This window comes from Martelella sp. HB161492 (assembly GCF_013184775.1).
Lineage (GTDB): Bacteria > Pseudomonadota > Alphaproteobacteria > Rhizobiales > Rhizobiaceae > Martelella.
Map to the genome: position 1 here is coordinate 57,672 of NZ_JAATVV010000015.1, position 57,473 is coordinate 115,144.

The window sequence follows — 57,473 nt, forward strand, 5'->3', positions numbered from 1 at the left end:
CTATGGGTTATGCGTTTTTCCGATAAATATAATTTTTTCGACAGGGTTTCCATGGCAAAACGAATGCGGAGGAGAAAGCCATGACTGACCGTTATGCCAATGGCATGCGGGTCCGACGTGCTGTGCTGGGAGACGCGCATGTTGAGCGCGCCGAGGCGGCGAGGACACCGCTTGATGATGCATTTCAGACCCTGATTACCGAAAGCGCCTGGGGCAATGTCTGGGCCTCCGATGCGATCAGCCGGCGCGAGCGTTCCATGCTGACGCTCGCTCTTCTGGCGGCGACCGGCAATTTCGAGGAAATCCCGATGCATATCCGGGCGACCCGCCGCACGGGCGCCAGCCCGCAGGATGTGGTGGAGGCCTTTCAGCACGTGGCGATCTATGCCGGCGTGCCGCGCGCCAACCACGCGCTGAAACTGGCAAAGGCAACCTTTGCCGCGATGGAGGAGGAAGACGATGACTGATCTCGGCGCGCTTGTGCCGCGCAATCGCGCGGTGCATCCCCCGGCCTATGCGCCGGACTACAAGACCTCGGTGACGCGTTCACCGAGCCTGCCGCTCCTGTCGCTGGAAAGCGGTCCGTCCGAGGAGACCGGGCCGGTCTTCGGCCATAACCGCTTCGGGGCGCTGGACAATAACCTGATCCTCAACTGGTCGAAGGGTGCGGCCCCTGCCGTGGGCGAGCGTATCCTCGTTTACGGCCGTGTGCTCGATGAGCGCGGGCGTGCGGTTCCCAATACGCTGATCGAGATCTGGCAGGCCAATGCCGGTGGCCGGTACCGGCATGTGAAGGATACCTATTTTGCACCGCTCGATCCGAATTTCGGTGGCTGCGGCCGGGCTCTCACCGATGATCAGGGCCAGTATCAGTTTCTGACGATCCGGCCCGGCGCCTATCCCTGGCCCAATCGCGCCAATGACTGGCGGCCGATGCATATCCATATCTCGGTCTATGGCCATTCATTCGGCCAGCGGCTGATCACCCAGATGTATTTCGAGGGGGATCCGCTGATCGCGCTTTGTCCGATCGCCAATACGATCCGCGAGCGCAGCAATCTCGATCGCCTGGTGGCGCCGCTTGATATGACCATGGCCCGGCCACTCGATTTCCTTGCCTATAAATTTGACATCGTGCTCCGCGGACGGCGTCAGACCATGTTCGAAAACCGTCTGGAGGGCTTGTGAGATGGTGCAATCGCTGAACAATCTTTCGGAAACGCCGTCACAGACGGCCGGGCCTTACGTCCATATCGGCTGCATGCCGACCTTTGCCGGCAATGCCGGTGCCTATGACGAGGAGATCGGCACCAGTCCGATCGCCGATGGCGTGACAGGCGAGATCATCGAAATCTCTGGTTCCGTCTTCGACGGCACGGGCACGGCGTTGCGGGATGCGATGCTTGAAAGCTGGCAACCGGATGCAGGCGGCCTGTTTCCCGGTCAGCCGGGCGCCGATCCGGCCGTCTCCGGCCTTTGCCGTTTCGCCGCCGACGGCGTGAGTGGCGAATACAGGCTGCGGACCGTCAAGCCGGGTGGTTTTTCGGGCCGGGGCGGCAAATGGTCAGCGCCGCATATCTCGCTCTGGATTGTCGCGCGCGGCATCAATATCGGTCTCAACACCCGCATCTATTTCGACGACGAGGATAACAGCGCCGATCCGCTGCTGAATGCGATCGAACTGAAGGTCCGCATTCCGACGCTGATTGCGAAAAAGACCGGCCCCGGCCAGTATCGTTTCGATATCAGGCTGCAGGGGGAAGGCGAAACGGTGTTTCTCGACATCTGACGAGAGCGGGCAGGGCGCGTGAAAATGCTGCGCTGCCCGGATGAACGCCCAGGCGAAAAGGAGCGACCCATGTCGGTTTCGGTTTTCAGCCACCCATGGCTCGGAGGCTATTTTGGCGATCAGGCCATCGAAAATCTCTGGTCGGGGGAACGCCAGCTGCGCCACATGCTGACATTCGAAGCGGCATGGAGCCGGGCGATGGGGCATGCCGGTCTGTTCGACCGGCAGGCGGCAGAAACGGCGGCAGGGATCATCGAGACCGCCACCATCGAGCCCTGCCGGCTGCGCGCCGGCATGGCCGAAGACGGCGTGCCGGTGCCGGCGCTGGTCCGATATCTCAAGGGCATTGCGCCCGCCGAAGCCGTGCATAAGGGGGCGACCTCTCAGGATGTGGTGGATACGGCCCTTGCCCTGACGCTGAAAGACGTCACCGATATTCTGCTGCGACGGATCTCCACGCTGAGAACGGCGCTTGCCGGGCTTGATGACCGTTTTGGCCAGAAGCCGATGATGGGGCGGACACGCATGCAGGCGGCGCGCATCATCGCTGTCCGTGACAGGCTCAGGACATGGCAGATGCCGCTTGCCGAACATGCCGAGCGGCTGGAGGCGCTCAGGAAACGCGTCGAACGGGTTCAGATTGGCGGCGCTGCCGGTGACCGCGCGGCGCTGGGGGACAAGGCTGACCGGATTGTTGCGGACGTGGCGTCAACACTTGGCCTCAAGCCGACGGCCAAGGCCTGGCATGCCATGCGCGACGGTATTGCCGACTATGCAGCCACGCTCTCGCTGATCACCGGGACGCTTGGCAAGATGGGGCAGGATATCGCACTGATGGCGCAGCAGGGTCTTGACGAGATTGCACTTGTCGGCGGCGGCTCATCCTCCGCCATGCCGGAGAAGAATAATCCGGTTCTCGCTGAACTGCTGGTGACGCTCGCCCGCTTCAACGCCGTGCAGCTTTCCGGCATGCATCAGGCGCTTGTCCATGAACAGGAGCGTTCCGGCGCCGCCTGGAGCCTTGAATGGATGATCCTGCCGCAGATGACGGTGGCAACCGGTCGGGCGCTTGACGCAGCGGTCACGCTCTGCGGCAAGGTCGAACGGATCGGCCGGCCTGAACCGCAATCAAGGCCAGCCGAAGGCGTTTCAGAGACAGCCCGTCCGTCTTCCGATTGCGTCGTTCAGCTAAACGCGTTCAAGCGCGATCGAGATGCCCTGACCGACCCCGATACACATGGCGGAGAGTGATTTTTCGCCAGGCTTCAGATCCAGCATCGCGGTGCCGGTGATCCGTGCACCTGACATGCCGAGCGGGTGACCGAGCGCGATGGCCCCGCCATTTCTGTTGACCCTTTGATCGTCATCGGCAATGCCGAGATCACGCAATGTGGCCAGCGCCTGCGATGCGAAGGCCTCGTTGAGTTCGATCACGGCGAAATCGTCGGAACGCAGGCCAAGCCGGGCCATCAGTTTCTTTGACGATATGGCCGGGCCAAATCCCATGATCCGCGGTGCGACCCCGGCCGACGCACCACCCAGAACCCGGGCAACCGGTGTGAGGCCGTATTTTTGTGCCGCATCCGCGTTTGCGAGAAGCAGGGCGGCGGCGCCATCATTGACGCCGGAGGCATTTCCGGCTGTCACCGTGCCGTTCGGGCGGAAAGGTGTCTTCAGCTGGCCGAGGGCCTCGGGTGTCGTCTCGGGGCGCGGATGCTCGTCGATCTCGATCACACGTGGCTCGCCCTTGCGCTGGGGAATGCAAACGGGCGTGATTTCCCGCGCAAGCCGGCCGTTCTGGGTCGCGGCCCATGCCTTCATCTGCGATGAAAAGGCGAAGATGTCCTGATCGTCCCGGCTGATCTTGAAGTCCTCGGCAACATTCTCGCCCGTTTCCGGCATGGAATCGACGCCGTAGCGCGCCTTCATCAAAGGGTTGACGAAGCGCCAGCCGATGGTCGTGTCGTGGATCTCGGCCTTGCGGGCAAAGGCGCTCTCGGCCTTTCCGGTGACAAAGGGCGCCCGCGACATCGATTCAACCCCGCCGGCAAGCATGATCTCCGCCTCGCCGGCGGCAATGGCGCGGGCGGCGGTGATGACCGCGTCCATGCCGGAGCCGCACAGCCGGTTGATTGTCGTGCCGGAGACGGATTGCGGCAGGCCTGCCAGAAGCAGCGCCATGCGGGCGACATTGCGGTTGTCCTCACCCGCCTGATTGGCGCAGCCGAGGATCACATCGTCGATCGCTTCCCAGTCGACGCCGTCATTGCGGGCCATCAGTGCTGAAAGCGGGATTGCCGCCAGATCATCGGCGCGGACGGAAGAGAGCGCACCGCCATAGCGGCCGATCGGCGTGCGGATATAGTCGCAGATAAACACCTCAGTCATCGCTCAGACCTCCGCCACGGCAAGATCCTCGACCGTGCCGTCAATGTGGAGCGGTGCACCCGTGACCGCCTGCAGATCATCAAGGGACAGCGCGGCCAGTTTTTCGCGCAGCACGAAATGGCGGTCGACAACATCGATCACGGCCAGCGACGTGTAGATGCGGGTGACACAGCCAATGCCGGTCAGCGGCAGCGTGCAGCGCTTCATCAATTTCGGCGCACCGGTCTTGCTGACATGATCCATCACCACGGCGACGCGCTTTGCGCCATGGACCAGATCCATGGCGCCACCGACGGCCGGGACGCCGCCCTTGCCGGTGGACCAGTTGGCAAGGTCGCCATTTTCAGCCACCTCATAGGCGCCGAGGATCGCGACATCGAGATGGCCGCCGCGCACCATGGCAAAGCTGTCGGCATGGTGGAAAAAGGCGGTGCCGGGTTTCAGCGTGATGGCGCGTTTCCCGGCATTGATCAGATCCCAGTCCTCCTCGCCTTCGGGCGGGCTGCCGCCGAAATCGAGCACGCCATTTTCGGTATGGAAAATCGCCTGCCGTCCTGAAGGCTGGAAGCGGGCCACCATTTCGGGGAAACCGATCCCGAGATTGACATAGGCGCCGTCTTCAATGTCCTGTGCCGCGCGCCAGGCAATCTTTGCATTGGAAAGCTTTATCGCTGCGATATCGGTCATGGATAATGTGCCTCCTTTCGGGTCAGGATCTCTTCCTGGGCGGGGTCTGGAACATGAACCACCGTGTCGACAAAAATACCCGGCGTGATCACCTGTTCGGGATTGATCTCACCCGGGGGCACGATGTGGCTCGCCTGAACAATGGTCCGGCTTGCGGCCATCGCCATCAGGGGTGCGAAATTCCGCGCGGCCATCCGAAAGGAGAGATTGCCGTGGAGGTCAGCGCATTCCGCCTTGATCAGGGCGAAATCGGCCTTCAGCCAGCGTTCCTGCACGTAAGAGCGGCCGTCGAACTCCGCCACCGGCTTGCCCTCCGCCAGTTCCGTACCAAAGCCTGTCGGGGTGTAAAAAGCGGGGATGCCGGCGCCACCGGCGCGGATGCGCTCGGCAAGCGTGCCCTGCGGCACGAGTTCAAGCGCGATGCGGTTCGAAAGATAGCGCTCGTTGAAAACCGTGGCATTGGACGAGCGCGGAAACGAGCAGATCATCTTTGCCACGCGGTCCTGTTCTATCAGCGCCGCGAGACCCACATGGCCGTTGCCGGCATTGTTGTTGATGACGGTGAGATCGCGCGCACCGTGGTCTATCAGCGCATGAATGAGCTCAATGGGAGATCCGGCGCCGCCAAAGCCACCGATCATCACCGTTGCGCCATCAAAAATTTCCGCAACTGCTGCGCGGAGCGAGGGGCTTGTCTTGTCCATGGATCAACCTCCGTCCATGGAGCAATCCTAGAAACACGATCAGGTCGGCGCCAGCGAAATGTTCGTAATGTGATTTTTGTTCAATATATGAATGGATCTGTGCGGCATGCGCACGGCGGCTGGGCTCCCGCATGGGCGAAAGCGCTTGCCGGGGTACCCTAAAGCCTTCAAGGCAGAAAATTGCCGTCAGCCGCGCAACGGGCTGACGACATTGGAACAGACCCACAGGATCGTTGCCGGCTGTTGCGATGTGCTGACCAGCGCATGGCCCATCATGCTGTCGAAATAGCAACTGTCGCCGGCTTCGAGTTCCGAAGGAGCATAGAGCTCGGTAAAGAGGGTCAGCTTGCCATCGAGAACATAGATGAACTCTTCTCCGGCATGGGTGGAGAAGGGAACGAATTCCTCGACCGAGCGGGCATTCACCTTGGTGAGCAGGGGGACGAGCTTCTTGTTGGCGATATCGGCGCAGAGCAGTTCATATTCATAATGCTGCGTTTCCATCTTCGCGCCGCCGTCTTTGCGGGTGATGGCGCGGCGGCCGGAGATCGGCGCACTGGGCTTGTGGGCGAAGAGCTCGGACACATCAACGCCAAGCCCTGCTGCCAGAGACAGAATGGTCTCATAGGTCGGCGACATCTGGCCGTTTTCGATTTTCGAAAGCGTCGAAGGTGCAAGCCCGCTACGCTCTGCCAGCTCGGCCAAGCTCAGGCCTTCATCCTGACGAAGCTGCCGCACGATCAATGCCAGCGCCTGATCAGAATGCCTGACCTGCCTGCGACCCTGCCCCCCGTTTTCACCCATATCAAGACCTTTCAAAATGTCGTTTCCTGCCGCAATAGCGCGCGCGTGCGGACTGTTCAATTATACCTGCAAAAATTGCAGGCTGTCCGGACAAGAACAAGCCGCATCAGGTGGAGCCGCCTTGACGCCCGGGAGCCTCATTTCCCGTCAGGGCCGGGTCTTTGCTGCCGCCGCGCCGCCAGCAAGCTGCTGCAGCCGCCGAAGATCAGTGTTTCTGATCAGAATGCCCTTTTCAATAGACTGCCTGCGATTGCGATAGCGCCTCTCGCCGGGCAGCCGGGAGGCGCCGGCCGCTTCCAGCCGGTCGACAAATTGCCGTGCCCGCATCGCAAAATGCGATGATGGTCGTCCCGCATCGGGGTCGATCACGATGATCAGCTGGCCGGTATGCGGCGTTTCGGCACCCGGATGGGCTGACCAGTCGACCTCGAAGGAAAATTTCCCGCCCGTCAGCGCTGCGCAGAACAGCTCGATCATCATCGAAATCGCCGCACCCTTGTAACCGCCGAAGGTCAGCAGCGCCCCGCCGTCCAGCACGGCTTTCGGATCGGTCGTTGGCTGGCCGTGGCGGTCAACACCGTGATCAGGCGGCAGTGCCTTGCCCTCGCGTGCCGCGATCTGGACATCACCATTGGCGATGGCGCTGGTCGCCAGATCGGCAACAATCGGGTCTGCACCGTCGCAGGGGGCTGCGAAAGCGACCGGATTGGTGCCGAACACCGGCTCGTGCGCGCCAAAGGCCACCGCGCAGGGGAAACTGTTGACCATCGAGAGTGCCAGCAGGCCCTGACGTGCAAAAGGTTCCACATCCGGCCAGAGCGCGCTGAAATGATGGGAATTGCGCACAGCCAGAACGGCTGCACCATTCTGTCGCGCTTTTTCGATCACCAGGGCCGTGGCCGCGGCAACGGCCGGCTGGGCAAAGCCATTGGCTGCGTCAACGCGGATGAAGCTGTCGCCTGCCTGCTCGACCACCGGCGTTGCCGCCGGGTCGACCCAGCCACTTTTCATCGATCCGAGATAGCCGGGAATGCGGAAAATGCCATGAGAAAGCGCACCGTCGCGCTCGCAGCCGGCGCAGTTCTCGGCCAGAATGCGGGCAACGCCCGCCGCCGCGCCGGCTTTCAGAAAGACCGCTTCCAGCAGAGCTTCAAGATGAGCAAATGAAATGGCTTGTCGCGTCTGATCCATTGCGTCGATGGCGGCCATATGGAACTTCACTACCTATCGTAAAAATATTTCCTATAGGAAACGATTAGCGGATGTTCCGCGCCTTTGCAAGACCCGTCCATTGCGGGAAGAAAACACAATAAATACATTAAACTATTGAATTAAAATATGAAATATAGATTTCAAGAAATGCGCGCCTCAGGCAGGTGACGATATCGCCGCGGGCTTTGCTGCGGCCCCGGCACGCGTTGTGCCGCTGACCAGCCCGTGACCTGCCGTCGAGCCGGGCCCGGATATGTCCGCCATCTGGATGTTGCCGCGAATATAAAATATCATATTGTAAATAAACAATATAATTCAATTTTCTGGCGCAGGGCTATACGGTGTTGCGCGCAATGCAGATGCAGATACATGCACGTCTCTGTAAGCGCTGACTAGGAAAAAGGCCGTTCGCGTTCCTGTTGACAGTCTTGGAACTTAAGCTAATGTTGGATAGGAAATTAAATAGCTCATCAGAAATGGGAACAGCCCGCTGCGGTCGAAAACGGTAGCGGTCCAATAAAAACCGGAGATGATTTAGTGACCCTGACCAATAAGCTTCCGCTGTTGCGGCCAACCATTGCCGCACTGACAGCGGCTCTTTCGCTGGGTGTTGCGCATACAGCGCTTGCCCAGTCGAACCCGAATATTCTCGTTGTCGCCGTGCCAAGCGACATTCAGAACCTTGATCCAACGCTTTCCAGCGGTGACATCATCACCCAGGAAATGCTGACCAATGTCTATGACTGGCTTGTCGACTACAAGACCACCGATACGGACGGCACTATTACCTCTGATCCGAGTGGCTTTGTCGGCGGTCTGGCGAAAAGCTTTGACTGGAGCGATGACGGCAAGGTTCTGACCTTCCATCTGCGCGATGGCATGAAATTCTCCAACGGCGATCCGCTGGATGCCGAGGCGGTCAAGTTCACCTATGACCGCATTTTCGATCAAGGCGGCGTCACCGCAGCCCTGACCAAGATGGCGGCTGTTCCGGACAAGGATCACGTCAAGGTCATCGATCCGTTGACGGTCGAGTTCGATGTCGATACGCCGAACACGCTTCTGCTCGGCAATATGGCCCAGTTCGGACATTCGATCCTCAATCCGAAGGTCGTTGAGCCGCATATGACGGCCGATGATCCCTATGCCCATGACTGGCTGAAAACGCACACGGAAGGCTCGGAACAGGGGCCCTACAAGCTCGCCCAGTGGACGCCGGGCGACAGCTGGGTTCTGGATCGCAATGACAATTACTGGGGCGAGGCTCCGAAGATCCAGCGGATCATCTTCAAGATCATTCCCGATCCGTCGAGCCGTCTGGCCCAGCTCTTGAGTGGGTCGGTCGACATCGCCTATGATCTGCCGACCACCGATATCAAGACGCTGGAAGACAATCCCGATATCACCGTCCATGCCGATACCAGCCGTACCGTCGGCTATCTCGGCATGAATAATGACGTTGCGCCCTTTGACAACAAGCTGGTGCGTCAGGCTGTCTCCTATGCCTTCCCCTATGATACGATGATCGATCAGGTCATGAACGGCTATGCCATTCAGCTGACCAGCCCGATCCCGGACGGCACGCCGACCCATACCGATGAGTTCTTCAAATACAAGAACGATCCGGCCAAGGCCAAGGAACTGCTGAAGGAAGCAGGTTTCCCGGATGGTTTCGAGACCACGCTGCAGATCCCCTCGGGGCTTCAGCAGGCCAAGGAGGCTGCCGTCTATGCGCAGCAGTCACTGGCGCAGGCCGGCATCAAGGTCACCATTCAGGAAATGCCGGGTGCCGCCTTCACCGAACAGCTGCAGAAGCATACGCTTGGCTTCTTCTATTCGTCGGGCTGGACCTCGATCAACAACGATCCCTATTACCACCTCTACTGGCTGTTCAATTCCAGCTGCTGCAATTACGCCAATTACAAGAATCCCGATCTCGCGGCCGCCATCGACAAATATACGCTGAGCACCGATATCGAGGCGCGTGATGCCGCAGCCGTTGAGGCGCAGAAGGAAATCGTCGACGATGCGCCCTGGATTTTCCTCGATCAGCCGCAAAAGATCGTTGCGACCCGGGCGAATGTGAAGGGCTATGTCTACTACTCGTCCGACAATTACATGCGGTTCAAGTACATCTACAAGGAATAGTCTGTTCCTCATGCCGGCGGCCGTGTGCCGCCGGCCTCTTCCGGAAATTTGATCGGAGAGGGCCGTCCGCGACCTGCAGCCGCTCCGACATCAGACCTTCATGAGGTGCTTCGTGCTCATCTATATCGCACGCAGACTTTTGCTTTTGATCCCGGTCCTGCTCGGTGTCACCATGATCACCTTCGGCCTGACCAGGGTCGTGCCGGGCAATCCGATTGATCTGATGGTCAGTCCGATGGCGACGGAGGAAATGCGGGCCCAGGTCGCCGAGCGCGAAGGGCTGAATGATCCGATCTGGCTGCAATATGTGCATTACATCAACAACGTCCTGCATGGTGATCTGTCCGACAGTTTCGTCACCAGCCAGCCGGTTCTCTCCGATCTGACATCGCGCTTCATGCCGACCTTCGAGCTGACGCTGTTCGCCATGATCATCGCGCTGGTCCTGTCGCTGCCGCTCGGCATTGCGGCGGCCGTCTGGCGCAACAGCTGGGTTGATCACGTTGCCCGGGTGCTGGCGGTTGTCGGCGTCGGCATGCCGGTCTTCTGGCTCGGCCTGCTCGGCATCTATCTCTTCTATTTCAAGCTGCACTGGATGCCGCCGCCGCAGGGCCGCATTTCGCTCTATGTCTTCGCGCCGCCAACCATTACCGGGCTCTATACGGTGGATTCACTTTTGACCGGCAACTGGGATGCCTTCAAGTCGGCCTTTTCCTCGCTGATCCTGCCAGCCGCCGTACTTGGCTTTGCCGCCATGGCCCCGCTTGCCCGCATGACCCGCTCCGGCATGATCGAGGCGCTCGATTCCGATTATGCCCGTGCGGCGCGTGCACTCGGTCTCAGCGAAAAATCGGTCATCATGCGCCACGCTTTCCGCAATGCCATCCTGCCACTGATGACGATGACGGCAATCGTCTATGGCTACATGCTTGGCGGCGTCGTGCTGATTGAGAACGTCTTTGCCTGGCCAGGTCTCGGCCGTTACGTCTTCACTGCGATCACGTCCAGTGATTACCCCGCCATTCAGGGCTTCATTCTCTATTCCACCGCCCTTTATGTGCTGATCTTCCTGATTGTCGACGTGCTCTATGTCGCGCTCGACCCGCGCGTCCGCCTTTGAGGGAACCCGGCCAATGAATGCGACATCCGAAAATCTCTCTACCTCGAAAAACGGCCCGGGAGCGTTGGCAAAGGCGCTGCGCTGGTGCCGGCGCAATCCGATCACGGCACTCGGCATGGCGATCGTTCTCGTCATTCTGATTGCCGGTCTTCTGGCGCCGGTGATCGCGCCCTATGACCCTTACGCGCTGAATCCCGCCGACCGCATGCTGCCGCCATCGCTGACGCATCTGTTCGGAACCGGCACCTTTGGCGAGGATATCTTCTCCCGCGTGCTCTATGGCGCGCGGATCGACCTTGGCATCGGCATTGGTGCGGTGATTGTCGGTATTCTGGTCGGCTGTCCGGTCGGCGCCTTTGCCGGCTATTTCGGCGGCAAGCTCGACGAGGTGCTGATGCGCCTGATGGATATCATCGCTGCCTTTCCTGGCTTCATCCTCGCCATGGCGATCGCCGGCGTGCTCGGGCCGAGCATTCCCAACCTCATCATCGCCATCGCTTTCGTCAATGTGCCGGTCTATGCCCGGCTGATGCGCGCGCGCTTTCTGGTGATCCGCTCCTCGGTCTATGCACTGGCGGCCCGCGGTGTCGGGGCCTCGCGCTGGCGCATCCTTTACTGGCACCTGCTGCCCAATTCGCTGGCGCCGATCTTTGTCCAGGCGACGCTGCAGTTTGGCTGGGCCATTCTGGATGCGGCGGGCCTGAGCTTCATCGGCCTTGGCGTGCGCCTGCCGATGCCCGAATGGGGGCTGATGATCAGCCTCGGCGTACCGCAGATCATTTCCGGCCAGTGGTGGATTTCCTTCTTCCCGGGCCTCGCCATCTTCATCACCGTCATGGGTTTCAATCTGATCGGCGATGGCCTGCAGGACCTTCTGGATCCGAAATCACGATGACGGACGCCATGACCATGCAAGAGACAGCAACCCCGCGTGACAGCCAGACCGGCGCCGAACCTTTGCTTGACGTCAAGGGCCTGCATGTCGCCTTCGATGCGCCGGCCGGCACGGCGCGGATTCTCGAGGACGTGAACCTCGCGATCCGCCCCGGCGAGATCCTCGGTGTGGTCGGCGAAAGCGGTTCGGGCAAATCCGTCACTGCCATGTCGATCATCCGCCTGCTCAGCAAGCCAGGCCGCGTGACCGAAGGCAGCGTCACCTTTCGCAATCAGGACCTCTTGGCCCTGAACAGCGATCAGATGCGGCGCATTCGCGGCAGCGAGATCGCGATGATTTTCCAGAACCCGCGCTCCTCGCTCAATCCGGTCTTCAAGATCGGCCGCACCATGCGTGAAGTCCTGAAGGTGCATGAGGGGCTGAAGCCGAAAGAGGCCGACAGGCGCGCGATGGCACTGCTTTCAAGCGTCGGGCTCGGCGATCCGGCCTCGATCCTGAAGCGCTATCCGCATCAGGTTTCCGGCGGCATGGCGCAGCGTATCATGATCGCTCTGGCGCTGGCCTCGCGGCCGCATCTTCTGATCGCCGACGAGCCGACCACGGCGCTGGATGTCACGATCCAGTATCAGATCATCCGTTTGCTGAAGCAGCTGCGCGATGAGACCGGCCTGGCCCAGATCGTCATTACCCATAATCTCGGCGTTGTTGCCGAACTCTGCGACCGTGTTGCGGTGATGTATGCCGGAAGCGTGGTCGAGGAAGCACCGGTTGTCGATCTCTTTGACAACCCGCGCCATCCCTATACCAGGGGGCTGCTCGCCGCCCGCGCCGCCCATGCCGCGGGCGAAAGGCGGCTGCAGACCATTCCCGGCCAGGTTCCCGATCTGCTGAACCGTCCGTCCGGCTGTGCATTCCGCACCCGCTGTCCCTTTGCTGCCGATATCTGTGCCACGACCAAGCCGCCGGTGGAGGATGACGGCAATCGCAAGATCGCCTGCCATCGCTGGAAGGAAATCGCATGACCCGTCCGATCCTGACCGTTCAGAACCTTGGCAAGACCTATCCGGTGAAGAAGGGCCTGTTTTCCAAGGGAACACTGGTTGCTGCCGAAGATGTCAGCTTCACCATTCATGCCGGTGAGACGGTCGCACTTGTTGGCGAGAGCGGATCTGGCAAATCAACGGTCGGGCGCTGTGTCCTGCGCCTTGAAGAACCCGATAGCGGATCGATCGAATTTGAGGATACCGATCTGCTCAACGTGTCGGAAACCGCGCTTCCGGCACTGCGCGCCCGCATGCAGATGGTGTTTCAGGACCCGCTTGCATCGCTGACACCGCGCCACAAGGTCGGCAAGCTGGTCGGCGAACCGCTGCTGCTGCATGCCACCGTGCCACCAAGAGAAATCGACGCCAAGGTTGCCGAACTGTTTGAGCTTGTCGGCCTCCGGCGCGATCACGCCGAGCGCTACGCGCATCAGATTTCCGGCGGCCAGCAACAGCGCGTCGGCATTGCCCGTGCGCTTGCCACCAATCCGGCGCTGGTTGTTCTTGATGAACCGACATCGGCGCTGGATGTCTCTGTCGAAGCGCAGATCCTCAATCTGCTGATGGATCTGCAGGAGCAGTTCAACCTTGCTTACCTGTTCATCTCGCATGATCTGGCCGTCGTCCGGCTGATCGCCAAGCGGGTGATGGTGATGTATCTCGGCCAAGTGGTCGAGGCCGGGCCGACTGAGGATGTGCTGACCAGAAGCTTCCATCCCTATACGCGCGGTCTGGTCTCGGCGACGCCGATCGAACACCCGCTCGAGGTCAAGCAGCGCATCAATCTCACCGGTGAGCCGAGCTCGCCGATCGATCCCAAACCGCAATGCCGTCTGGTTTCGCGGTGTCCTTTTGCCAGACCAGAATGTTCGCAGGAGCCGACAGAGCTTAAGGAAGTCAAGCCGGGACACTTTACCCGCTGCATCCGCTTCCAGCGCGAACATGTGGATGGCGTGTGGAACCCGGAACCGGTGACGGTCTGACAACAGCCAGGAAAGCAAGAAACAATGACTGACACGAACAAGCGATTTGCCGCATTGCGCGACAGGATGAAGGCCAACGGCGTTGATCTGGTTGCGATCGGTCCCAGCTCGCACATGCAATGGCTGATCGGTTTCCACACCCATGCCGATGAGCGTCCCTGCCTGCTCCTGGTCACGGCGGAGACCGAAACCTTTCTCATGCCGGCGCTGAATGCCGAGGGCACGCGGGAGAAATCCGCTATCGGCTTTCATGTCTGGTCCGATGATGAGGGCCCTGATGCGGCCATGGCCGCAGCGCTTGCCGAACTTGGCGGCGACAAGGTCCGCTCGGTCGTTCTGGATGAGACGATGCGGGCCGATTTCGCGCTATTGCTTCTGAACGCGCTGCCGGAGGGCGTGAAAACGGGCTTTACCGATCAGACGATCGGCCTCTTGCGGACGATGAAGGATGAGGCGGAAGTCGAGGCGCTGAAAATCAATGCGGCGATTGACGACCGTGCCGTCGAACTGGCCTTCCGGTCGATCCGTCCGGGCATGAGCGAAAGCGAACTGGCAACGATCATCCGCACCCAGTTCCAGTCGGAAGGCGCCGAGCCCGCCTTCTGGATCGTCGGCAGCGGTCCCAACGGCGCCTTTCCGCATCATAGTGTTTCCGAACGCCGGATCGAGGAAGGTGACGCCATCGTCATCGATATCGGCGCGCGCAAGGATGGCTATCCGAGCGATATCACCCGTATGGCTTTCCTCGGCACGCCGGGTGAGGACTATCTGAAGGTCCATGCCATCGTCGAAAAGGCGGTCCAGGCAGCCCTTGCTGCGGCAAGGCCCGGCGCGCGGGCGATGGATGTCGATGCCGCCGCGCGCGGCGTGATCACGGAGGCGGGCTATGGCGACTATTTCGTCCACCGCACCGGCCACGGGCTTGGCATTGATGGCCATGAAAAGCCCTATATCACCGCGACCAATGAGACGGTTCTGCTTGAAGGCAATGTCTTTTCGATCGAGCCCGGCATCTATCTGCCCGGCAAATTCGGCGTAAGGCTGGAAGAGATCGTCGTGCTGCGCAGGGACGGACCGGAAATCCTCTCGAAGCTGCCGCGCGACCTCCATGTCATCCCGGTTTGATCGGAGGTCGTAACCATCATGATCAAGATTAGCACCAGTTCCCTGTCTGGCCTTCTCAAGGCAAAAATCGCCGTCGTCGTGCAAGACGGGCCGGGCTTGACCTGTCCGTCGCTTGCCGGCACGGATGCGGGCCGGTCCATCGAAAGGGCGATGGCTGCGGCTTCATTCGGGGGCATGTCCGGTGACGTGCTTGCGATCCCGGCACCGACCGGAACCGATCTCGACATGCTGATCATTGTCGGTGCCGGCGGTGCGCAAACGCCGTTGGATTTCCGCAAGATCGGTGCGTCGATCGCGCTTTTGCCGCAGGTCCTGAAAACCGGCGAGATTGCGCTTTTTGCCGCCGCCAGTGGCCTTGACGTGCTGCGCGGCATGGCGCTCAGGGCCTATAGCTTCGATCTCTATCGCACGGCGCCGCCGGTGCTGAGGTCGGTGACGATCTGCGGTGCGGATCTGGAGGCTGCGGCCCTGTCCGCGCTTGAAGCCGAAGTCTCGGCCATCCATTTTGCCCGTGACCTGATCAATGAACCCGCCAATGTCCTGTCGCCGCTGGAAATGGCCACACGGATTGCCAGAGCCGGCGAGGCTGTCGGTATTGCGGTTGAAATTCTCGATGAAGGCCATCTGAAGGCGCTTGGCTGCGGTCTGCATCTCGGTGTCGGTCAGGGATCGGATAATCCGCCCTGCGCCGTCGTCATGCATCTCGGTCCGGGCGAGAAACCGCCTGTTGCGCTTGTCGGCAAGGGTATCACTTTCGATACCGGCGGCATTCACCTGAAAGACGTCCATGGCATGTGGGAGATGAAGGGCGATATGGCCGGTGCGGCAACGGCTGCAGCGACGATGATTGCCCTGGCGAAGACAGGCTATGCCGGCGATGCGGTTGCCGTGCTCGGCCTTGCCGAGAACATGATCAGCGGTAATGCGACCCGCCCCGGCGATATTCTGACATCCTATTCCGGCAAGACGGTTGAGGTGCGTGATCCCGATTGCGAGGGGCGGCTGGTGCTGGCCGATTGCCTGAGCTACGCCCAGCGGGCGCTGGGTGCGAAGACCGTGATCGATATCGCGACCCTCACCTATGCCGTCCAGATCGGCCTCGGCACGCGTTATGCCGGGCTTTACGGCAATGCGCCGGATTTGCGCGACAGCGTCATCCATGCGGCAGGGCAGGCCAGCGAAAAGATCTGGCCGATGCCGATCGACGACGAATTCCATGCCGAGCTGAAGTCGGATTTTGCCGACATGGTCAACTGGCCCGGCGTCAAATACGGCAATGCCTCGATTGCGTCGGCTTTCCTCGAAAACTTCATCGATGAGGGCACGGACTGGGCGCATATCGATATCGCCGGGCCGTCCTATGTCGGTGCAGGCACGGCCTTCTCGCCGCCCGGCGGCAGCGGGGTCATCATCGAAACACTGATCGGCCTGCTGCGTGATCTGGCCTGAGCGCCAAATGAGAATCGGATAATGATGAAATGAAAGTCTTCCTGAGCGCTGACATTGAGGGAACCGCCGGCATCACCATGTGGGATGAGGCGCGCAAGCATATTCCCGGTGAATATGCCGAGTTCCAGAAATTCATGACGGCTGAAGTGATCGCCGCCTGCGAGGGCGCCCGCGAGGCGGGGGCCGATGAGGTTCTCATCAAGGATGCCCATGCCACGGCGCGCAATATTCTGCTTGGTGATCTGCCGGATTATGTCCGCATCATCCGCGGCTGGTCGGGCCATCCCGATCAGATGATGTTCGGCATTTCGGCCGATTGCGATGTCGCCATCTATACCGGCTATCATTCCAAGGCGGGGGATGAAACCAATCCGCTGGCCCACACCTCCAATCTGCGCATTTCCCGCGTGCTGCTGAACGGTGAGGTGGCCTCCGAGCTGACTTTGAATGCCCGCTGTGCCGCCCTTTACGGCGTGCCCTCGGCTTTCCTGTCGGGCGACAAACGCATTTGCGAGGATGCGATAGCGATGATGCCCGGCATTGTCACGGTCGCGACATCTGAAGGCATTGGTCCGGCGACCAATTCGCTGTCGCCGGTCAAGGCGCGGGCGCTGATTTTCGATGGCGTGAAAAAGGCCCTTTCGGGCGATTTCAGTGCCTGCCTGCCGCCGAAAGCCGACGATTACGAACTGGTGATCGAGTTCAACAACCCGGTCGATGCCTATCAGGCCAGCTGGTATCCGGGTGCGGTCAGCAATGCGCCGCGGTCGGTCTCCTTCTGGCACCGCAACTTCTTCGAAATCCTGCGCGCCTACAAGTTCATGAAGCTTTGAACGCCAGAAATCGCGAACAGAAAATATAAGGGAACGTAAAGCGATGGCAGAGAAGATCACCCGTGTTTCGACCGATGTCGGTGGCACATTCACCGATCTCGTCTATTTCGAAACCGATGTCGAGACGGGCGCCCAGACGGTTCGCACCGCCAAATCCGATACCACGCCGCCCGATTTCGAACAGGGCGTGCTGAACGTGCTTGAAAAGGCGGAGATTGATCTGCCATCGGTGGATTTCTTCGCCCATGGCACCACGGTCGTCATCAATGCGCTGACCGAGCGCAAGGGCGCCAAGGTCGGTCTGATCACGACGAAAGGCTTTCGGGATGTGCTGGAGATCGGCCGTGGCAACCGGCCCGATTTCTTCAATCTGATGTACAAGAAGCCGGTTCCCTTCGTCGAGCGCTATCTGCGGCGCGAACTGCCGGGGCGGATCAATTACAAGGGCGAGGAAACCGCGCCGCTCGACCTTTCAGGTCTGGATGCGATCTTGGATGACTTCCGCGCCGACGGAGTCGAGGCTGTGGCGATCTGCCTTCTGCATGCCTATGCCAATCCGGCGCATGAGGAGGCTGTCCTGCAGGCGGTGAAGGCGCGCTGGCCGGAAGCGACCGCCGTCGCTTCACACCAGATCACCCGTGAGTGGCGCGAATATGAGCGCACCAACACGACCGTTCTGTCGGCCTATGTTCAGCCCAAGGCCGAGCGTTATCTGGAGAAGCTGGAAACGGGGCTTAACGGTCGCGGCTATCGCGGCAATCTCTTCATCATGCAGTCAAACTGCGGCATCGATACGGTTGACGCCATCAAGGCCGTGCCGATCACCATGGTTGAGAGCGGTCCGGCATCGGGTTTCTGGGGCGCGGCCGAGCTTGGCCGGATCATCGGGGAGCCGGATGTGCTGGCGCTTGATATCGGCGGCACGACGGCGAAATGTGCGCTGATCGTTGACGGTCAGGCGACCATCAAGACCGATTACTGGATCGAGCGCGACCGCAAGTCTGCCGGCTATCCGATCATGGTGCCGGTGGTCGATCTGGTCGAGATCGGCAATGGCGGCGGTTCGATCGCCTGGGTCGACGAATTCGACAAGCTGCATGTCGGACCGCAATCGGCAGGGGCGGCCCCCGGACCGGCGGCCTATGGCCGCGGCGGCGACAATGCCACGACCACGGATGCCAATCTCTGGCTCGGTCGGATCAACAAGGACTATTTCTGCGGCGGCACCGTCGAGGCGGACATGACTGCGCTTGAGGGATCGCTGAGGCGGCTCGCCGACAAGCTTGGCCAGGCAAGCGAGGATGTGGCGCGCGGCATTGTCCGCATTGCCAATTCCAACATGGTCAATGCGCTGAAGCTGGTCTCGGTCAATCGCGGCTATGATCCGCGTGATTTCACCCTGGTGGTCTTTGGCGGCGGCGGTCCGATGCATGGCGTGGCGCTGGGGCAGGAGCTGGGCGTGAAAAAGGTCGTCGTGCCGCGCGGCGCACCGGTCTTCTCCGCCTGGGGCATGCTGATGTCGGATCTCAGGCGCGACTACTTTGTCACAAAACTGGTCGGACAGTCCGATCATGCCGCGCTCAGCACGCTTCTGAGCGAAACGATGAAGCTCGCCCGTGACGAATTTGCCGGCGAGGGGGTCTCCGATGAGCGGATCAGCATGCAGCCGCTTTTGCGGGTGCGCTATCAGAACCAGGAATTCGCCGTTGAGGTGCCGGTTGGCGCGGGAACATTCGGACCTGCCGAAATGGCGAAGATGATCGATGATTTCCACGTCATCTATGAGCGCGAATATTCCTATCGTCTGGCCGCCGAGGTCGAAATCATCGGTCTGCATCTGATTGCCGCCGCCGAGATCGGCAAGCTTGAGATCGTGCCGTTGCCGGCTTCCGGGGCTGCGGTTGAAACTGCGGTCAAGGGCCGTCGCGCGGTCGATTATGCGACCGAGGGCGTGCATGAGGCGACGATCTATGATGGCGAGAAGCTGGAGCCGGGCATGTGCTTCGAAGGTCCGGCCATCATCGAGGATCCGGGTACGACCATCGTCGTCCATCCGCAGAACCGGGTGTCGATCGACACCTATGGCAATACCCATATCGAGATCAGGAGATGAGCATGACGGTTGAGAAGAGCTTTGACCCGGTCACCTATGACATCATCCAGAATGCCTTGGTCGCCATTGCCGACGAGATGTTCGTCGCTCAGCGCAAGACGTCGATGAGCGCGATCATCTATGAGGTGCTCGACATGTCGACCGCGGTGCTGGGCCCCGGTGGCGAGATTGCAGCAACGGGTGCGGGCATCCCGGCCTTTATCGGCGTGCTTGACAAGGCGGTTGCCGGGATCATGGAGAAATTCCCGGCCGATCAGGTTTCGCCGGGCGATGTCTTCGCCACCAATGATCCTTATTATGGCGGCGTCACCCATCTGAACGACATGGTTCTGGCAGCGCCAATCTTTGCCGAAGGGCGGCTGGTTGCCTGGCTTTCCAATATCGCGCACTGGAATGATGTCGGCGGGGCGGTGCCGGGGTCGATGTCATCGGATGCGACGGAGATCTTTCAGGAAGGCGTGCGCATCCCTTGCGTGAAGCTGTTTTCCAAGGGGGAGCGCAACGAGGCGGTCTTTGATATTCTTGCCGTCAATTCGCGTCTTCCCGATTATCTCAATGGTGATCTGTGGGCGGGCATTGCCGGCCTGAGGGTCGGTGAGCGGCGCATTCTCGAACTGGTCGAAAAATACGGTGCCGAGACCTTCATCGCCGCGATCGATGATTTCATGGAACTGGGCGAGCGGCGTGCACGCGCGGCCCTTGCCAGGCTGCCGGAAGGTACGTTCGACTTTGCCGAAGAGCAGGATAATGGTGACATTCACCGCCTGACACTCACCGTTACCAGCGACGCCTTTATCGTCGATCTGACCGAAAATCCGAAGCAGAAGGGCTCCAGCAATTCCTCGCGGGAAGGGACCGAGATCGCGGTTCAGCTTGCCTTCAAGGCCTTTGTCGATCCCGACGGGCCGGGCAATGGCGGCTTCTTCCGTCCGGTTCAGGTCAAGACCAGGCCCGGTACGCTGTTCCATGTCGAGGCGCCCGGCGCCATGGGCTATTATTCCGAGGTGGAAATACGGCTTTCGGATATGCTGCTGCGCGCGCTTGCGACGCATTTTCCCGGCACTCTGCCAGCGGGCAACTTCGCCTCGATCTGCGGCACTGTCGTCGGTGGACCGCATCCCGATACCGGCCGCCATTACACCATTGTCGAGCCGCAGGTCGGCGGCTGGGGTGCCTGGTCCGGCCATGATGGTGTTTCCGGCCAGTTTTCCGGTTTCCATGGAGAGACCTTCAACTGCCCGGCCGAAATCGCCGAAGCGCGTTATGGTCTGACGGTTGATCAGATGGCGCTGAGCGCGGCCTCTGGCGGCGAGGGACAGTGGCGCGGCGGCAAGGGGATCGAGGTGCATTACCGGGTGCGCAAGGATCAGAATTTCCTCTCCGTCGGCTATACCCGATCGCGAATTCCGCCATGGGGCGTTGATGGCGGACGCGACGGATCGACCAATTTTGTCGAGGTCGTGCGCGCCGATGGCGACCGAAGCCGGTTCTCTTTCGCCACCAATGTCGAGCTCAACACCGATGATGTCATCAGGATCGTGACCGCCAATGGCGGTGGCTTCGGCCCGCCGGAACAGCGGGACCCGGAGGCGATCAGACGCGACCTGCGTAACGGCTATCTCACGCTGGATGATGCGCGCGCCGTCTATGGCTGGGAAGAATAGGCACAGGCCTTGAAGGATAAAGCGATGAGCGGAAAGACGATCCGCGTGACCACCGATGTCGGCGGCACGTTTACTGATCTTGTTTGCTTTGAAACGGACCATGAGACGGGCGCAAGCCGGATCATCACGGCCAAATCGGACACGACCCCGCCCGATTTTGAAAAGGGCGTTCTCAATGTGCTGGAAAAGGCCGGCGTCGCCGCTGGCGACATCGATTTCATGGCCCATGGCACCACTGTCGTCATCAATGCGCTGACCGAGCACAAGGGCGTCAGGGTCGGGCTGATCACGACGGAAGGCTTTCGCGATACGCTGGAAGTGGCGCGCGGCAACCGGCCGGATTTCTTTAATCTCTATTATGAGAAGCCCAGGCCCTTCGTCGATCGCGATCTGCGCCTCGAGCTTGCGGGGCGGATGAACTATCGCGGTGAAGAGACTGAACCGCTGGATCTCGCCCCGCTTGAGGGCATTGTCGAGACGTTCAAGGCGGCTGGTGTCGAGGCCGTTGCCGTCTCCTTCCTCCATGCCTATGCCAATCCGGCGCACGAAAAGGCGGTTCTTGAGACACTTCAAACGCTCTGGCCGGAGGTTTCTGCTGTCGGATCGCACCAGATCAGCCGCGAGTGGCGCGAATATGAGCGCACCAATTCGGCGGTGCTGTCCGCCTATGTCCAGCCGGTTGCCGCCCGCTATCTGCATCGCCTTGAGGACGGGCTGAAGGGTGACGGTTTCACCGGGCAGCTTTATGTCATGCAGTCCAATTGCGGCGTCGATACGCTGGAGGCGACAGCCCGCATCCCGATCACCATGGTCGAGAGCGGTCCCGCATCCGGCTTCTGGGGTGCTGCCGAACTCGGCAAGCTGATCGGCGAGCCCGATGTTCTGGCGCTCGATATTGGCGGCACCACCGCCAAATGTTCGCTGATCGAGGACGGTGAAGTCACCATCATGACCGATTACTGGATCGAGCGCGACCGCACCTCTGCCGGCTATCCGATCATGGTGCCGGTGGTCGATCTCGTCGAGATCGGCAATGGCGGCGGCTCGATCGCCTGGGTCGACGATTACGGCTCGCTCAATGTCGGCCCGCAATCGGCCGGTGCCTCGCCCGGGCCCGCCGCCTATGGGCGCGGCGGCACGAAGGCGACGACGACCGATGCCAATCTCTGGCTCGGTCGCATCAACCGGGACTATTTCTGCGGTGGCAGTGTCGAGGCCGATATGGACGCGGCCGGATCGGCGCTTCAGGCGGTGGCAGACAGTCTTGCCATTTCCCGCGCGGAGGCGGCACGCGGCATTATCCGCATTGCCAACAACAATATGGTCAATGCGCTGAAACTGGTCTCGCTCAATCGCGGCCACGATCCGCGCGAATTCACGCTGGTGGCTTTCGGCGGTGGCGGTGCCATGCATGCGGTGGCGCTGGGCCAGGAACTCGGCGTGAAGAAGGTCGTGATCCCGGCCGGTGCGCCGGTCTTTTCCGCCTGGGGCATGATGATGTCGGACCTCAGACGCGATTATTTCCAGACCGCGCTTGCCGAGCTGGACGCGGCCGCACTTGCGACGATCGAGGCCCGTTTTGCCGCTGTTGAGGCGGAGGCGCGCGCCAATTTCGAAGCCGAAGGTGTGCCGGGCGACAAGGTGCAGCTGAAGCGGTTTGGCAAGTTCCGCTACCGCAATCAGGAACACACGACCGAGGTTGCGATCGAAGGCGCGGTGACCGCAGCAGCGCTCGATACGATTGCGAATGATTTTCATGCCGCTTACGAGCGCGAATATACCTATCGCCTGCATGCGCCGGTCGAAATGGTAGGATTGCATGTCATCGCCTCGGCCGAGGTCGGCAAGCTGAAGCCGGTCGAGCAGGAGATGGGCGGCGAGGATGCTTCGCAGGCGTTGAAGGCCCGCCGCGCCGTGGACTATGCACTGGAAGGCGTTCATGAGGCCGATATCTATGACGGTGAGCGGCTGAAGGCGGGGATGCGCTTTGAAGGGCCTGCCATCGTCGAAGATCCGGGCACGACCATTGTCATCCATCCCGGCAATTCTGCCCATGTCGACCGCTGGGGCAATCTCCATATCGAACTGAGAAAGGCGTGAGCATGCGTGGCGATCCCTTTACCCGCTCCGTGATCCAGGCCGGTCTGTCGGCAGCGGCAGACGAGATGTTCTCGATCCTGAAGAAGACGGCGATGAGCCCGATCATCTATGAAGTGCTCGACGTTGGCACGGGGGTTACCGATGCGCGCGGTGAGATCGTCTCGTCGGGCGCTGGTATTCCCGGCTTCGTCGGCGTGCTCGACAAGGCGGTGAAATATATCGTCGAAACCCATGGCGATACGATCCGCGATGGCGATGTCTTTGTCACCAATGACCCCTATCATGGTGGCGTCACGCATCTGAATGACGTCGTCGTCGCCGAGCCCGTTTTCGTTGCGGGCAAATGCATCGCCTGGACGGCATCGATTGCCCACTGGAATGATGTTGGCGGCATGACGCCGGGCTCCATGGCAGCCAATTCGACCGAGATCTTCCAGGAAGGCCTGCGGCTTCCTGCCGTCAGGCTGTTTGAAGCCGGGCACAAGCTGCAATCGGTCTTCGATATTATCGCGATCAATTCGCGCCTTCCCGATTTTGTCACCGGTGATCTCTGGGCGCAGATCGCCGCCGGGCGTCGCGGTGCCAAGCCAATCCGCGAAATGGCAGAAGCCTACGGCGTCGAGGAGATTGAAGCGGCGATTGCCGAGGCCTTCGAGGCGGGCGAAAAGCGCGCGCTTGACGGGTTGCGGACATTGCCGGCGGGAACCTATCCCGTGGCGGTGGAACAGGATGAGGGCGATGTCTGGCATGCGCAGCTGACGATCACCCATGACAATTTCATCGTCGATCTGACCAGCGCGCCGGATCAGAAATCCGGCCCTTTCAACACCTCGAAGGAGGGTGCAACGATTGCCTGTCAGCTGATCTTCAAGGTGCTGACCGATCCGACGCTGTTTGCCAATTCCGGTTCCTTCCGGCCGCTTGAGGTCATCACCCGCAAGGGGTCGATCTTCGATCCGATCGCGCCCGCGCCGCATGGCTATTATTCCGAGACGCGGATCCGGCTGTCCGACATGCTGTGGCAGACGCTGGCGCAGCATATGCCCGAACGTCTGCCATCGGGCAGCTTCGGCTCGATCTGCGGCACGGTGGTGGCGGGAAAACATCCCGAAACGGGACGCGACTACACCATGGTCGAGCCGCAGATGGGCGGTTGGGGCGCCACCGACAAGCGCGACGGCCTGCATGCCATGTATTCCCCCAATCACGGTGATACCTTTAATTGCCCGGCGGAAATCTGCGAGGCGCGTTATGGCATTGATGTCGGCTGGCGAAAGCTCTCCGGCAGTGCGGCCGGTGAGGGGTTGCACAAAGGCGGGCTCGGCCTTTCAACCTGCTACAGGCCCCGCGCACGCGCCGTTCTGGCGGTCGGCTATTCGCATACGCGCGTTCCCGTATGGGCGACAGCCGGCGGCGAAAAGGGCGGGCTTAACAGCGTCAGTGTGCGCCGTCGTTCGGGCGATGAGGAGCGCTTCTCCTTCGCCTCTGACGTCATCGTCGAGCCGGGCGACGAGATCCTGATCGACACCGCCAATGGCGGCGGCTGGGGCAAGCGATAGGCGGCCGGCCAGAAAGCAGAAAGCCGGGCCAGTTGCGGCCCGGCCTTATTGACATCAAAACTCTTCGTAACGCGCCGGATCCTGTCCTTGCAGGCGTCCATCCGGGCGTCCAAGGGCGGTCATGGCAGCAAGGTCAGCGTCGTCCAGCGTGAAATCGAAAACGGCGAGATTTTCCTGCTGGCGCTTCGGGCTCGATGCTTTTGGCAGCGGCAGGGCACCGCGCTGAAGGTGCCAGCGCAGGATCACCTGTGCAGGAGTCTTGCCAATCTTCGTGGCAATATCGGCGACCACCGGCTCGGTCATGATCTTCGTGCCACGTCCGAACGGGCTCCAGCTTTCCGTGACGATACCCTGCGCATGGTTATAGGCCAGTTGCTCTTCCTGGGGAAAATAGGGATGGATCTCGACCTGGTTGACGGCGGGGAGAATGCCGGTCTCCTGCTTCAGCCGGTCCAGGTGAGCCGGCAGGAAATTGCTGACGCCGATGGAACGGACGAGGCCGCGCTTCTGGACCTCGATCATCGCCCGCCAGGCTTCGACATAAAGGTCCTGCAGCGGGTTGGGCCAATGGATCAGGTAGAGGTCGTAATAGTCGAGCCCTGCGCGCCAGAGCGATTCCTCGACGGCGGCGATCGCCTGTTCATATTTGTGGTGACGACCCGGCAGTTTTGAGCAGAGCCTGAGCTGTTCACGGGCAATTCCGCTTTTGCGGATCGCCGCACCGAGGGCGCCTTCATTTTCGTAATTGAAGGCAGAATCCAGGAGCCTGTAGCCATTGTGGATCGCCGCCGTGATCGCTTCCACGGCGCTGCTTCCCTTCATCGGCGATGTGCCGAAGCCCAGCGCCGGAAGGGTCGTGCCATCATTGAGGGTGAGCGTCGGGATGTTGGGTGACATTGTCATTTCTCTGCCTTTCCATGTCTGGCGCTGCGGCTGCTTCCGGTTTCAGGGGCAAAACATCTGCAGGTGATCTGCCGGCCGGGCGCGGCCGCCGCCATGTCGCGATGGGTCCATCGCCACAAGAATAATGCGATTTATCGCAATTCGTTCCGTGTCTCGCAAGGTTGACACTCAGCGATCGCCCAGTGCCAGCGAGATCGCGGCGCTGGCCTGTTTCAGCGGTGCAATCAGGCGGGCAAAGGCCGCGCTGTCGGTGACCGAGGTCAGCGTCGAGATGCTGACAGCGGCAACAACCTTCTTGTCGTGGTCGAATACGGGGGCGGCCATGCAGCGCACGCCGCGTGAATGCTCCTCGTCATCCAGGGCGAGGCCTTCGGCGCGCACCGTGCTCAGCGCGGCCACAAAGGGTTCAGCCGCCGTGATGGTGCGCTCGGTAAAGGCGGTGAAGTCATAGCCTCCGAGCAGGCTCCATACCTCTTCGGTCGGACGAAAGGCGAGCAGCACCTTGCCGATGGCGGTGCAGTGGATCGGCAGGCTGCGGCCGATCCGCGAATAGCCGATCAGCGCGCGGGAGCCGTCGACCTTGTCGATATAGACGCCGTTTTTGCCTTCCAGAATGCCAAGATGAACGGTTTCGCCGGTCGCCTGCGACAAAGCGGCGAGCGCCGGACCGGCGCGCTTGCGCAGATCAAGCGAATTGATGACGAAGGTCCCCCGCTCGACCAGCTTCATGCCGAGCCGGTAACGGCCATTCTCGTGATTCTGTTCGATATAGCCTTCCATCTGCAGCGTCTTCAAAATCGAATGCAATGTCGATTTATGAAGGTCCAGCCGGGCTGCAATATCGGTGATCTTCATCTCCGGGTTTTCCTCATCGAAGAGGTTCAGGATCATCAATGCACGCTGCACGGACTGGATGATGGGCATGGGGCGCTCCCGTCGCTGAAAGACGGCGCTGCCGGTGTCGAGGAGATGCTTGCAAACCGCCAGTGCTGTGATAAATTTTATATTATAAACTTGTGTTCTACAATATAAAACAAAAGCGCGATCGACATCCCTTCCATGGCCGACAGGGACGCTTCCGCCGGAGGCTCCAGACATGCAGTATCCCAAATTCTCAGGCATCATTCCGCCCGTTTCCACGCTCTTCACCGACACAGGCGCGATCGACCGCGCCGCCATGGCGCATGTGATCGACATGCTGATCGAAGCAGGCGTCAACGGCCTGTTTTTCCTTGGCACTGGCGGCGAGTTCTCGCAGATGTCAGCCGAAGAACGCCGTTCAGCCGCCGAGATCGCCATTGACTGTGTCAAGGGCCGGGTGCCGGTGCTGATCGGTACGGGAAGCCCGAACATGCGCGAGGCTGTGGCACTGTCGCGTCATGCCGCATCCGCCGGTGCCGATGGGATCGTGGCGATCAATCCCTATTACTGGAAGGTCACGGAGACCAATCTCTTCCGCTATTTCGGGGCGATTGCCGAAAGCGTCGACCTGCCGATGCTGGTCTATAATTTCCCTGATCTGACCGGCCAGGATCTGACGCCGCAGATCATCAAGCAGCTGGCTGATGCCAATGAAAATATTGTCGGGGTGAAGGATACGATCGATTCCGTCGGTCATCTGCGTCGCATGATTGATGTGGTGAAGGGTGCGCATCCCGACTTTTCCGTTTTCTGCGGTTATGACGACCACCTGGTCAATACGTTGCTGATGGGGGGCGACGGGGCGATTTCGGCAAGCGTGAATTTCGCGCCGCAGCTGTCGGTCGGGATCTACCGCGCTTTCCTCGCGGATGATCTTTCGACCATGACCAGCCTCAACCGCCAGCTTCTGAAGCTGCCGAAGCTTTACGGCCTCGATGCGCCCTTCGTGAATGTGGTGAAGGAGGCCATGCGGCTGACAGGCCTGCCGGTTTCGAACTATGCTCTGCCGCCGGCCGGGCCGGTGAGTGCCGAGATGAGCGGGGAGGTTCGTCAGGTACTGGTTTCAGCCGGTGTGCTGAAGGGCTGATTACAGAGGAATAGAGAAGAGGCCACAGGGAGGACAGGATGGCACTGGACAGGATTTTCGATGACGGGGGCGACGCGATCTTCGATATCGCCACCAATGCTCCGGGGCCGGAGGGGTCGCTGCCGCTGACGCCGGACATGCTGGTGAATGCGCCGAGCGGTGATATTTTCGGCCTCACGCTCAATGCCGGCATGGGTTGGTCGCCGAAGCGCATGCGCGGGCCGGAAGTCATGCTGGTCGGCACCATGGGCGGGATACGCCAGCCGGATGGCAAGCCGGTCGCCCTCGGCCTCCATACCGGCCATTACGAGATCGGCCTGCAGATGGACGCCGCCGCCCGTGAAATCGCCGGTGCGGGCGGCATGCCCTTTGCCACCTTTGTCAGTGATCCCTGTGATGGCCGCACCCAGGGCACCACCGGCATGTTTGATTCGCTGCCCTATCGCAATGATGCCTCGATCGTCATGCGGCGGCTGATCCGCTCCCTGCCGACGCGCAAGGCGGCCATCGGCGTTGCCACCTGCGACAAGGGCCTGCCCGCCATGCTGATGGCGCTCGCCGGCATGCACGATATCGCCACGGTGCTGGTGCCGGGCGGAGCGACGCTGCCGCCGACCTTCGGCGAGGATGCGGGCAAGGTGCAGACGATCGGTGCCCGTTTCGCCAACAATGAATTGTCGCTTGAAGATGCCGCAAGTCTCGGCTGCCGCGCCTGTGCGTCGCCGGGCGGCGGCTGCCAGTTTCTTGGCACGGCGGGAACGTCCCAGGTGGTGGCCGAAGGGCTGGGGATGGCGCTGCCGCACAGTGCGCTTGCGCCCTCCGGTCAGCCGGTCTGGCTGGAGATTGCCCGCGCATCCGCCCGTGCCGCCCTCGGCCTGATCGAGAAGAAACTGACGACCAGGGATATCCTGACCGACCACGCGATCGAAAACGCCATGGTGGTGCATGCCGCCTTTGGCGGTTCGACCAATCTTCTTCTTCATATTCCGGCGATTGCCTTTTCCGCCGGGTTGAAGCTGCCGGAGGTCGGCGACTGGACGCGGATCAACCGCGCCGTTCCGCGCCTTGTCAGCGTGCTGCCGAACGGGCCGGAATATCACCCGACCGTGCGTGCCTTCCTTGCCGGTGGCGTGCCGGAGGTCATGCTGCATCTGCGCCGTCTCGGCCTTCTCCACGAAGATGCCATGACCGTGACCGGTGAAACGCTGGGCGACAATCTCGACTGGTGGGAAGGGTCAGAGCGGCGCGCCCGTTTCAGAGCGCTGCTCGCCGCGCATGACGGGGTCGATCCGGATCGGGTGATCATGAGCCCGGATCAGGCCAGAACCCGAGGTCTGACCTCGACAATCACCTTTCCTGTCGGCAACATTGCGCCGGAGGGGTCGGTGATCAAGTCGACGGCGATTGATCCGTCGGTGATCGACGAAAACGGCATCTACCGTCACAAGGGACGGATCAAGGTCTTCACCCGCGAGCGCAATGCCATCAGCGCCATCAAGACAGGGCATATCCGTGCTGGTGACATCATGGTGGTGATGGGCGGTGGACCGTCGGGCACCGGAATGGAGGAGACCTATCAGCTGACCGCCTCGCTCAAGCATCTTTCCTTCGGCAAATATGTGAGCCTTCTGACGGATGCCCGCTTTTCCGGCGTGTCGACCGGCGCCTGTGTCGGTCATATCGGCCCGGAAGCGCTCGCTGGCGGCCCGCTCGGCAAACTGCGTGACGGTGATGTTGTCGAGCTCATCGTCGACTGCCGCAGGCTTGAGGGATCGGTGAATTTTCTCGGAACGGACGAGCAGCCGCTATCGCGGGAGGAGGGGGCAGAGGAGCTGGCGCGGCGTGCGCCGCATCCAGATCTCGCGCCAGAAGCGGCATTGCCGGATGATACCCGCCTGTGGGCGGCATTGCAGGCGGCAAGCGGAGGCACCTGGCGTGGCTGCATCTATGATCCGGACAGGATCATCGCAGCGCTGTCGCGGGGCACTGCGCGGTGATCGCGTCGGCGGGTCTGATGAACTGAATTATGTGCAGGGAGGTGCCTGATGGCGCGGTTTGCAGTTGTAACGGGTGGAAGCACCGGCATTGGCCGGACATTGGTCGAAGCGCTGGCGGGCGAAGGCTATAAAGTGGCCTTCAGCTACCGATCGCATGGCGAGGCGGCGCGGTCACTTGAGGAAAGCGTTGCCAAGGCGGGTGGCGCAGCGCTCGGCATGACCTGCGATGTCGGCGACAGCAGCGACGTCGACAGGTTTTTTGCCGCCGCCTGCGACTGGGCGGAAGCCGCGCCCGATCTTCTGGTCAATAATGCCGGGGTGCAGACCTGGGCTCCGCTTGTCGATCTTGAGGAAGAGGACTGGGACAAGGTGATCCGCACCAACCTCAAGGGCTGCTTTCTCAACACGAAACGTGCGGCCAAGGCGATGATCGCCGCCGGAAAGGGCGGGGCGATCGTCAATATCGGCTCTGGCTGCAACAAGCTCGCCTTTCCAAAACTGGTCAGCTACACCGCGTCCAAGGGCGGAATCGAGCAGCTTACCAAGGTTGCTGCCGTTGAGCTTGGCCCGCATGGCATCACCGTCAATTGCGTGGCGCCCGGTGCCATCGCTCTTGAACGCACGCTCGAAGAGGTGCCGGATTATGAGGACACCTGGTCGAAGATCACGCCGTTGCGGCGCATCGGCAGGCCGGAGGACATCGTCGGACCGGTCATGTTTTTTGCAACACCGGCCGCGGCCTTCGTCACCGGGCAGACGCTCTGGGTCGATGGCGGCGTGTTCAGCCAGGCGGCCTGGCCCTATTGAACGCTGCCCTGGTCAACGACCTGCGGAGGCCGATCCTCGACGATATGGGGTTCAGACAACGTGGCGGCCTGCTGTTTGAAATCGGCGTGGAGGTCTCCGAGTGATCTGACGTGACGGTCGACGACCTCGTCAAGAATTTTCCGACAGGAGGACCTGAAATCTGCAGGGTACTGGGCACACTGATCGATGATGGCCTGAAATGTGCCGCGGGAAATGCGCCGTGTATTGCCAATGAAATTCAGAACCATGTTCTCGAACGCATCGTTGCGTTCCCGGGATGTCGGAATTTCGCTGACTTTCCGAATGGTCAGGTTGAGTGAATTGTAAGATCCAAGTTGGCATATCCATGGAAGAAGTGGCAGAAAGGACGACTTGAAGCGGTTGATTGAAACACTGTCAGCGTTGCTGGTATTGCCCATCATCTTCGTGACGTTGGTGTTGGCGAGAACCTTTTCATAGATCTCGATCATGGCTGAATGCTCATTGCGGTTTTGAACGTTCCCGGATCGCTTCTGTCGCTCATATTGATATTGCTGCCTTGATATGCGCGCCGTGTGTTTCGCAAGCTTCGTCAAGACTTCGTGATTTTGCGGTTCCGGCAGAGAAGACGAGCTCGTTGATGAATCGTGAACCCGGTTGATGATTTCGGCGCAAAATAACGACAGTCCCCATTGCGGTAAGGCGTGCCGCAGGTTGTTGACGACGGCCAGATAGGGTGACTGGCGCAGGAGCGCGTCAGTGTTACCCCGATCTTTGAGCTGCTTGTTGGCACGATGCAGCTTGTCGGCAATTTGCAGCTGAATGCGCATCAATTCACGCTGCGGTCCGGCTTCGGTAACCCGGCTGAGATCAACCCGGTTGTGAAGCTTGTTCATGTTTTCGAGAGAGAGATGTCTGAAATCATATTGGCTGATGCGTGAGTTTCCATGGATTTTAAAATCCAGGCCCTGCTCCAGCGATGAGAGCAAGCCGAGCATTTCTCTCCAGTCACCCCGTTCACTGGTATTCATGAAATTCAGTTCAATCCCGTGAAACTCCTCTCGTTGATGGATCAGCGTCGAAGGAGCGCCACTTGTGCCTGCGACCGAAGGCCCGCAAAGCCGCGGCCGTTTGGGCGTTGCCACGCTTTGCTGCTCCTCCATCGGCAACATCGCAGATGATGTTGGCTGCGCAGTCGCCGGCTGCCAGCTGCGATTCACCATTGCCGCAAAGAGCTGTTGGAACGATTGCATTTGCACCGCGTCGTTGATGATCGGCTGAGGGTTGCTGGTGCTGGGCTGATCGTCATAAGCCGGGCCGCCGGAGGCGGTCCAGGTTTGTGGCTGATGTGAGCCGGGCTCTGCGCGCAGGTGGCCGCCATCGGGCCACTGCTCTTGCCGCTGCCGTATGAGCGAATTTGTTAGATCTGTAGCCGCGGTTATCAACGCGGACTCGACATCTTGCGCGCTGCTTGCTGCGGGCAGGGACCGGGACACACCACTGTCCCAGCCGGTCGATCGCCCCGGCGGGACGAGCGGATTTGCGCTTCTGGCGGTCTGATTGTCATAGGTGCTGCCGGACAGAGCGGGTGCAGTCGGGGCGTCCGGCTGAAGCGGGTATTGTCGTTCTGGCGGCTGAGGGCCAGAGGGCTGTCGGTTTGCCTGATCGATCAAAAACTGCCATAGCTCGGGTCCCGATGCACCGGCTCGCAGCCCGCTCTGCATGGGCTGCAGATCTTGCGCAACAGGCGCGGCACGAATGGGAACGGGGACGTGAAAGGCGGCGATGGCAACGGGTCGCAGCGGCAGTCTTAATCCGACGGGCGCAGGTGCATCGACTTCGCCGGTCGCCAGCGTGTTCGCTGCGGATTCAAACAGCGTGAGAGTGGTCGGGCGTACGGGCCGCGGCGGCGCCTCGATTGCGGATGAACTTGGCTGCGCCATCAAGTGCCGTCCGGGTGGGGGTGTTTCTCCCGTGTGGGATGGCTGTTGCCGGTTGCCATCAATATTGATGTTTGGAAACAACTTGATTCCTCTTCCTGCTATCTCGAAGTCTCAGTATTACATGCCGCTCTTCCAATAAAAACTTCGAAATTTCAGATAGTTCGGTTGGTGCACATCAATGCCGGCCGTATCGCATGATCCATGCTGACGGGATGGGGCAGCATTTAGCGACTGGCTCACGCGGTCATTTCTGATTAGGCTGAGGCGGAAGGGCGATGAACCGCTTTCTTCACCTATCGGCCGCTCGGCCGTCTGACGATTTCAGCACTGATCAGCACGAACGTGATTGCCGCAGTCAGTGCCCTTGATCGGCCTGCAGATCCGGTGTCCGGTGAGCGCGCAAGAAGAAAATGGAGTTTGGAAAACATGGCGGAAGCAAATCTCAATATTCCCGATCTGTCCGGCAAGGCCGTGCTGATCACCGGTGCTTCGACCGGTATCGGTGCAGCCCTTGCAAAAGGATTTGCCATGCAGGGTGCGAAGATTGGTCTGCACTATAACGCAAGCATTGCCGCAGCTGAGGCTGTTGCCGCAGAGATCGAAGGCGCCGGCGGAACGGTGCGCCTCATCCGGGCCGATCTCAGCCGTTCTTCGGAAGCCGTGCGGATGGTTGACGAGATGGTCTCGGCCTTCGGCACGGTTGATGGCCTCATCAACAATGCCGGCGGCATGGTCGCGCGCCGTGCCTATGCCGACATGACCGATGATTTCTACGATGAGGTAATGGATCTGAATGCGCGCTCCGTGCTGGCGGCGACAAAGGCCGCAATTCCCTATCTGAAGCGTCAGGGCGGCTTCGTCATCAACACGACCTCGATTGCCGCGCGCAATGGCGGCGCACTTGGAAGCGGGCTTTATGGATCATCCAAGGCCTTCATTTCCAATGTCACCCGCGGCATGGCCAAGGAGCTGATCCCCTTCAAGATCCGCGTGAATGCCGTCTCGCCGGGGGTGATCCTGACACCGTTCCATGAACGTTATTCAACGCCGGAGCAGCTTGATGCCGCGCTGAAACAGGTTCCGGAAGGCCGGCTTGGCATGGCCGAGGATTGCCTTGGCGCCTATCTGTTTCTCGCCTCGGCGGCATTGTCTTCCTATGTCGTGGGGCAGATCATTGAAGTCAATGGCGGCCAGTTGATGCCGTAATTCCGGTTGGGAGGAAAAATCGTGAACAAGCGTATCGTTTTTACAGGCGGCTCTGGCAAGGCCGGCCGGGAGGTCGTGCCCTATCTCCTGAACAAGGGCTACGACATCCTCAATCTCGACATTGCGCCGCTGGCCATCGCGGGTGTCAACACGTTGAATGTCGATCTGACGGATAGCGGCCAGGTCTTCAACGCGCTGTCGATGCATTTTGATTTCGATGGCTATGAGACGGGCAACGGACCTGCGCCGGTGGATGCCGTCGTGCATTTTGCCGCCGTGCCGCGTGTTCTGCTGAAGCCGGATAATGAGACATTCCGCAACAATGTCATGTCGACCTACAACGTCATCGAGGCGGCAACAAAGCTCGGCATCCGCAAGGTCATCATCGCCTCGTCCGAGACCACCTTTGGTGTGTGTTTTGCCGAAGGGGATAAGGACTATCACAGCTTTCCGCTGGAGGAAGATTACGATGTCGATCCGATGGACAGCTACGGCCTGTCCAAGGTCTGCAACGAGAAGACGGCGCGCGCCTTTTCGATGCGCACCGGGGCGGATATCTATGCTCTCAGGATTGGCAATGTGATCTCGCCGGAAGATTACGCGAAGTTTCCGGCCTTTCTTGCTGATCCGCCGTCACGCAAGCGCAATGCCTGGTCCTATATTGATGCACGTGATCTCGGCCAGATTGTTGATCTCTGCCTCAAAAAGGACGGGCTCGGCTTTCAGGTCTTCAATGCCGTCAACGACACGATCACCGCCCGCGAGCCGACGGCGGAATTTCTCGCACAATACGCGCCGGACACGCCGGTCACGCGAGAAATGGGCGCGTATGAAGCGCCGCTGTCCAACCGCAAGATCCGTGAGGTTCTCGGTTTTCGCGAGCAGCATGACTGGCGCAAATATGTGAAAGACTGACGGGGCAACCCGTCAGTCAGGGTTTTCAGTGCGCTTCGAACAGCCTGAAGGACTTGTCTTTCGCGAGCTCTGTGACGTGATCGCCATAACGCTTTTCAAAGGCGTCCACCTGATTGTTGCGAACCAGATAGCCAGCGCCCGGTGAAAGCGTATCGGGTAGCTGATCGATATCCTGGATCGTGGTGATCTGGCCGTGGCGGTAGAACTCTGCGGAGAAGTCGCGCCCACCGGTGATCGTCAGCGGATGGTCCTGCGGGAAATGCGCGAGAATATCCTGACGTGAGGGCAGGAAACTGTCCTTGCCGATCAGACAGGCGACAATCAGGCCGGCGACCAGGACCATGATTTCGGCCATGCCGATTTTCAGCCATGTGCCGCCGCCCGTACCGCTGCGTCGCCACAAGATGACGCCGAGGGCCGCCGCCGCGGGCAGGGCCGGCAGCGTGTAGGTCACGAGAATATTGGCGGCAGCGGTGAAAAACACCAGCGGTACGATGGCGAAGAGCAGCAGATAAGACAGCAGTCCGTCGCCATCGGCAGGCATGCCGCGCTTGTAGAGACGCCAGCCAAGGATCGGCAGCATCGGGCTCCAGGGCAGGGCCGCCACGATCCAGTAGAGCCAGATGGTCCCCTTGGCATGTTCGCGGCCCGAGCCGTAAAGATCGCCGGTCCAGCCGGGATCCAGGAAGCGCTGGATATGCTCGCCGATGATGAAATATTTCAGGAAGCCCGGCGTGGCGATCTCGGCGGCAACATACCACGGAATCGATATGATGGCGGCGACGGCAAGGCCGGAGACCCATGGCAATTTGCCAAGGTTTGACCATTCACGGCGCCAGATGACCCAGAGCGCGATCGGTGTCATCGACAGGACGACGGATACCGGACCCTTAGCCAGCATGCCGATGGCGATGCCGGCAAAAAATACCCAGGCCCAGCGCCGGTCTCCGCGCATGGCCGAATAAAAGCCGGTCATGCAGGCGACGATGCCAAGCGTGAGCACCATGTCCGTCTGAACAAAGGCGATGGCGACGAAAAACAGCGCGCCGCTGCACAGGATCAAGAGCGTGACCAGCGCAGTCGTCCGGTCGGTCAGCTGTTCCAGCCAGCGCCAGAGAATGAGAAGAAGGGCGATGGTTGCGAACAGGATTCCGAGGCGGGCCGCAAACTCATTGGCCCCGAAAGCGTCAATGCCGAGTGCTGACAGCCAGGTATGCAATGGCGGTTTGGCCCAGAAAGGCACACCGTAATCGAATTGCGGCGTGATCCAGTTGCCGGTTTCCGCCATCTTGCGTGCAATTTCGGCATAGCGCGCTTCTGTCGGATCTGTCAGCGGAACCACGAACATGGCGATCATACGGACCGCGAGCAGCAGAAGCAGTCCCAAACTCAGGGACCGGATGTTTTTGCTTTCCAAGTGACGGCCTTTCATCAGCCCAGAGGGGGTGTCGGCACTTTTTAAGGACAGAGACGGCATATTTCAACACATAACCGGGGAGCCGCTGTTCCGCTATTCAGGACGAACGGACATATTTCAGCCGCAAGACTTCTGGTCGGGCGATCTGTCGTGCCGTAATGTGGTCAACTGATTGGCGGGTTGTGCGTGCAAGACCGGCTCTTCGGCCATTGCCTCGGGGAAGTTTACGTCGTAGGCAGGCCACGATGTTAATGGTGGCGGCTTCGTCCGGTGAACCCGCGTGCGAAGCGGAAAGTCTGGCAGTGTGAACATGATTGCTCTGAACGCTTCCGTGGTGCAGGTGAAGCGCTACATCGTCTTCGGTGGCGGATCCTTGCTGGGCGCCGTGATCGACTATCTCGGCACGCTGGCCCTTAACGACGGCTTCGGCCTGCCGCCGGCGGTTGCGCTCGGCTTCATGATGATCATCAGCGCGACCGTGGTTTTCTATTATCATCACCGCATTACGTTCCGCACGGCCGGCGATGCCTGGCTGCGACGCTATGTTCGCTTCATGCTGCTTTCGGCATTGATCTTCGCATTGCGTGCCGTCGTGCTGGAACTTCTGGTCGCCTGCAATCTTTCCGTGCCGCTGGCCGTGGCGGCAGCCATCGTGCTGATCTCGGTCGTCAACTTTGCGGCATCCTCTGTTTTCGTGTTTATGAAAGGTGGCAAATGAGCGCCCGGACCCTTTCGATTGTCGTTCCCGTCTATAATGAGGCGGCCAATCTGGCCAATCTCGTCTCGCGTCTCAACATGCTGGCGGCAAAGCTGGCGCAGGACCATGGTCTCGAAGTCAGTTATATCTTCGTCGATGACGGCAGCCGGGATGACAGCTATCAGATGCTCGCCGGGCTGGATTTTCAGGGCAATCCGGCGCGCATGCTGCAATTCTCGCGCAATTTCGGCAAGGAAGCGGCCTTGTCTGCCGGTATCGATGCTTCCGTTGGTGCCGATGCGACGATCTTCATGGATGCCGATCTGCAGCATCCGCCGGAACTTGTCGTCGAAATGGTCGAGATCTGGCTGAGGGACGATGTTGACAGTGTCTATACCTACAAGAGCGATCGCCTTGCCTCCGAGGGGCTGGCGCGTTCGGTCTTTTCCAGAATGTTCTACAAGACCATGAACCGCGGCGGGCGCTACCAGCTGATTGAAGGGGCCGGCGATTTCCGGCTGGTCAATCGCCGCTTTGCCGATGCCCTGCGCCGGCTTCCGGAAAGCGAGCGCTTCATGAAGGGGCTTTATGCCTGGGTTGGCTTCACCCAGCGCGGAATTCCGTTGACGCCGCCGCCGCGCGAGCATGGTGTCTCGAGCTTCAATACGCTGCGGCTGCTGACCATGTCCTTTGATGCGCTGACCAGTTTCACGACAGCGCCGCTGCGGCTGATGGCGCTGACGGGTGTCTTCATCGCGCTGCTGAGCGGTTTCTATGGCGTTTACATTGTGCTTGAGCGGCTGTTCTTCGAAAGCAGCGGCATTGGCATCAGCTCGATCCTGACGCTGGTTTCCTTCTTCGGCGGTGTTCAGATGATCTTCCTTGGCCTGCTTGGCGAATATGTCGGCAAGGCCGTGCTGGAGGCCAAAAGACGGCCCTGTTACATCATTGCCGAGGACCGGACGATTGCAGTCTCCAAGCCCGGCGCCACGCCTGAACCGAAGGAAGAGTGTCGTGCCGGTCAAGACTGAGCACAGGAGGCGCTGCGATGATCATCGCCGATGATTTTGGCCTCGGACGGGCGCATGATGCAGTCATTCTGTCGCTGATCGAGGAGCGGCAGATCGATGGCACGTCGGTCATGGTCGATGGTGAAATGGCCGATCGTGATATTGCCCTGTTGCGCGATCTGCGCGCGGATGGCGCGCGTGTCGGGCTGCATCTCAATCTGACCCATGATTTCGGTGGTGGCTCGCCGACCATGCCGCTCGGGTCGCTGATGAAGGCCAGTCTTTCTGGCCGCCTGCCTGCCGCCTTCGGTGCAGATTTTGAACGGCAGACTAAGCGTTTTGCGGACCTTTTCGGCAGCCTGCCTGACTATTACGACGGTCACCAGCATTGCCATTGCCTGCCGGGTCTTTCGCAATGTGCCGCTGCCTTGCCGGGTGCGGGCACGGCATGGATCCGGGTGCCTTTGCCGGCCAAAGCGGCCGGGCTTTGGCTCAACATGCGTGCCGGGGGCGTGAAGGTTGCGGTGATCGCGGCTCTGGCCTGGCGCGCGCGGACGCATTTCCGCGCCGCGGGCTTTGCGACAAACAGCGATTTTTCCGGCTTCCTGCGGCTTGATGATCCCGACGCGGTTGCTGCCTGGCTGCCACGGCTGATGGCGGCAACCGAAGGCGGCCTGATCATGACCCATCCGGGGGCTGCAGACGATCCCGTGCAATGTGATGGGCATGCGGCGCAGTCGCGGGAAATCGAGGCTGACGTGCTGAAAAAGGGCTGCCTGAGCTGACATTGCCTCAGGCGGGAATGACAAGCCTTGCCGCGCTGGCCGTGACTATCTTTGAAATTCTCTCAACCGTTTCCGCGTCGAACCGGGTCACGAGGCCTGAAACGGTGACTGCGCCGCGCAGGTCACCCGCCGTATCGAAAACCGGTGCCGCGACGGCAGCAACTTCGCCGTTGCGTTCGCCATGTGAGGTGGCGTAGCCGGCCCGTCTGATCTCTTCGAATTCGGCCGGCAAGTCGTCGTTCCAGGCCTGCAGAACCTTGCCGGATGCGCCGCGATTGATCGGCAGTTGCACACCCTCGGCGACCGAATGGCGGATCGCGCGGGCAGGCTCAACCCGGTAAAGACAGATCCGGGTGTCGCCCTGACGCACGTAGAACGAGGCCGTCTCGGATGTCTGCTCGACAAGGTCTTCCAGGGCATTTCGCAGCGCATCTCCCAGCGAGAAGCCGGCGCGGTATTGCGCGCCGAGCCGCCAGACGGTGCTGCCAAGACGATAGCGTCCGGTATCGTCACGTTCGATATGGCCGAAACGCTCCAGTGACACAATCAGTCTGAGGATCGTGCTTTTGTAAAGACCGGTCTCCCGTGACAGATGTGCAAGGGGCAGCGGTCCGGGCGTTTGCGAAAAGCAGTCGAGAATGGCAAGCGCCCGCTCCACAGCCTCGACACCCTTTTGCTCGCCCATGCTTTTCCCTCGGTTGAAACTGCCGCAGTTGCCGAAGTGCAAGCGCCCGTCTGCTGCACGGGCGTCACGGCGGGTCTGCGGTGATGTAAGCCAAACGTCGACTAGACGATTATCAAATGTTCTGTTATTGTCAATGGCGTTCTATCAGATAGAACGATAATTGATAAAAACAAGGTTTGCAGTGCATGTCGGGAGAGAATACAGCCATGCTGGCGGGGGTGCGGGTTCTGGATCTGACCAATGTCCTAGCCGGTCCGTTCTGTTGCCATCAGCTCGCGCATCTTGGTGCGGAGGTCATCAAGGTCGAAAATGTCAGGGGCGGGGATCTTGCGCGACAGCTTGGCGCTGATCCGGAGCTTAACCGTCGCGATATGGGCATTTCCTTTCTGGCCCAGAATGCCGGCAAGAAATCGGTGACGCTCAATCTGAAGACGGAAGAGGGAAAGGCGCTTTTGAAGGCGCTTGTGGCCGAGGCTGATGTGCTGGTCGAGAATTTCCGGCCCGGCGTGATGAAGCGCCTTGGCGTGGACTATGATGTGTTGCGCGCCGTGAACCCGAAACTGATCTATTGCGCCATTTCCGGGTTTGGTCAGGAGGGACCCTGGGTCGGCCGGCCGGCCTATGATCAGATCATTCAGGGCAGTTCCGGGGTGATGTCGATCACAGGTGATCGCGACAGTGCGCCGATGCGGGTGGGTTACCCGATTGCCGATACGATTGGCGGGCTCACGGCGGCATTCGCCATTGCCGCAGCTCTGAATGCGCCGGAACGCGGCAGCTTTATCGATGTGTCCATGCTGGAGGCGGTGATCGCCACCATGGGCTGGGCTGTTTCCAACTATCTTGTCGGCGGCGTCGAACCGAGTGCCAATGGCAATGAAAACATGACGTCGGCGCCCTCCGGTGCGTTTCAGGCCGCCGATGCGCTGCTGAATATTGCTGCCAACAAGGATGAACAGTGGCATGCGCTGGCGGCCCATATCGGCCGCCCTGAACTCGTCGATGATCCGCTTTATCTGACGCGTGAGAAACGCAAGGAAAACCGCGCAAGGCTGAAAGCCGAAATCGAGGTGGTGTTGAAGACCCGTCCGGCACGGGAATGGGCGCGCGAGCTGAACCGGCTCGGCGTTCCGGCAGGCGCCGTGCTGACCGTGCCGGAAGTGCTTGCCCATCCGCAGATCACCGAACGCGGCATGCTGGCGACCTTTGAAGAGGTGCCGGGCGTCGGCCGGCCTGTCACCGTGCTCAGAACCGGCTTCAAGGTTGATGGCCGGGCGCCTTCGGTCGCAACCGCACCGCCGGCGCTGGGGCAGGACAATCATGAGATTTACGGGCGTCTTGGCCTCTCCGGCGAGCGGATCGACGACCTGAAATCGCGGGGGGTCATATGAGCGACGTTGCCGATTGGTGGACCACTGAAATCATCGACATGCAGCCGGGGAAGATCCATTTTCGCGGCAGACCGATCGAGGATCTGATCGGCAATGTCACCTTTCCGCAGATGGTCTGGCTGATGACCCGCGGCGATCTGCCGACAGCAGACCAGGCGAAGCTTCTGGAGGCGGCGCTGGTCGCTGCCGTTGATCATGGGCCCCAGGCCCCCTCGATCGCGGCCGCCCGCATGGCGGTGACCTGCGGATTGTCGCTCAATGGCGCCATGGCCAATGCGGTCAATATGCTCGATGACATTCATGGCGGCGCCGGGGAGCAGGCGGTGATGCTCTATCACGAAATCGACCGGGCTGTTGACGCCGGGGAGACGCTGGAAGCGGCGACGGCTGCCGCGATCAGAACATTCCGCGCCGAAAAAGGTAAATATATTCCAGGCTTCGGCCACCGTTTCCACAAGCCGGTTGATCCGCGCAGTCCGCGCCTGCTGGCGCTGGTGGATGCGGCCGCCGAAACGGGGACGGTTTCGGGTCGCTTTGCCGCGATTGGCCGCGCCATTGCTGCGCATCTGGAGGCGGCGCGCGGCAAGCCGGTACCGATGAATATCGATGGCGCGACCGCCGTCATCTATGCCGAGCTTGGCTTTGCGCCACCGCTCGCGCGCGGTCTCTTCTGCCTGTCCCGTTCTGTCGGCGCACTCGCCCATGGCTGGGAACAGATGCAGCAGGGTGGACGCAATAAGGGGCCGACGCCCCCACACTATCGGTGGACCTATAAGGGTCCCGATCCGATGTCCTGAAACGGTCATAGAGGGAGGACTTGATGACCAAACTTCGCAATCTCGCCATGACGATGGTGCTCGGCCTGACGCTTGCCAGCCCGGCACTCGCCTTTGAACCCAGTGCCAGCGAATGCATCGCACCGGCAGCGCCGGGCGGTGGATGGGACTTCACCTGCCGCCAGGTCGGCAAGACGTTGCAGGATCTGAAACTCGTGCCCGGCACGATGCAGGTTGCCAATCTCGTTGGCGGCTCCGGCGGTGTCGCCTTTGCCGAAGTGGTTGGCAAGCGCGATACCGATGACAATCTTCTGGTCGCAGCCTCTTCCGCCACGGCAACCCGTCTCGCCCAGGGAGCATTTCCCGGTTACAGCGCCGATCAGGTGCGTTGGGTGGGTTCCGTCGGCGCGGATTACGGCATCATCGCCGTCGCCAAGGATTCGCCGATCAACACGCTTCCCGAGCTGATGGACAAGATCAAGTCCGATCCCAAAAGCGTTGCCGTTGCGGGTGGTTCTGCCGTTGGCGGCTGGGATCATCTGAAGGTCCTGATGGCAGCGAAAAAAGCTGGCATCGATGATGTCCGCTCGGTCAAATATGTCGCTTTCGAGGGCGGTGGCGAAGCGGTGACCCAGCTTCTGGCCGGTTCCGTTCAGGCATTCTCCGGTGACGCATCGGAAGCCAAGGGGTTTGTCGACAGCGGTGATATCAAGGTCCTTGCCGTGCTTGCGCCCGACCGCATGCCGGGCGACTTCTCGTCTTTCCCGACCGCCAAGGAACAGGGCATCGACGTGATCGGTGCAAACTGGCGCGGCTTCTATGCGCCGGGCAAGATGGATGACGCGGCCTATCAATACTGGGTCGATGCGATCCAGAAGGTCTATATGTCCGATGAATGGAAGCAGGTGATGGCCCAGAACGGCCTGGCACCACTCGACAAGAGCGGCCCGGAATTCACCGCCTTCGTCAATCAGTCCATCGCTGACATTCAGGCGCTTTCCAAGGAAATCGGCATCATCAAGTAAGTCAGAAGGCCCCGGCCCGGAGAGGAGAACCGGGACGGGGCCTTTTTGCAGCAAATGGGAGGAGACGCTGTGAGCGATCGTATTTTCGGCGTGTTCGGCATGATCCTGTCTGCCGTCTATGTCTGGCAGGCCATGCTGACGGAGGAGAGCTTTCTCAGCGATCCTGTCGGGCCGAAGGCCTTTCCGGTGATCATCGGTATCGTGCTGGCCGCAGCCAGCCTGTTCATCATCCTTCTGCCCGACGCGGAGCCGGAATGGCCGCGTCTGAAGGCGCTGGCCGATATCGTCATTTCTGCCGGCGTGATGTTTGCCTATGCCTGGTTTCTGCCGGTTCTGGGCTTTGTGCTGGCGACCATACTGGCTTCCGCTTTCCTGTCCTGGCGGCTTGGGGCGCGTCCGCTGCCGGCCTCCGTTGCCGGTGTCGTCATTTCGCTCGGCATCTATTCGATCTTCCATCTGGTGCTCGGTCTTCATCTGGCCCGCGGCCCGCTCGGCTTTTGATGCCCGGCGCAGAAAGGCATTTCCATGGACACGCTTTCCGCAGTGATGAACGGCTTCTCCGTCGCACTGACATTTGAAAATCTCAGCCTTGCGCTGCTCGGCTGTTTTCTCGGTACGATTATCGGCGCATTGCCCGGCCTTGGGCCATCCAACGGCGTGGCGATCCTGATTCCGCTCGCCTTCACGCTCGGCCTTCCGGCGACGCCCGCACTGATCCTGCTGACGAGCGTCTATTTCGGGGCGATGTATGGCGGGCGAATCTCGTCGATCCTGCTCAATATTCCGGGTGACGAACCGGCGGTGATGACAACGCTGGACGGCTATCCCATGGCCATGAAGGGCCAGGCGGGTGAGGCGCTGGCCATTTCCGGCCTTGCCTCCTTCGTCGGCTCTTTCGCCGCCATCTGTGGCCTTGCGGTTCTGGCGCCGCAGCTGGTCAAGGTGGCACTTCTCTTCGGTCCGGCAGAATATTTTGCACTTTATGTTCTTGCCTTTGCCACGCTGGGCGGCATCACCAGCCGCAATCAGGCGAAATCGGCGCTCGCAGCCGCACTCGGGCTTGGCGTTGCCATGATCGGTATCGATCAGCAGACCGGCGTGCCGCGCCTGACCTTCGGGCAGATGCATCTTTATGACGGCATCGACTTTCTCGTCGCCATTGTCGGTCTTTTCGCGCTGTCGGAGGTTTTTACCTTCCTCGAGCATCATGGCAGCAAGGTTGATACGGCGGGCCATGGCAGCAAGCCCGTTGTCATCGGCCGTATCGTGCCGCGGTTGTCGATGATCGTGCAGACATCCGGTTCGATGGTTCGCGGGACCGTGATCGGCTTTCTCGCCGGGGTGCTGCCAGGTGCGGGTGCCTCGCTCGGTTCGTTCCTCGCCTATGGCGCGGAGAAAAACCTGAAGAACCGTGATGACACCTTCGGCAAGGGCGATCCGCGCGGCGTGGCCGCGCCCGAAGCCGGCAATAATGCCGCGGCCGGCGGCGCGCTGGTGCCGATGCTGGCGCTCGGCGTGCCGGGATCCGGCACCACGGCGGTGCTGCTTGCCATGCTATTGGCGCTGAATGTGACGCCGGGGCCGCTGCTCTTCACCAAGAACCCGGACGTCGTCTGGGGGCTGATCGCCGCGCTGATGCTCGCCAATGTCATGCTGCTTCTGCTCAACATTCCGATGGTTGGCATGTTTGTCCGCATTTTGCTGATCCCGTCGAAATATCTGATGCCGACGGTGGCGATGGTCTCCTTTGTCGGCATTTACGGCATTTCGGGTTCGGTCTTCGATCTCTCCGTCATGGTCGCGTTCGGTCTTGTCGGCTGGCTGCTGCGCAAGCTCGATGTGCCACTGGTGCCGGTGATCATGGGGGTCTTGCTGGGCAATCAGATGGAGGTCAATCTGCGCCGTGCCATGACGATTTCCGATGGCGACTGGTCGGCGCTGTTTGCCTCACCGCTTGCCATCGGGCTCTGGATCGTGGCGGTGGCGGGCTTTGTCCTGCCGATCATTCTGAACATGACCAAGCGGCGCAACCGGGTGCTGATGACCCATAATGAGGAACTGGCGGAAGGCGACTGAGCTGCCGCGCCTCCCGCAATTCAAGCCCGGCCGGTCTGCCCGGCCGGGCTTTCATGTTTCAGCCGTCCAGATTGGCGCTGGTGAGCGCGGTGTAGAGTTCGGGGCGGCGGTGAAGCTTGAAATTGAAGATGTTTTTGCGGATTTCCAGACAGCGGTCGAGATCGCAGTCATAGGTGATCAGCTCATCGCCCAGCGTACCGGCCATGGCGACGATCTCCCCCGTCGGAGCGATGATGCAGCTCTGGCCGATCAGATCGCAGCCTTCTTCCTTGCCGGCCTTGGCAATCCCGACCACCCACATGCCATTCTGATAGGCGCCAGCCTGCAGGCTCAGATGATTGTGGAAGCATTGCAGGTGGTCATGTTCCGGAGCCAGCGGATAATGGACCGGCGTATTATAGCCGATCAGCACCATTTCCACGCCGCGCAGGGCGAGTTCGCGATAGGTTTCCGGCCAGCGCCGGTCATTGCAGATGGCCTGGCCGAAGATGCCGCCAAACACGCTTGCCGCTGAAAAGGGCTCAGGTCCCGGCTCGAAATAGCGCTTCTCCAGGTGCTGAAACGGGCGCCATGGCTCGTGTTCCGGGTGGCCGGGCAGATGGATCTTGCGATAACGGTGGACGATATTGCCCGCCTTGTCGACGATGATCGTCGTATTGTAGCGATGGGTAACGCCGTCAATCTCGGTCAGCTCGCCATAGCCGAGCGAAAAGCCGATCTTGAGTTCCCTGGCGCGGGCAAAGAGCGGTGCCACGTCATCATTCGGCATGGATTTCTCGAAGAAGGCGTCAACATCGGCCTGATCTTCCATGAACCAGCGCGGAAAAAAGGTGGTCAGCGCCAGTTCGGGAAAGGCGACGACATCGCAATGACGGCTGGCGGCCTTTTCCATCAGCGCGATCATGCGCGAAACGACCTCGGCGCGGGTTTCTTCACGGGCGATGGGGCCAAGCTGGGCCGCGCCGACAACAACAACTCTTGCCATCAGGCAATCTCTCCATTGGTTGGCATGGCCTGCTTCAGTGCCACCTGCAACAGCACGTTGGCACCGTTTTGAAGGTCTGCCGCTTCTGTGAATTCCGTGACGTTGTGGCTGATGCCGTTGACGCTCGGAACGAAAATCATCGCAGCGGGCGCAAGGCCGGCGATGATCTGGGCATCGTGGCCGGCGCCCGAGAACATGCGCCGGGTGGAAAGGCCAAGCCCTTCAGCTGCCGCCTCGACACTGTCGACAAGGGGAGGGGCGAAATCGGTCGGCGGAAAATCCGCAAGCATGCGCGTGGTGATGTCGACATCCTCCCGCTTCGCCACATCGGCAATCAATGCGGCCAGCCTTTCATTCGCCTGCTTCAGCGTCGTGGCATCGGGGTGACGAAGATCGACGGTCAGAACGGCCTTTTCGGCGACCACGTTAACGAGGTTGGGCTTCAGGGTGATCGCGCCAACTGTGCCGACCATGTCGCCAGCGATGTCGCGGACCAAATCGCCGACACCAGCGGCAATGCGGGCAGCGGCAAGGCCAGCATCGCGGCGCAGCCGGATCGGCGTGGTGCCGGCATGGGCCGCACGGCCTGCAATCGTGATTTCGGTCCAGGAAATTCCCTGAACGCCGCGCACGACGCCGATCTTCAGCCCTTCATCTTCCAGCACCGGTCCCTGCTCGATGTGAAGCTCGAAATAGGCGGCAATCGCCTTCGGGCCGCAGCCGGTACCGGCATAGCCGGTTGCGTCCAGCGCATCGCCGAGCCGCTCGCCATCAATGGCGATGATATCGCGTGCCGTTTCCACCTTCATGCCGCCGGCAAAGACCAGACTGCCAAGCATGTCGGGCTGAAAGCGCGCACCTTCCTCATTGGTGAAGGCGGCAACGACAATCGGATGTTCGGTCTCGATGTCGGCATCATTCAGTGATGCGACAACTTCGAGACCGGCGAGAACGCCGAGTGCGCCATCATAATAGCCGCCGGTTGCCACCGTATCGATATGGGAGCCGAGCATGACGGCCGGACCATCGGTGCGGCCCTTGCGGGTGCCGAAAATATTGCCGATCGGATCGATCGCGACGGTGAGGCCGAGCGCCTTCATCTCGCCGACCAGATGGTCGCGGCCAAGCTTTTCATCGGCGCTCAGCGCCAGACGGCAGACGCCGCCGCCGGGCAATGCACCGATCTTGCCAAGGTCTTCCAGCCGTTTCACCAGCCGGGCACCATCGACCTGCATGGTATTGACGATCATTTCACAGACTCCACTTCAGCGGCAGTCTGGCCGACGATCTCGGCATAGAGTGCCGGGTCCGTATCGCCTTCACTGCCAAAACACAAGACCACCGAGCTGGTGTTCAGACCCAGCGCCTCACGCCAGTCCTGGTGCTCGCTTGCAACGAGGAAACCCGCAAGCCCGGCGACGCCGCTTTCGCCGCTGGCCAGCTGCGCGCCCGCTTGACCGGAGGCCAGGAGCCGCATGGTTTCAGCTGCGGCCTCATCCTCGATGGCCATGAAGGCGGAGACGCCGCCGTTCAGGATCGGCCAGGCGATGATGGAGGGCTCACCGCAGGCAAGGCCGGCCATGATGGTGTCCAGCGCACCGCCGACGGTAACGGGGCTTCCCGCTTTGGCGCTTTCCTGAAGGCAGGCTGCGTTTTCCGGCTCGACGACGGTGACGATCGGGGCATTGGCGCCGAACGTCTCCCAGAAATGCGCGGTCACGGCGGCAGCCAGTCCGCCGACGCCGCCCTGGATGAAGATATGCGTGGGCTGTCTGCCGCCGAGCTGGCGGATCGCTTCTTCGGCCATCACGCTATAGCCCTGCATCACATTGCGCGGGATATCGGTGTAGCCGGGGTAGGAGGTATCAGAGACAACGAACCAGCCCTGTTCTTCCGCCTGCCGGGCGGCCTCGCGGATGCTGTCATCGTAATTGCCCTTGGCGCGGACAACGCGGGCACCGTAATGGGCGATGGCGTCTTCCCGGGCCTTCGACACGGTTTCATGGATGAAGATCACCGCCTTGCAGCCGAACAGCTCGGCCCCCCAGGCAACCGAACGGCCGTGATTGCCATCGGTGGCGCAGGTGACGGTCAGGTCTGAAACAATGTCGCGATAGGTTCCCGCAAGCAGGTCCGCAGTCTCGGGAGCTTTTCCGGTGGCCGCCTCGATCCGTGCTGCGAGAAGCCGGAACACCGCATAGGCGCCGCCAAGCGCCTTGAAGGAACCAAGTCCGAAGCGGCCAGCCTCATGCTTGTAGTAGATCGCTGCGACACCGGTCTTGTCGGCCAGCGCGTCAAGCGAAACCAGCGGGGTTTCGCCATAGCCCTTCCAGGCTGAGACGGTGTCAAAGGCACGTTTGCCGGCATCAAGGCTCAACGTATGCTGCAAAGCAGGCGGGTAGGGAACGCTTCTGGCCGGATGGCCTGCAACGAGGCTTGCCCGGACGTGCGAAAAGTCAAAGACCATGGGAGACATTCCAAAAATGGCGAAACTGTGCGAAGGATAGCGTGGATGCTTGACCAGTCAACAAGAAATGAAAATAATTTTTCGTAAATTCTATTTTGTGAAAATGAGGCGCCTATGACCGAGCAGGAGGATACCCGTCCCATCGATGTCCGCATCATGGAGATCTACGACGAACTGACGGCATCAGAGCGCCGGCTGGCCGCGGTGGTCATGGAGGCGCAGGCCAATCTGGCGAGTTTTACCGCGGGTGAGCTGGCAGCGAAGGCCGACATTTCCAATGCGACTGCGGCGCGGTTCTTCCGCCGTCTCGGCTATGCCAGCTATAACGAGGCGCGGTTGATGGCGCGTCAGGGTGAGGATTGGGGGTCGCCGCTCTATGAGCTGACGGGGACTGGCGGCAAGCGGCTTTCCCCCGGCGATTTCGGCCTTCATATCGCCCAGGATCTGCAGAACCTGACACGCACGGCCGAGATGCTGGAAGCGGCTGAACTCGACCGGGCGATCGCCATGCTTGCAGGGGCGAAGCGGATCTGGATCATCGGCTTCCGCAATTCCATGGCGCTTGCCACCTATGCGCGGGCGCTTCTGAGCAATCTGAAGCCCGATGTCCGTCTGGTACCGGCAGCCGGCATGTCGATGGGCGAAGAGCTTGCCGGGATCGGGCCTGACGACCTGTTTTTGGTGTTCGGCTTTCGCCGCCGCCCCGCGCAGCTGCGCGAAATCATGGCGGTGGTGCAGGAGGCGGGGACGCCGATCCTGCTGGTGGCTGACATGACGGCGGCCCGGACGGCGCAGCTTGCGACCCTGACATTGCGTTGCCACAACCGCGGTCATGCGATGTTCGACAGCTATGCCGCGCCGATGAGTCTGATCAACTATCTCTGCTCCGCCGTCAGTCAGGCGCTTGGCGACGAGGCGGTCGCCCGACTCGCCGAAATTGAATCGCTTCATGGGCGGCTGGATCAGCTCGGTGCGCCGCTTCTCGGGCGCAAAATGCCCAAGTCTTAGTCAATTGCCAAAAAATGAAACAATATTTTCATATTGATGATTTTATGAAAAAGGTTTTTAATTGATCCAGGTCGAATGAAAAACGTCGGCCACCCGCGCATGACATTGGGGAACCATAAAGGGATCGAGCCTATGACTTTTGAAATCAACCGCCGCGGATTGCTCAAGACCGCCGCCGCAGGCGCCGCGCTCAGCGCATTCTCGCCGCTCAGCCGCGCCTTCGCCGCAACCGATATCGCCTGGATGACCTGGGAAAACCTGGCCAAGCCGGAATATCTGGCTGCATTTCTGAGCGCCAATCCGGGCATCGACATTACCAAGACCTTCATCGGTACAGATGACGAGCAGTTCGCCAAGCTGCGTGCCGGCGGTGCCTCGTCGGTCGACCTGATCACGCCCGGCCTCGACAAGGTCGAGTACTATGTCGCCTCTGACCTGCTGCAGCCGATCGACTTTTCCAAGGTCACCAATGGCGATCTGCTTTACGATACCTTCAAGAATACCGGCCTCGGCAAGAAGGATGGCAAGACCTACGGCATTCCCTTCTATTGGGGGATCAACCCGATCGTCTATCGCGCCGATCTGATGGATGGCGAACCGGACTGGTCGGTCTTCTTTGAAGGCGACAAATATGCCGGCAAGCTCGCCATGCGCGATTATGCGCTGGAAGGCATCATGATCGCGGCCATGTATCTCGGCATTCCGCGCGATGAAATGTTTGTCATGGACGACAAGCAGCTGGCCGAGATCAAAAAGGCGCTGATGGCGCAGAAGAAGCTGCTGCGCACCTATTGGAACTCGATCGGCGATCTGACCAATCTGTTTGCCTCCGGTGAAGTCGTCTGCGCCTTTTCCTGGGTGCCGCCCTATTACGATCTGAAGGAGCGTGGCCTCGACATGGGCATGGCCAAGCCGAAGCAGGGCGTTATCGGCTGGTGTGACACGCTTGCCGTTCCGGCCGGTGTCGAAGGCGAGAAGCTCGATGCGGTCTTCAGCCTCGTCAACTATCTGCTGGGCCCGGCCTACGGCGAAAAGCTCGCCTTTGGTGGTCCCTATGCCCAGTCGACCTCGGCTGCGCGCGATCTCATCCCGGACGATCAGAAGGAAAAGATCTTCATCAGCGATCTTTCGGTGATGGACAGCTTCGTCTGGAAACAGAACCCGCCGCGCTACAATGACTGGGTGGCACTCTGGAACGAAGTAAAGGCCAGCTGAGCATGCTTTCCGCATCCCCGACGAAAAATGCCGGCACAGCCGGCATCGTGAAGCCGGAGACACCGCTCCTGCAGGGCGTTGCCGTTCACAAGGAATATGGCACGGTCCATGCCGTTCGCGGCATTGATTTTGCCATCGAAGCCAATTCCTATGTCACGCTTCTGGGCCCGTCGGGCTGCGGCAAGACTTCGCTGCTACGCATGATCGGCGGCTTCGAGGAAATCTCCTCGGGGCTGATCGAGCTTGATGGCCGCTCGCTTGCCGGAACACCGGCAGCGAAGCGGCCGGTCAACACCGTGTTTCAGAACTATGCCCTGTTTCCGCATCTGAGTGTCAGGGAGAATGTCGGCTTCGGGCTGGCCTATCGTCGTCTTGCCAAGGCCGAGATTGCCGAAAGGGTCGATGGAGCGCTTGCCATGGTGCAGATGGAGGCCATGGCGGAGCGACGGCCACGCCAGCTTTCCGGCGGGCAGCAGCAGCGCGTGGCGCTGGCCCGCGCCATCGTCAATCAGCCGCGGATCCTGCTGCTGGACGAGCCGCTTTCAGCCCTTGACCGGCGCATGCGCAAGGATATGCAGATCGAGCTGAAGGATCTTCAGCGCCGGCTGGGCATGACCTTTTTGCATGTGACCCACGATCAGGAAGAGGCATTTGCGCTTTCCGACCACATCATCGTCATGAATGATGGCCGGATCGAGCAGCAGGGCGCCCCGGCCGAGATCTACCGCCGTCCGCAAAACGCCTATGTGGCCGATTTCATCGGCGGCGCCAATCTCGTTGCCGGCAGGATCGCCGATCTTGCCGCCGGCGGAGCGACGATCAAAACCGTGGCGGGACTGTTCTTCTGCCCTTCAGTCAGCGGTCTTGCCGTCGGCGATGCCGCCGTTCTGACACTCAGGCCCGAGCAGGTCAGACTGAGCGATGATGGCGCGATCGCCGCCACGGTCACCCATACGGTGTTTCGCGGGTCTGAATGGCTGGTCGAAACCGTGCTGGCCGACGGCACGGCGCTCAGCCTGACGACTAGCGCCGATGAAGCCCCCGTGGCGGGCAGTCAGGTTGCTCTCGGCTTTGATCCGGCACGCGGCTGGATCGCTGCGGCCGGGCGGGGCGACTGAGCCATGGAAAAATCCCGCATCGGCGCCTTTCTGGCTGCTCCGGTCTTCGTTGCCATTCTGGCGCTTTGCGTCGCACCGCTGGCGATCCTGTTTGCCTATTCGTTTTTCCGGGTCGATTTCGTCGCCATCGTCACCGATCCTTCGCTGAAGAATTATGCCCGCATTGCCTCCAGCGAGACCTATCGCTGGCTGATCGCCAAGGCCTTCCTCTCCGGCCTTGCCATTGCCGCGCTGACGGCGGTGATCGGTTATCCGGTGGCCTGGTTCATCGCCAAGCGGGTTCTGCATTATAAATCCGCACTTCTGACCCTGCTGCTGGTGCCGCTTTATACCGGCGATATGGTGCGCATTTTTGCCTGGCGGGTGCTGCTTGGTGCCGAAGGTGTCATGAACACGCTCCTGATCTGGGCGGGCATTGTCGATCATCCGGTCGATGCCTTGCTGTTCTCACCGCTCGCCACCCATATCGTGCTCACCTACAATTATCTGCCCTTCATGGTGATCGGTCTCTGGCTCGCCTTCGAGGCGCTGGATGACCGGCTGATCGAAGCGGCTGCCGATCTCGGCGCCGGCACGGGCTCGACATTTCTGCGGATCACATTGCCGCTGACAGCACCCGGCCTTGTCGCAGGTGGACTGATGGTCTTCGTCATGGTGGTTGGCGATTATCTGACGCCGCAGCTGGTTGGCGGAGCGTCGGGCGTCACCATCATCTCGGCGATCAACGACCTGTTCGGCACGGCCTTTGACTGGCCGCTCGGCTCGGCAATCGCCTGGACAATGCTGGCCATCCTGTTCTGCTTCTTTGCCGCGGCGGTGGTGGCGATTGCCCGCTCCTCGCTTGGCAAGGCCATGGTGGGAGGAGAGGCTTGATGAAGAGCCGCGCGACACAGGCCGCGACCCTCTGGGTCTATCTCGTCTTTATCTTCATGTATCTGCCGGTCGCGATGATCGCGATCTTTTCCTTCAATGCTTCCGAGATCATCGCCTTTCCGCTGCAGGGTTTCACCTTTCAGTGGTACCAGGACACCTTTACGGATCTGCGTCTTCTCGGCGGGCTGAAACTCACCTTTCTGGTGGCCATTCCCACCGCGCTGTTCTCCACCATTTTGGGGGCGATGGCGGCGCTGGCGCTGACGCGCTTTCCGATCAGGCGGCGGATGCTGCTGCTGGTCATGATCCTGCTGCCGTTTCTGATTCCGAAGATGATCCTGGCGGTGGCGCAGCTGATCCTTCTGTCCGATCTCGGCATTGCCCGCACGGTCTGGACCATCATCGCCGGGCAGACCATCATTATCCTGCCCTTCACGACGCTGGTGAATGCCTCGGTGCTGATGCGGATCGACAGGCGTCTGGAAGAGGCGGCCTATGATCTCGGAGCAAGCCCGGTCTCGGCCTTTCGGCGGGTGACGCTGCCGCTGATGAAGAACGGGCTGCTGGCAGCCTGGTTCATCGCCTTCGTTCTGTCATCGGCGGAATATGTGCTGACCTCTTTCCTCAGTGGCAGGGCGCAGCCGCTCTCCATTCTGGTGGCCTCGGATTTCCGCTTCAATATTTCCCCCGCCCTTGATGCGATTGCGCTGATGCTGGTCGTCGCCAATATTGCGCTGATCGGGATCGGTGAATTCATTCGCCTGAGATCGCAGAAATAGCGGGCGGTTCAGGCGTGGTTTGTGACGACAGGAGTGTTTCATGGCCGATTTCGACCTCCTCATTCGCGGTGGCACCTGTGTGACCGCCGCCGATACCTTTGTTGCCGATATCGCCGTCAAGGGCGGGACGATCATCGCGACAGGCGCCAATCTCGGTTCTGCCGATCGGGAGATTGATGCATCCGGCCTGCTGGTGATGCCGGGCGGGATCGACAGCCATGTCCATCTTGCCCAGCCGTCTGATCCCGGCGGGCCGCAAATGGCAGATGGTTTTGAGACCGGCACCCGTTCCGCCATTGCCGGCGGCACGACGACGGTCATTCCCTTCGCGCTGCAGCCGCGCGGGGCAAGCCTTCGCGACAGTGTGGCCGCCTATCATGAAAAGGCGCGCGGTCAAGCCTATTGCGATTATGGCTTTCACCTGATCATCACCGACCCGACGCCCGAAGCGCTGGGGCAGGATCTGCCGGCGCTGGTACAGAACGGCTACACCTCGTTCAAGGTGTTCATGACCTATGACGACATGGTGCTGAACGATCGCCAGCTGCTTGACGTGTTTGACTGCGCCCGTGACTGCAAGGCGCTGGTCATGGTCCATTGCGAAGGTTACGACGCCATCCGCTTCATGACCGAGAAGCTGGAAAAGGCGGGCAAGACGGCCCCCTTTTACCATGGCGCCTCCCGTCCGGAAGTGGTGGAGCGGGAGGCGGCGCATCGCGCGATCAGCCATGCGCAGCTGGTCGACGTGCCGATCATGATCGTCCATGTCTCCGGCCGCGAGGCCATGGAACAGATCCGCTGGGCACAGCAGCGCGGGCTGAAGATCTATGGTGAGACCTGCACGCAGTATATTGCCCTGACCGCCGACGACATGAAGGGCTTCAACATGGACGCCACCGGCGGCAAATATGTCTGCTCGCCGCCGCCGCGTGACCGCGCCAGCTGGGACGCCATATGGGAAGGGATCCGTGGCGGCGTGTTCTCGACGTTTTCATCCGACCACTGCCCCTTCTATTTCGACGGACCGAACGGCAAGATGTCGGGCAAGGGCACGACCTCGTTCCGCTGGGTTCCGAATGGCATTCCCGGCGTTGAAAACCGCCTTCAGGTATTCTTCTCCAAGGGCGTCAGCGAAGGGCGGATTTCGCTCAACGAATTCGTCGCACTGACGTCGACCAACCACGCCAAGATGTATGGTCTCTATCCGAAGAAAGGTTCGATCGCGCCGGGCTTTGATGCCGATCTGGTGCTGTGGGACGCCAATCGCGAGGACGTCATCACGCAGGACGGCATGCATCACGGTGCCGACTACACCGCCTATGAAGGGCTCAGGGTGAAGGGCTGGCCGGTGATGACGATCCTGCGCGGAAAGACCGTCTGTGAGGACGGGCGCATTCTTGGTTCGGTCGGTGACGGACAGTTTCTGCCGCGCGCCATTTCCCCTTACGCGGCATCGTGACGAAGGAGTCGCTGGCGCCCGGCAGGGCGCTGGCGGGCATCCTCCCACCGCCGCATCCATTGGCGAAAGCCAAATTCCCAGAAAAAGTCTGCGTTCGTGTAAAGTAACATTTTACTGCCCGCTGGGAGGCTGCTCTTATTGCCTGAACCGCTGATAAATCGGTTTTTTGTACTTGGACTGGTCCTGTTGAAAGGGTAGCGCAAGCATGACGTCGACGAAGATCACATGGAGCTGGGGAACCAATACGGTGCTGGATTTTGATCCGGCGACCGACGTTCTCGATTTTGGCTGGTTTTCCTCCAATTTTTTCACGATCGAAGAGGTCGATGGATCGGTGGTGATCTCGATTCCGTCGAACAACCAGACCTACACGCTGACCGGCGTCAGTCTTTCCGATCTGACGATCGACAATATCACCGCCAGTGATTCGAGTGCCGTCTCTGCCTGGGAAGACGCGCTTGCCAGCAGCAGCAGTGATGACGACGGCGATGCTGCCGTTGTTCCCGATGCGCCGGAAAATCTCTCCGCCACCACTGTGTCCGAAAGCCAGGTGCAACTGAGCTGGGATGCGGCGACCGTGGAGGGGACAGGCACGGTTTCCCAGTACAATATTTATGTGAATGGTGAACTGGTCGGCACGACGAGCGATACCAGCTACACCATCAGCGATCTTGCGGCCGATACCGAATATTCCTTTACCGTCACAGCCGTTGACGAGGCCGGGGAATCGGCCTCGTCGGATGCGCTCGATGTCACGACAGATGCGGCCACCGATGACAGTGACGACACCGGCACGTCGGACAGCGATACGGGGGATACATCCGACAGCGGCAGCGATGGAAGTTCTGACGATACGTCCGGTGACGACACATCTGACAGCGATGACAGCGACAGCTCTTCCTCGTCCAAGACCTTCTCGCCCTATATCGACATGAGCCTGAGTTCGGCACAGGATGTGGTGGATATCGTTTCCGAGGCTGGTCTGACCGCCGTGACGCTGGCCTTCCTGGTCACATCCGGCACGGACACGATCGGCTGGGGCGGTTCCGGTGATGTCGAGGATGCAACGCTTTACAACGGCACCTCCATGGCATCGGTGATTGCCGAGCTGCAGGAGATGGGCGTGGAGGTGACGATCTCGCTCGGCGGTGCGGCTGGTTCCGAGGCGGCAACCACCTTTTCGAGCGTCGACGCGCTGGTCGCCGCCTATCAGTCGATCATCGACACCTACGGCGTGACCAAGCTGGATTTCGATATCGAAGGCTCTTCGCTTTCCGATACCGATGCCAACGACATGCGTAACGAGGCCCTGGCGATACTTCAGGCCAACAATCCGGATCTGGAGATTTCCTTTACCCTGCCGGTGACGACGGACGGTCTCACCGATGCCGGCCTGGCTCTGCTGGAATCAGCGGCAGAGGCCGGTGTCGAGATTTCCTACGTCAACATCATGGCGATGGATTACGGCGATTACTACGACAGCGGCGATATGGGCGATGATGCCATTGCGGCGGCCGAGGCAACGCTGGCTCAGCTGGATGATCTCGGCATCGATACCCAGCTGGTGATCACGCCGATGATCGGCATCAACGACGTGACATCTGAAGTCTTCACGCTCGAAGATGCCCAGCAGCTTGTCGATTATGTCGAATCCAATGATGACATCGCCGGCATTTCCATGTGGTCCCTGAGCCGTGATAATGGCGACACGGAAGGCTATGTCTCGGCCGTCGGCAGCGGTCTCAGTCAGGACGATTACGATTTCAGCACGATCTTCAATACGGTGACGACATCTGACAGTTCGGATGACACGGCTGGCGACGACACCTCCGATGACAGCAGCGATGATACATCGGATACCGACAGTGGCACCGATGACACCGCAAGCGGAGACACGGGCGACAGTTCTGACAATTCTGATACGACGGGCGATGACACGGCCGACGATACGGATGACAGTGACACATCCGGCGACAGCAGCGATGTCGCCGATGACAGCGGCAGCGATGATGACAGCACCGGCACGACGACCTCGATTGTCTGGAACTGGGGGACCGATACGGTCATCGACTTCGATCCTTCCACCGATACGCTGGATTTCGGCTGGTTCTCGGCGTCCAATTTCGACATTTCCGAAGAAGACGGCAATGTCGTGATTTCGATCCCGTCCAACGACCAGACCTATATTCTCGAAGATGTCAGCCTTGCCGACATGTCGATTGACGACATCGTCGCCAATGATGCCTCTGCACTGGCCGAGTGGGAAGATGCGATCGAGGAAGCGCAGGCGGAAGCGGATGCGCTGGACACCACCGACGGTCTGGTGGCTTGAGGCTTTGCGCAAGGCGTCTTCAGGAGGCGGCATGACGCAGGGCAAAGAGCATCCGGATATGGAGCAAAAGGCGCAACCGCGCTCGGTTGCCGCCAGTCTGCGCGCCAGCCCGTCAGCGCTGTGGGGCGTGCTGCTGTTCAGCGGTATGGCCAATCTCCTGATGCTGACGGGCCCGATCTTCATGCTGCTGGTCTATGACCGGGTGCTTGTCACCCGGTCGATCCCGACGCTTGTTGCGATCGGTCTGATCGCAACGGGTCTATATACCGCCTTCGGCCTGATCAGCTATGCACGCGGGCGGGTTCTCGCCCGTCTTGCCGATGCGCTCGAAACGGAAATTGCACCGGTGCTTTTCCGCACCGAAATTGCCGACAGTTTCAGCGGTGTGCGCGCGGGGCGCTATCCGCTTTCCGATCTCGCGACTGTGCGGCGGTTTCTGCCGTCTTCCACGGCGACAGCCCTGTTCGATCTGCCCTTTGTTCCCCTGTTTCTCGGGCTTCTGGCGATCCTGCACTGGTCTTTGGGGCTTGCCGGGCTCATCGGTGCCGTCATTGTCATCTGCCTCGCGCTCATCAATATCCGGCTGACACGGGCGGGCGTCGAGCAGGCGACGATGCGCGGTGCCGGTGCCAGTGGCGTGCTGGAAGAGGCGCGACGCTCGGCCGAGGCGATTACCGCCCTCGGCATGGTGCCGAACATGCTGGCCCGCTGGACATCGGCGCGCGACGGCGTGATTGCCGCCGACTACCATGCCGGCAATGTCGGTGCGCGGCTCTCGGCAATCTCGCGCTCCTTCCGGCTGTTTCTGCAGTCGGCCATGCTGGCGCTCGGCGCCATTCTGGTGATCAATGATCAGGCCAGCGGCGGCGTGATGGTTTCGGCCTCCATTCTGCTTGGCCGGGCGTTGGCGCCGATCGATCAGTCGGTGGCGGGCTGGCGCACGATCGAAGCGCTGCGCGGCGCCTGGCGGCGTATCGATACCGCACTTGCGCGGCAGATGC

Annotated in this window: 50 protein-coding genes (1 of these 50 only partly in view); 37 read left to right on the forward strand and 13 right to left on the reverse strand. The window is 60.7% G+C overall.

The annotated features are described in order from the left end of the window. Positions 1 to 80 precede the first annotated feature (80 nt). The 4 genes from pcaC (at position 81) to HCK86_RS21000 (ending at position 3,040) form a co-directional block, all read left to right on the forward strand. Positions 81 to 467 carry a 4-carboxymuconolactone decarboxylase gene (gene pcaC / locus HCK86_RS20985; RefSeq protein ID WP_176086441.1) on the forward strand — a complete coding sequence of 129 codons (387 nt, stop codon included), beginning with the start codon at positions 81 to 83 and terminating at the stop codon, positions 465 to 467. Further along, the gene (gene pcaH / locus HCK86_RS20990) at positions 460 to 1,188 is read left to right on the forward strand and encodes a protocatechuate 3,4-dioxygenase subunit beta (protein ID WP_176086442.1); all 729 of its coding nucleotides are present in this window, start codon (positions 460 to 462) and stop codon (positions 1,186 to 1,188) included. The genes pcaC and pcaH overlap by 8 nt, the downstream gene beginning before the upstream one ends. 1 nt (position 1,189) lies before the next feature. Next, positions 1,190 to 1,789: a protocatechuate 3,4-dioxygenase subunit alpha gene (gene pcaG / locus HCK86_RS20995; RefSeq protein WP_176086443.1), complete on the forward strand. Its 600-nt coding sequence runs from the start codon at positions 1,190 to 1,192 to the stop codon at positions 1,787 to 1,789. 69 nt (positions 1,790 to 1,858) lie between these two features. Next, a complete protein-coding gene (locus HCK86_RS21000) occupies positions 1,859 to 3,040 on the forward strand; it encodes a 3-carboxy-cis,cis-muconate cycloisomerase (RefSeq protein WP_176086444.1) in 1,182 nt (393 codons plus the stop codon). On the opposite strand, the gene pcaF is transcribed toward HCK86_RS21000, so the two are convergent. From pcaF to HCK86_RS21025, 5 genes are all read right to left on the reverse strand, one after another. Continuing rightward, complete coding sequence (pcaF, locus tag HCK86_RS21005; protein WP_176086445.1) at positions 2,978 to 4,177, reverse strand: 3-oxoadipyl-CoA thiolase; 1,200 nt, start codon at positions 4,175 to 4,177, stop codon at positions 2,978 to 2,980. The genes HCK86_RS21000 and pcaF overlap by 63 nt on opposite strands. 3 nt (positions 4,178 to 4,180) lie before the next feature. Next, positions 4,181 to 4,864: a 3-oxoacid CoA-transferase subunit B gene (locus tag HCK86_RS21010; protein ID WP_176086446.1), complete on the reverse strand. Its 684-nt coding sequence runs from the start codon at positions 4,862 to 4,864 to the stop codon at positions 4,181 to 4,183. Beyond that, positions 4,861 to 5,568 carry a 3-oxoacid CoA-transferase subunit A gene (locus tag HCK86_RS21015; RefSeq protein ID WP_176086447.1) on the reverse strand — a complete coding sequence of 236 codons (708 nt, stop codon included), beginning with the start codon at positions 5,566 to 5,568 and terminating at the stop codon, positions 4,861 to 4,863. Before HCK86_RS21015 ends, HCK86_RS21010 begins: the two co-directional genes overlap by 4 nt. A gap of 186 nt (positions 5,569 to 5,754) precedes the next feature. Further along, a complete protein-coding gene (locus HCK86_RS21020; RefSeq protein ID WP_246739711.1) occupies positions 5,755 to 6,387 on the reverse strand; it encodes an XRE family transcriptional regulator in 633 nt (210 codons plus the stop codon). Positions 6,388 to 6,519: 132 nt separating this feature from the next. Continuing rightward, complete coding sequence (locus HCK86_RS21025; protein WP_176086448.1) at positions 6,520 to 7,581, reverse strand: Ldh family oxidoreductase; 1,062 nt, start codon at positions 7,579 to 7,581, stop codon at positions 6,520 to 6,522. Between the two features lie 540 nt (positions 7,582 to 8,121). Here HCK86_RS21025 and HCK86_RS21030 point away from each other — a divergent pair. From HCK86_RS21030 to HCK86_RS21085, 12 genes are all read left to right on the forward strand, one after another. Then, complete coding sequence (locus tag HCK86_RS21030) at positions 8,122 to 9,732, forward strand: ABC transporter substrate-binding protein (protein WP_176086449.1); 1,611 nt, start codon at positions 8,122 to 8,124, stop codon at positions 9,730 to 9,732. A 112-nt stretch (positions 9,733 to 9,844) separates the two neighbouring features. Continuing rightward, positions 9,845 to 10,852, forward strand: a complete 1,008-nt coding sequence (locus HCK86_RS21035; protein WP_176086450.1) for an ABC transporter permease — start codon at positions 9,845 to 9,847, stop codon at positions 10,850 to 10,852. A gap of 13 nt (positions 10,853 to 10,865) precedes the next feature. After that, positions 10,866 to 11,747, forward strand: a complete 882-nt coding sequence (locus HCK86_RS21040) for an ABC transporter permease (RefSeq protein WP_176086451.1) — start codon at positions 10,866 to 10,868, stop codon at positions 11,745 to 11,747. A gap of 14 nt (positions 11,748 to 11,761) precedes the next feature. After that, complete coding sequence (locus tag HCK86_RS21045) at positions 11,762 to 12,769, forward strand: ABC transporter ATP-binding protein (RefSeq protein WP_176086452.1); 1,008 nt, start codon at positions 11,762 to 11,764, stop codon at positions 12,767 to 12,769. Beyond that, complete coding sequence (locus HCK86_RS21050; RefSeq protein WP_176086453.1) at positions 12,766 to 13,773, forward strand: oligopeptide/dipeptide ABC transporter ATP-binding protein; 1,008 nt, start codon at positions 12,766 to 12,768, stop codon at positions 13,771 to 13,773. The genes HCK86_RS21045 and HCK86_RS21050 overlap by 4 nt, the downstream gene beginning before the upstream one ends. Positions 13,774 to 13,797: 24 nt before the next feature. Beyond that, positions 13,798 to 14,898 carry a Xaa-Pro peptidase family protein gene (locus HCK86_RS21055; RefSeq protein WP_176086454.1) on the forward strand — a complete coding sequence of 367 codons (1,101 nt, stop codon included), beginning with the start codon at positions 13,798 to 13,800 and terminating at the stop codon, positions 14,896 to 14,898. Positions 14,899 to 14,916: 18 nt separating this feature from the next. Then, the gene (locus HCK86_RS21060) at positions 14,917 to 16,347 is read left to right on the forward strand and encodes a M17 family peptidase N-terminal domain-containing protein (protein ID WP_176086455.1); all 1,431 of its coding nucleotides are present in this window, start codon (positions 14,917 to 14,919) and stop codon (positions 16,345 to 16,347) included. Positions 16,348 to 16,376: 29 nt separating this feature from the next. Then, on the forward strand, positions 16,377 to 17,180 hold the full coding sequence (locus tag HCK86_RS21065; protein ID WP_176086456.1) for a M55 family metallopeptidase: 804 nt from the start codon (positions 16,377 to 16,379) through the stop codon (positions 17,178 to 17,180). A gap of 43 nt (positions 17,181 to 17,223) precedes the next feature. Next, complete coding sequence (locus HCK86_RS21070) at positions 17,224 to 19,293, forward strand: hydantoinase/oxoprolinase family protein (RefSeq protein ID WP_176086457.1); 2,070 nt, start codon at positions 17,224 to 17,226, stop codon at positions 19,291 to 19,293. A gap of 2 nt (positions 19,294 to 19,295) precedes the next feature. Continuing rightward, a complete protein-coding gene (locus tag HCK86_RS21075) occupies positions 19,296 to 20,957 on the forward strand; it encodes a hydantoinase B/oxoprolinase family protein (protein ID WP_210259990.1) in 1,662 nt (553 codons plus the stop codon). A gap of 24 nt (positions 20,958 to 20,981) precedes the next feature. Then, a complete protein-coding gene (locus HCK86_RS21080; RefSeq protein ID WP_176086459.1) occupies positions 20,982 to 23,057 on the forward strand; it encodes a hydantoinase/oxoprolinase family protein in 2,076 nt (691 codons plus the stop codon). Positions 23,058 to 23,059: 2 nt separating this feature from the next. Beyond that, positions 23,060 to 24,616 carry a hydantoinase B/oxoprolinase family protein gene (locus tag HCK86_RS21085; RefSeq protein WP_176086460.1) on the forward strand — a complete coding sequence of 519 codons (1,557 nt, stop codon included), beginning with the start codon at positions 23,060 to 23,062 and terminating at the stop codon, positions 24,614 to 24,616. A 54-nt stretch (positions 24,617 to 24,670) separates the two neighbouring features. Here the strand turns inward: HCK86_RS21085 and HCK86_RS21090 are convergent, their stop codons facing one another. Further along, the gene (locus tag HCK86_RS21090) at positions 24,671 to 25,513 is read right to left on the reverse strand and encodes an aldo/keto reductase (RefSeq protein WP_176086461.1); all 843 of its coding nucleotides are present in this window, start codon (positions 25,511 to 25,513) and stop codon (positions 24,671 to 24,673) included. A gap of 174 nt (positions 25,514 to 25,687) precedes the next feature. Beyond that, positions 25,688 to 26,443, reverse strand: a complete 756-nt coding sequence (locus HCK86_RS21095; protein ID WP_176086462.1) for an IclR family transcriptional regulator — start codon at positions 26,441 to 26,443, stop codon at positions 25,688 to 25,690. 172 nt (positions 26,444 to 26,615) lie between these two features. Here HCK86_RS21095 and HCK86_RS21100 point away from each other — a divergent pair, with 172 nt between their 5' ends. From HCK86_RS21100 to HCK86_RS21110, 3 genes are read left to right on the forward strand one after another with little or no spacing between them, the layout of a single operon-like run. Beyond that, positions 26,616 to 27,527: a dihydrodipicolinate synthase family protein gene (locus tag HCK86_RS21100; RefSeq protein ID WP_176086463.1), complete on the forward strand. Its 912-nt coding sequence runs from the start codon at positions 26,616 to 26,618 to the stop codon at positions 27,525 to 27,527. 38 nt (positions 27,528 to 27,565) lie between these two features. Next, positions 27,566 to 29,524 (forward strand): YjhG/YagF family D-xylonate dehydratase, encoded by a 1,959-nt coding sequence (locus HCK86_RS21105; RefSeq protein WP_176086464.1) that lies wholly within the window; start codon positions 27,566 to 27,568, stop codon positions 29,522 to 29,524. 48 nt (positions 29,525 to 29,572) lie between these two features. Continuing rightward, entirely contained in the window at positions 29,573 to 30,331 is a 759-nt protein-coding gene (locus tag HCK86_RS21110; RefSeq protein ID WP_176086465.1) for an SDR family oxidoreductase, read from the forward strand. Here the strand turns inward: HCK86_RS21110 and HCK86_RS21115 are convergent. Beyond that, a complete protein-coding gene (locus HCK86_RS21115) occupies positions 30,325 to 32,253 on the reverse strand; it encodes a hypothetical protein (RefSeq protein WP_176086466.1) in 1,929 nt (642 codons plus the stop codon). The two genes, HCK86_RS21110 and HCK86_RS21115, sit on opposite strands and share 7 nt — an antisense overlap. A gap of 417 nt (positions 32,254 to 32,670) precedes the next feature. Between HCK86_RS21115 and HCK86_RS21120 the strand changes: the two genes are divergently transcribed. Both HCK86_RS21120 and HCK86_RS21125 read left to right on the forward strand, forming a co-directional pair. Then, positions 32,671 to 33,459 (forward strand): SDR family oxidoreductase, encoded by a 789-nt coding sequence (locus tag HCK86_RS21120; protein ID WP_176086467.1) that lies wholly within the window; start codon positions 32,671 to 32,673, stop codon positions 33,457 to 33,459. A gap of 21 nt (positions 33,460 to 33,480) precedes the next feature. Then, a complete protein-coding gene (locus tag HCK86_RS21125; RefSeq protein WP_176086468.1) occupies positions 33,481 to 34,374 on the forward strand; it encodes an NAD(P)-dependent oxidoreductase in 894 nt (297 codons plus the stop codon). A 25-nt stretch (positions 34,375 to 34,399) separates the two neighbouring features. Here the strand turns inward: HCK86_RS21125 and HCK86_RS21130 are convergent, their stop codons facing one another. Further along, a complete protein-coding gene (locus HCK86_RS21130; RefSeq protein ID WP_176086469.1) occupies positions 34,400 to 35,806 on the reverse strand; it encodes a glycosyltransferase family 39 protein in 1,407 nt (468 codons plus the stop codon). A 295-nt stretch (positions 35,807 to 36,101) separates the two neighbouring features. On the opposite strand from HCK86_RS21130, the gene HCK86_RS21135 reads away from it, so the two are divergent. The 3 genes from HCK86_RS21135 to HCK86_RS21145 are packed head-to-tail and all read left to right on the forward strand — an operon-like array spanning position 36,102 to position 38,283. Continuing rightward, positions 36,102 to 36,509: a GtrA family protein gene (locus HCK86_RS21135; protein WP_176086470.1), complete on the forward strand. Its 408-nt coding sequence runs from the start codon at positions 36,102 to 36,104 to the stop codon at positions 36,507 to 36,509. Next, entirely contained in the window at positions 36,506 to 37,519 is a 1,014-nt protein-coding gene (locus HCK86_RS21140) for a glycosyltransferase family 2 protein (RefSeq protein ID WP_176086471.1), read from the forward strand. Before HCK86_RS21135 ends, HCK86_RS21140 begins: the two co-directional genes overlap by 4 nt. A gap of 17 nt (positions 37,520 to 37,536) precedes the next feature. Then, entirely contained in the window at positions 37,537 to 38,283 is a 747-nt protein-coding gene (locus HCK86_RS21145) for a ChbG/HpnK family deacetylase (protein ID WP_176086472.1), read from the forward strand. Between the two features lie 7 nt (positions 38,284 to 38,290). Here HCK86_RS21145 and HCK86_RS21150 read toward each other — a convergent pair whose 3' ends face one another. Further along, the gene (locus HCK86_RS21150) at positions 38,291 to 38,968 is read right to left on the reverse strand and encodes an IclR family transcriptional regulator (RefSeq protein WP_176086473.1); all 678 of its coding nucleotides are present in this window, start codon (positions 38,966 to 38,968) and stop codon (positions 38,291 to 38,293) included. A gap of 185 nt (positions 38,969 to 39,153) precedes the next feature. Here HCK86_RS21150 and HCK86_RS21155 point away from each other — a divergent pair, with 185 nt between their 5' ends. From HCK86_RS21155 to HCK86_RS21175, 5 genes are all read left to right on the forward strand, one after another. After that, entirely contained in the window at positions 39,154 to 40,359 is a 1,206-nt protein-coding gene (locus HCK86_RS21155; RefSeq protein ID WP_176086474.1) for a CaiB/BaiF CoA-transferase family protein, read from the forward strand. Further along, positions 40,356 to 41,156 (forward strand): citryl-CoA lyase, encoded by an 801-nt coding sequence (locus tag HCK86_RS21160; RefSeq protein WP_176086475.1) that lies wholly within the window; start codon positions 40,356 to 40,358, stop codon positions 41,154 to 41,156. Before HCK86_RS21155 ends, HCK86_RS21160 begins: the two co-directional genes overlap by 4 nt. 23 nt (positions 41,157 to 41,179) lie before the next feature. Continuing rightward, a complete protein-coding gene (locus HCK86_RS21165; protein WP_176086476.1) occupies positions 41,180 to 42,160 on the forward strand; it encodes a tripartite tricarboxylate transporter substrate-binding protein in 981 nt (326 codons plus the stop codon). A gap of 69 nt (positions 42,161 to 42,229) precedes the next feature. Then, the gene (locus tag HCK86_RS21170; RefSeq protein WP_176086477.1) at positions 42,230 to 42,661 is read left to right on the forward strand and encodes a tripartite tricarboxylate transporter TctB family protein; all 432 of its coding nucleotides are present in this window, start codon (positions 42,230 to 42,232) and stop codon (positions 42,659 to 42,661) included. A gap of 24 nt (positions 42,662 to 42,685) precedes the next feature. Then, on the forward strand, positions 42,686 to 44,236 hold the full coding sequence (locus HCK86_RS21175) for a tripartite tricarboxylate transporter permease (protein WP_176086478.1): 1,551 nt from the start codon (positions 42,686 to 42,688) through the stop codon (positions 44,234 to 44,236). A 58-nt stretch (positions 44,237 to 44,294) separates the two neighbouring features. Here the strand turns inward: HCK86_RS21175 and HCK86_RS21180 are convergent, their stop codons facing one another. From HCK86_RS21180 to HCK86_RS21190, 3 genes are read right to left on the reverse strand one after another with little or no spacing between them, the layout of a single operon-like run. Further along, positions 44,295 to 45,221: an N-carbamoyl-D-amino-acid hydrolase gene (locus tag HCK86_RS21180; RefSeq protein WP_176086479.1), complete on the reverse strand. Its 927-nt coding sequence runs from the start codon at positions 45,219 to 45,221 to the stop codon at positions 44,295 to 44,297. After that, complete coding sequence (locus tag HCK86_RS21185; protein ID WP_176086480.1) at positions 45,221 to 46,471, reverse strand: M20 family metallo-hydrolase; 1,251 nt, start codon at positions 46,469 to 46,471, stop codon at positions 45,221 to 45,223. Before HCK86_RS21185 ends, HCK86_RS21180 begins: the two co-directional genes overlap by 1 nt. Further along, a complete protein-coding gene (locus HCK86_RS21190; protein ID WP_210259993.1) occupies positions 46,468 to 47,688 on the reverse strand; it encodes a diaminopropionate ammonia-lyase in 1,221 nt (406 codons plus the stop codon). The genes HCK86_RS21185 and HCK86_RS21190 overlap by 4 nt, the downstream gene beginning before the upstream one ends. A gap of 114 nt (positions 47,689 to 47,802) precedes the next feature. Between HCK86_RS21190 and HCK86_RS21195 the strand changes: the two genes are divergently transcribed. The 8 genes from HCK86_RS21195 to HCK86_RS21230 all read left to right on the forward strand — a co-directional run. Continuing rightward, positions 47,803 to 48,696, forward strand: coding sequence for a MurR/RpiR family transcriptional regulator (locus tag HCK86_RS21195; RefSeq protein ID WP_176086482.1), 894 nt, complete (start codon positions 47,803 to 47,805; stop codon positions 48,694 to 48,696). 132 nt (positions 48,697 to 48,828) lie between these two features. Continuing rightward, complete coding sequence (locus HCK86_RS21200) at positions 48,829 to 49,911, forward strand: extracellular solute-binding protein (RefSeq protein ID WP_210259994.1); 1,083 nt, start codon at positions 48,829 to 48,831, stop codon at positions 49,909 to 49,911. A gap of 2 nt (positions 49,912 to 49,913) precedes the next feature. Then, positions 49,914 to 51,029 carry an ABC transporter ATP-binding protein gene (locus HCK86_RS21205; RefSeq protein ID WP_176086483.1) on the forward strand — a complete coding sequence of 372 codons (1,116 nt, stop codon included), beginning with the start codon at positions 49,914 to 49,916 and terminating at the stop codon, positions 51,027 to 51,029. A gap of 3 nt (positions 51,030 to 51,032) precedes the next feature. Beyond that, entirely contained in the window at positions 51,033 to 51,902 is an 870-nt protein-coding gene (locus HCK86_RS21210) for an ABC transporter permease (protein ID WP_176086484.1), read from the forward strand. Continuing rightward, positions 51,902 to 52,681 (forward strand): ABC transporter permease, encoded by a 780-nt coding sequence (locus tag HCK86_RS21215; protein ID WP_176086485.1) that lies wholly within the window; start codon positions 51,902 to 51,904, stop codon positions 52,679 to 52,681. The genes HCK86_RS21210 and HCK86_RS21215 overlap by 1 nt, the downstream gene beginning before the upstream one ends. Before the next feature lie 40 nt (positions 52,682 to 52,721). Beyond that, positions 52,722 to 54,140 (forward strand): dihydropyrimidinase, encoded by a 1,419-nt coding sequence (gene hydA, locus HCK86_RS21220; RefSeq protein WP_176086486.1) that lies wholly within the window; start codon positions 52,722 to 52,724, stop codon positions 54,138 to 54,140. A 205-nt stretch (positions 54,141 to 54,345) separates the two neighbouring features. Then, positions 54,346 to 56,472 carry a fibronectin type III domain-containing protein gene (locus HCK86_RS21225; protein WP_176086487.1) on the forward strand — a complete coding sequence of 709 codons (2,127 nt, stop codon included), beginning with the start codon at positions 54,346 to 54,348 and terminating at the stop codon, positions 56,470 to 56,472. A gap of 31 nt (positions 56,473 to 56,503) precedes the next feature. Next, positions 56,504 to 57,473: the 5' portion of a type I secretion system permease/ATPase gene (locus tag HCK86_RS21230; RefSeq protein ID WP_176086488.1), read on the forward strand. It continues 785 nt past the right edge of the window; the window shows 970 of its 1,755 coding nt (coding positions 1-970); the start codon lies at positions 56,504 to 56,506; the stop codon falls past the right edge of the window.

What these genes read in the sequence shown, in the direction of transcription:
- pcaC (WP_176086441.1), top strand. Translation starts at nt 81, where the DNA reads ATGACTGACCGTTATGCCAATGGCATGCGGGTCCGACGTGCTGTGCTG.
- HCK86_RS21190 (WP_210259993.1), bottom strand. Translation starts at nt 47,688, where the DNA reads ATGGTCTTTGACTTTTCGCACGTCCGGGCAAGCCTCGTTGCAGGCCAT.
- HCK86_RS21025 (WP_176086448.1), bottom strand. Translation starts at nt 7,581, where the DNA reads ATGGCCGCCATCGACGCAATGGATCAGACGCGACAAGCCATTTCATTT.
- HCK86_RS21050 (WP_176086453.1), top strand. Translation starts at nt 12,766, where the DNA reads ATGACCCGTCCGATCCTGACCGTTCAGAACCTTGGCAAGACCTATCCG.
- HCK86_RS21065 (WP_176086456.1), top strand. Translation starts at nt 16,377, where the DNA reads ATGAAAGTCTTCCTGAGCGCTGACATTGAGGGAACCGCCGGCATCACC.
- HCK86_RS21000 (WP_176086444.1), top strand. Translation starts at nt 1,859, where the DNA reads ATGTCGGTTTCGGTTTTCAGCCACCCATGGCTCGGAGGCTATTTTGGC.
- HCK86_RS21180 (WP_176086479.1), bottom strand. Translation starts at nt 45,221, where the DNA reads ATGGCAAGAGTTGTTGTTGTCGGCGCGGCCCAGCTTGGCCCCATCGCC.
- HCK86_RS21140 (WP_176086471.1), top strand. Translation starts at nt 36,506, where the DNA reads ATGAGCGCCCGGACCCTTTCGATTGTCGTTCCCGTCTATAATGAGGCG.
- HCK86_RS21110 (WP_176086465.1), top strand. Translation starts at nt 29,573, where the DNA reads ATGGCGCGGTTTGCAGTTGTAACGGGTGGAAGCACCGGCATTGGCCGG.
- HCK86_RS21090 (WP_176086461.1), bottom strand. Translation starts at nt 25,513, where the DNA reads ATGTCACCCAACATCCCGACGCTCACCCTCAATGATGGCACGACCCTT.
- HCK86_RS21045 (WP_176086452.1), top strand. Translation starts at nt 11,762, where the DNA reads ATGCAAGAGACAGCAACCCCGCGTGACAGCCAGACCGGCGCCGAACCT.
- HCK86_RS21160 (WP_176086475.1), top strand. Translation starts at nt 40,356, where the DNA reads ATGAGCGACGTTGCCGATTGGTGGACCACTGAAATCATCGACATGCAG.
- HCK86_RS21100 (WP_176086463.1), top strand. Translation starts at nt 26,616, where the DNA reads ATGCAGTATCCCAAATTCTCAGGCATCATTCCGCCCGTTTCCACGCTC.
- HCK86_RS21135 (WP_176086470.1), top strand. Translation starts at nt 36,102, where the DNA reads ATGATTGCTCTGAACGCTTCCGTGGTGCAGGTGAAGCGCTACATCGTC.
- HCK86_RS21115 (WP_176086466.1), bottom strand. Translation starts at nt 32,253, where the DNA reads ATGGCGCAGCCAAGTTCATCCGCAATCGAGGCGCCGCCGCGGCCCGTA.
- HCK86_RS21060 (WP_176086455.1), top strand. Translation starts at nt 14,917, where the DNA reads ATGATCAAGATTAGCACCAGTTCCCTGTCTGGCCTTCTCAAGGCAAAA.
- HCK86_RS21070 (WP_176086457.1), top strand. Translation starts at nt 17,224, where the DNA reads ATGGCAGAGAAGATCACCCGTGTTTCGACCGATGTCGGTGGCACATTC.
- pcaF (WP_176086445.1), bottom strand. Translation starts at nt 4,177, where the DNA reads ATGACTGAGGTGTTTATCTGCGACTATATCCGCACGCCGATCGGCCGC.
- HCK86_RS21195 (WP_176086482.1), top strand. Translation starts at nt 47,803, where the DNA reads ATGACCGAGCAGGAGGATACCCGTCCCATCGATGTCCGCATCATGGAG.
- HCK86_RS21130 (WP_176086469.1), bottom strand. Translation starts at nt 35,806, where the DNA reads ATGAAAGGCCGTCACTTGGAAAGCAAAAACATCCGGTCCCTGAGTTTG.
- HCK86_RS21210 (WP_176086484.1), top strand. Translation starts at nt 51,033, where the DNA reads ATGGAAAAATCCCGCATCGGCGCCTTTCTGGCTGCTCCGGTCTTCGTT.
- HCK86_RS21040 (WP_176086451.1), top strand. Translation starts at nt 10,866, where the DNA reads ATGAATGCGACATCCGAAAATCTCTCTACCTCGAAAAACGGCCCGGGA.
- pcaG (WP_176086443.1), top strand. Translation starts at nt 1,190, where the DNA reads ATGGTGCAATCGCTGAACAATCTTTCGGAAACGCCGTCACAGACGGCC.
- HCK86_RS21175 (WP_176086478.1), top strand. Translation starts at nt 42,686, where the DNA reads ATGGACACGCTTTCCGCAGTGATGAACGGCTTCTCCGTCGCACTGACA.
- HCK86_RS21095 (WP_176086462.1), bottom strand. Translation starts at nt 26,443, where the DNA reads ATGCCCATCATCCAGTCCGTGCAGCGTGCATTGATGATCCTGAACCTC.
- HCK86_RS21225 (WP_176086487.1), top strand. Translation starts at nt 54,346, where the DNA reads ATGACGTCGACGAAGATCACATGGAGCTGGGGAACCAATACGGTGCTG.
- hydA (WP_176086486.1), top strand. Translation starts at nt 52,722, where the DNA reads ATGGCCGATTTCGACCTCCTCATTCGCGGTGGCACCTGTGTGACCGCC.
- HCK86_RS21185 (WP_176086480.1), bottom strand. Translation starts at nt 46,471, where the DNA reads ATGATCGTCAATACCATGCAGGTCGATGGTGCCCGGCTGGTGAAACGG.
- HCK86_RS21215 (WP_176086485.1), top strand. Translation starts at nt 51,902, where the DNA reads ATGAAGAGCCGCGCGACACAGGCCGCGACCCTCTGGGTCTATCTCGTC.
- HCK86_RS21080 (WP_176086459.1), top strand. Translation starts at nt 20,982, where the DNA reads ATGAGCGGAAAGACGATCCGCGTGACCACCGATGTCGGCGGCACGTTT.
- pcaH (WP_176086442.1), top strand. Translation starts at nt 460, where the DNA reads ATGACTGATCTCGGCGCGCTTGTGCCGCGCAATCGCGCGGTGCATCCC.
- HCK86_RS21085 (WP_176086460.1), top strand. Translation starts at nt 23,060, where the DNA reads ATGCGTGGCGATCCCTTTACCCGCTCCGTGATCCAGGCCGGTCTGTCG.
- HCK86_RS21015 (WP_176086447.1), bottom strand. Translation starts at nt 5,568, where the DNA reads ATGGACAAGACAAGCCCCTCGCTCCGCGCAGCAGTTGCGGAAATTTTT.
- HCK86_RS21200 (WP_210259994.1), top strand. Translation starts at nt 48,829, where the DNA reads ATGACTTTTGAAATCAACCGCCGCGGATTGCTCAAGACCGCCGCCGCA.
- HCK86_RS21010 (WP_176086446.1), bottom strand. Translation starts at nt 4,864, where the DNA reads ATGACCGATATCGCAGCGATAAAGCTTTCCAATGCAAAGATTGCCTGG.
- HCK86_RS21165 (WP_176086476.1), top strand. Translation starts at nt 41,180, where the DNA reads ATGACCAAACTTCGCAATCTCGCCATGACGATGGTGCTCGGCCTGACG.
- HCK86_RS21205 (WP_176086483.1), top strand. Translation starts at nt 49,914, where the DNA reads ATGCTTTCCGCATCCCCGACGAAAAATGCCGGCACAGCCGGCATCGTG.
- HCK86_RS21105 (WP_176086464.1), top strand. Translation starts at nt 27,566, where the DNA reads ATGGCACTGGACAGGATTTTCGATGACGGGGGCGACGCGATCTTCGAT.
- HCK86_RS21145 (WP_176086472.1), top strand. Translation starts at nt 37,537, where the DNA reads ATGATCATCGCCGATGATTTTGGCCTCGGACGGGCGCATGATGCAGTC.
- HCK86_RS21150 (WP_176086473.1), bottom strand. Translation starts at nt 38,968, where the DNA reads ATGGGCGAGCAAAAGGGTGTCGAGGCTGTGGAGCGGGCGCTTGCCATT.
- HCK86_RS21075 (WP_210259990.1), top strand. Translation starts at nt 19,296, where the DNA reads ATGACGGTTGAGAAGAGCTTTGACCCGGTCACCTATGACATCATCCAG.
- HCK86_RS21055 (WP_176086454.1), top strand. Translation starts at nt 13,798, where the DNA reads ATGACTGACACGAACAAGCGATTTGCCGCATTGCGCGACAGGATGAAG.
- HCK86_RS21155 (WP_176086474.1), top strand. Translation starts at nt 39,154, where the DNA reads ATGTCGGGAGAGAATACAGCCATGCTGGCGGGGGTGCGGGTTCTGGAT.